Below are 50,295 nucleotides of genomic sequence, written 5' to 3'. Positions count from 1 at the left end.
TAAAACTAAATAAATTATAACAATAGTCCATACCTAAACTATAGGTGTGGACTATTTTACGCTTACAGATAAGGAATGGGAAAAATAAATTCTATTTCTTTAGTAATGGAACAGAACAATGCTGTTGATAAACACTGCAAAAATAAAAGTAACTATAAATAAAGCTTTAAAGGAAAGTAATATTGATCCGAAATTAACTTGTAATGAAAGAAATGATTATAATGACAATGCTGCCGAAGTTTATCCGTGATAGATGGTTCTTGTTGCACTAACAGTAGCGTTTCTTTAACGCAATGGAAAGACGTTTTTAATTTGTCTCCACCAAAATAAATTTAATGTTAGTGTAAGATAAGGAATATTCAGCCATTCGACTAAGAGAGCAGAATAATTGAATAAATATCTGTTAAAAATTAATTGGAAAATTCAGTAGTTGGTGAAAAAGTGAATGTCAAAACTGCTTAATAACAAGGAGACAAAGGGAGATAAAATACGTTCATTTCTCGACAACCTTTTTGAAAGTTGTTTAGGTTGTTTAGGGGTTGGTTATATAATACCTATAATTCTTTCTGTTACAGTTGTAGGACTAGTTTTCTGGATAATACAAAACTTCACTAACGGGCGTTAATTCAAGAAAGAGATCGCTCCTTTGTTATTAAGTAAAGAAGCAGGTTAGTGACATAGCATGATGTCACTGCCTCTTTAGAAACTCTTCTAAATTTGGGGATTGTTTGTATTTAATAGCAGCCATCTTGTCCTTTTCCAAAATAACTTTAGATATGTCAATATTATTTATACTTGCAATTGCTACAGTATAATGTATAACGTCCGCTAACTCTTTTTCCAATGAAGAACTTCCACTATTCGACTTTCTACCCTCTATCTGATTTAACACCTCAGCTACCTCACCAACTTCTTCAACCAGCTTCATAAATAAACCTGTTGAGGAACCACCTTCCTTATATTTTAAAGATAGATAATCTTGCAATACCTCAAAACTTAATTTGTCCATGCTCATTACTCCTTCGAATTTAAGTTTTTCGATAAAATACTGGAAAAATAATATAATATACAAATAACTTTAACATAAAATTTTAACGTTATTTGTACTTTCCTTAGTTTTATTTTTAAAATTCAAAATCAACTTTAGTGTATAATCTTTTATTGCATCGTAGTTTATGTACTGTATATTAAACAAACGGGGGCTTATCTTTAAGAAGGATAAGGTCCTTGTTATTGAAGTAAAAAAAGCAGGATAGTTTAATAAAAAATTAGTAATTATGGAAAGGATGTTTTTATTGGAAATACGTCAGATGGCCACTGCATTCTTAATTCATCAAGGTAAAATGTTAATGATGAAGAAAGAGAAGAGTAAAATCTTTAATTTTGAATTTTGGGGTGGTATTGGAGGTCATATGGAAACTAATGAACTCAATTCTCCAATGGAAGCAAGCTACAGAGAAATTGAAGAAGAAACAGGATTTAAAAGAGAAGAAATTAAAAACTTTAAGCTGAAGTACATTCTGCTTGAGAATAATAGTGGTGAATTACGTCAGCAGTATGTCTACTTTGGTGAAACAGAGCATGGTAACTTTATTCCTTCTGACGAAGGGGAATTATTTTGGATTTCTAAAAATGAATTATTGGATTTACATACCTCAAAAATTATCAATTTAACTCTTGCACACTATTTGAATGATAAAAATAATATTGATAATATTCTTGTGGGAGTAATGATGGCTGACAATGAATTTGAACCTGTAATCCAATGGTCAACCATCAAAGAGACTGTTGGGTTTTAGTTATTTTGGATCGAAGATGAAATTCCATGTTCCATTTGAAAAAGCAAAGGTTTTTAAGAGGTAAATGGAAGAAGAATTTTAATATTTTTGTGTTGACAGTAACATTACGTCACTCTTTATTATTAAAATTACCAAAGGGGGTGTGACACTTGGATCAAAATGTTTATCATATAAAGGAATTTGCTAAAAAAGCATCTATCTCTGTTCGAACTCTTCGTTATTATGATAAACGGGGACTATTAGTACCTAGTGTTTATGACAAATCGGGTTTTAAACTATATACAGACGAAGACTTTACTCAACTTCAATCTATACTTTCTTTCAAGTTTTTAGGATTTTCACTAGATGAAATTCAAGATATACTGTCTGAACATCCAGTGGATTTATCTCAAAGACTTAAACAGCAAAAAATGATGATGAGGGGTAAACGAGCTCAAATGGATCAAATCCTTGAAGCGATTGAACAGGCAGAAAAATCAATTCATTCAAATTTAACGGACCAAAATTCAATTACAAAATTGATCCAAGTAACACAAATGAACTTAAAATCAGAGTGGGTAAATCAAAACTTGGATAATGACGAGCGTTTGACAATGAGAGAAATAGCAAAAGAATCCTATTCTAAAGAAGCGTTACAAAAGTTAGTGGCAAAAGGCTGGACAGAAAAAGACCATAAAAAACATTTAAATGACTATCAGTATTTCAGAAAAAATCTAACGAAACTTGTTACAGAAGGGTATTCACCCGACAGTAGTGAGGCACAAGAATTAGTTAAGTATTTACAGGAAATGAATAACCGTCGTATCCAAGGTGATCCTGAGATTAGAGAAGGAATGAAGAAGTCTTGGGAAAAATTCAATTCACTCCCAAAGACTAAACAACCAAAAACTTATGGTATATCTGAACAGGAAAGAGAATTTATTAAAGAGGCAAGTAAAATATTCTATAAATATAAGAAGTAAATATCCTATTTTGTCGAGCATTCTTGTTCAACTAACGGGGATTTATCTTGAAGAAGGATAATGCCCTTTTGTTATTGAAGTAAAAGAACAGAAGCGTTGAACAAAGATATGATATTCAAGGTCAAAAGGAGGAATTAGGTGAAGATACAACTTGTGGTCCTTTTATATCATACTTATTTGTTTAGGATTAGCATTATATTCATTGTATTCTATTATGAACAATACTTGGTTAATTGCACCGCCAAATTATATATTACTTCTAATGAGTTTATTAGCTTTAGTTTTGGGGATTTTTGGCTTCAAAGAAAAGAGAAATTGGCGAACTCAACTAAGAAGTTGTCTCACCGTAATAATGTCATCACTAACATCTATCGGACTACTTTTGGTTCTATTAATATCGCTTTTATTTCCAAATGAACACATTAAAACAGTTAGTTCGCCTGATCATAGTTATTTAATTGATTTTTATCAGTGGGATATGGGAGCAGCAGGGACTTTTGGGATATTAGGTGAACTTAATGGACCACTATGGTTTAAGAAAAGGATTTATAGAGAAGAAAGAACAGAAAACGTGAAAATTAAATGGGGAAGTAATAGTAAGGTGTCCATAAATAATCATATCCTCAATTTAGATGAACAGATACCTATGGATACCAATGATTATGATATAGCAAACCCTCTAATATAAGCGTAGTGCTTGTTGTATTAACATGGGCATATCCTTCAAGGAAGAGAGGAGTAAAAATGGAATACTATAAATATCTGAGGCAGTATGTCGGGCATAGACCAATTATTTTACCTGGTTCTGTTGTTATCATTTTAAACGAACAAAATGAAGTGTTATTGCAAAAAAGACTTGATGGATATTGGGGACTACCAGGCGGGTTAATGGATTTAGGGGAAAGCTTTGAAGAAGTAGCGAAAAGGGAGGTTTATGAAGAAACAGGATTAGTAGTAGATAACCTAAAACTACTTGATGTGTTCTCAGGATCTAAATATTACATAAAAGTTCCAAATGGTGATGAATTATATTCAGCGACAGCTGTTTACTATACTAGAGATGTAAGTGGAGATATGGAGATTGATTATAGTGAGTCGGAAAAAATGCAGTATTTTTCAATAAATAGTTTGCCAAATGAATTAACTGATGAGTATAGAGGGTTTATTGAGCAATACATAGATTTTGAAAAAAAATACTTAAAGTAATGGTGGGCGTTAGTTCGAGATTTTCGAAGCCTTATTGTACTATCGGCAAAAGAGTTGAATACTGAATTAGAAACTTTTTTGTTTCCGTCATTTTCATTTGATTTTTTTAATAAATACTAGGGGTATTAGAGTTAATATAGCAGGGAGAATATAAAAATAAGAAATTGAAATTATTCCCGTTATACAGAATAGCACCATTAGAATCACAACATATTTTTTTCCTTTGTTTAAAATAGAGGCACCAATTACAGCTAGAATACCACTTATCACACCTAAAAAAACAATGTTTCCAAAAGAATAAGAGTCAACGATAACAGCGAACAACTGACAAATAAAGATATAACGATATCTAATGCTCCACCTATTATACCAACACTCTTCATAAGCATACTCTCATTTGTATTAATTATTTAAAAAATTATTAAAATACCAAAAACACTAAAAGTAGTTTTTTTTAAGCTAATCTAGTTTTTTTCTTTCTTAGGATACATAAAGAATAACAAAAAGAAGTCGGACTATTATTTAGAAATTAAGGTCCAAGGCAAGCATACAAATAATAATTTTTAGTCTATTCAAGTTACAGCGGCTAATATGTTATTGAAGTAAAGGGCAGAAGGGGTTTAATGAGTAAGTCAATGAAACACCATAGAAATAGTGATTAAGTTTTTAAATGGAGAGAGGTGAAACTTTATGAATGCAACGATAGAAAAGGTGGACGACATTGAAGAATTATCCCAGTTTTTATCAAAAATAAATAAACAGAGATACAGACACATTGGTTACTGTGGTGTCAAGGAAGAAGAAATTTGTCAGACATTAAAAGAGGATTTTATTAGTGATAATGGTGACATCAAATTCTTAATCGCCAGAAGCAGCACGGGCCAAATTTTAGCAGCCATTGGACTTGATATTGAAGAAACGAGTGCAGAAGTGTGGGGACCTTTTAATATAACACCTTCTGATTGCCTGCAATTTCAATTATGGAAACAGTTACTGAAAGAAATTTCTTCAGTTCAAGAATTTTATTTCTTTATCAATAATGAAAATAAACAACAACAAGCATTTATGAATAAAATAGAGGCAAAAAAGACTGGCGAACACCTTATCTTGGAAATTAAAGAACAAAATTTTCAAAAAGTGATTCAAATGAACAGTGAATCATTTAAACAAGACGATCTTCAAGCATTTGAAAAATTACATAATTCAACGTTTCCTAACACTTACTATGATGCAAGAACAATTATTAAAAGATTGAACAATAGTAACATGCTAAAGGTGATTAAAACGAAAGCTAATGAACTACAAGGCTATGCCTATTTTGAAATTGATACGGATATGGCAGAGGCTTCATTAGAGTATGTCGCTATTTCAAAAAAAGCTCAAAATCAAGGTTTAGGAACAATGCTGTTAAATGAAGTTCTAACCGAAATATTTTCATACCCACAAATTGATCAAATTAAATTAACTGTAGATAAAACAAATAGCAAAGCAAATCGCGTATATATGAAAGTTGGTTTTGAGCCTAAAGATACTCTTATAAGTTATTTTCTTAAACTACAACGATAGAGGGGGTTATGTAGAAAGAGAGACTTAATAAGAGAACTATCAAATTCACCCCCAAACACTATGTGGATGCTAAAAATAACATTGATAATGAACTCGGAAAAAATAGTGGGTTCCAGATTCTTTTGAGATCATTTGATGCATGAGATCTTATAAACAGAGAGGAGTATGATAATGGTTATAAAGCAATCATTTTCAAATAAAGTCAGGGATTATGTGAAATATCGTCCGACATATCCAAGTGATGCAATCGATTATTTATATGATGTTGTCAAACTTGATGAACAATCGACCGTGGCTGATATTGGTGCAGGAACAGGGAAATTATCGGAATTACTCGTCGGAAGGGGGACTACTGTTATTGCCGTAGAACCTAATCTGGAAATGAGAGTCGCTTCTGAACAAATACTTGGACATGAACCTCACTTTCACGCTGTGGAAGGGTCAGCAGAATCAACGGGTTTAAGCAACGATTCCGTAGACTTTATAGTGTGTGCACAAGCGTTCCACTGGTTCGATCGCTCGGCTACCCAGTTAGAATTTAAACGCATTCTAAAAGAAAACGGGAAGGTTATTTTAGTTTGGAATACACGTCAAACAAATGGAACGCCTTTTTTAGAAGGGTTAGAACAATTGTTGCTTAACTACGGTATGAATTACGCCGAAGTGAATCACAAAAACATTTCGGAAAATGAATTGCTGTCATTCTTTAAAGAAAATACTATGGAAAAGTCTGTTTTTAAAATAGAACAACTATTTGATTTTGAGGGTCTATGTGGAAGAGTAATGTCTTCTTCCTATACGCCTATGCCTGAACATCCTAACTATGACCCCTTGATTGAACAATTGCGAAAGTTATTTAATCGTTATGAAAAAAACGGTAAAGTCACTTTTATATATGAGACAGAGTTATTTTGGGGAGAGATTTAGTCATGAGCGGTACTGAAACGAAGGAAACATTAAAAAGGAAGCATTTATATGGGGAAATATAAAGTTATTTTATTTGATTTAGACGGCACACTTTCGGATCCGAAAGTAGGCATAACGCAATCGGTTCAATACGCTTTGCGGGAGATGGGGATTATTGAACCGAACCTTGATAAACTTGATTGTTTTATTGGTCCACCATTACAAGACTCTTTTGCTGAATATTATGATTTTGATGAGGTGCAAACACTTAAAGCCATAGATTTATATAGAGAAAGATTTAAAGAAAAAGGGATGTTTGAGAACAAGCTCTACCCTGGGATTCCGCTGCTATTAAAATCCTTAAAAGAGGAAGGGGTAACTTTAGTCGTTGCAACTTCAAAACTAACGATTTTCGCTGAGCAAATCTTAAAGTATTTTAACATTGACCATTATTTTCAGCTTATTGTAGGAAGTCATCTTGATGGCACAAGGTCATCAAAAACAGAAATCATTCAATACATATTAAAAAAATATAAGCAATATGATCTTGACCAATTTATTATGATTGGAGATAGAAAGTTCGATATGATAGGGGCAAATCGTACAAAAATTGACTCTGTTGGAGTGACCTATGGATATGGTTCATACGAGGAATTAAGTCAAAATAAACCTACTTATATTGCTAAGAACGTAAATCAACTCAAGGATATTTTAATGAGTGTGAAAGCGTATTAATACACTTTAGCTCAAACAGGCAGGATAGTTTAGCAAGAAATTTTATTTTTAAAAAAATAAAAATCAGCAGGTGAATTGATTGAACGTATGGAATATTCCTTGTTATTAAGTTACAAAAAGGGAGTGTTTTAATGTCAGCAATCAATATCAATGGTGCCTCTTTCGTATTGTTAGTCAAGGAATTAGAGAAAACAATAAAATTTTATACCGATTTAAATTTTAAATATGAGGTGATTGGATCTAAAATAAAACACCACCATATTTCGAGAGATAAATTGACCCTTATTCTTATAGAAGCGAAACCTGGGGATGAAGTGAATCCAATCAGTTCGAGGTATGAAGAACAATATTTTGATGCGTTTTGTTATACAGATTCAGTAGATGTGCTGTTTGAAGAAATGAAAGAAAAAAACGTGACTATTATTAGAAAACCAAATTACAGTTCCTACTGGAGTGAGTTTACCATTAAGGATATTAACGGATACCAAATTGCTTTTGGTGGAGGTATTGTGAACAAAGAACTTATTTCTGGTTAAGGAACACGATATTGATCTAATGGGTGCAATACTTAATAGGGACTCATGGAAATGTTATGACCATTATAATGAATTATTTTAATGAAGACTATGGATATAAGTTTCGGAAGTACACTTCAAAACCAGATGTATATAAATTGGTATTTTCAGGAGGAAGTCTCTTATCAGCACAAAGAGTATGGGAATAACTTATTTAACAAGAGGGGGAGTTAATTCAAGAAGGAGATCGCAATCTATTTATAATGGTAAAGATTGGCGTAGAGGATGGTGAAAATGAATAAGAAATGTTTGTTGTATTTCCTCTTATTCAACAACTACATGAAATGCTCCAACAAACTCTTATTTTAAAGGAAACACGATCGTTACAAGATCGACTGCAAAAGATTTATGAAGAAACGATTGAACTCACAACTAAAAGGCCAGAAGAGATTTTAAAAATTGTTATAAAGGCACATAGAAGCAAGGTCAACGTCCTGTTAATAGAATCAAGTGAACGGGATAGATATAATAGGAATAAAAAAGGTAAGAAGAACGTTTCGAACAAAAAGTCAGACTATTCGGCAACTAATTTAAAGGGGTTAAATCTACAAGAGAAGATTTTCGTGGGAAACTAATGATAGCATCAAATTTAAGTCAAAGTGATTTAAGGAGAGCTGATTTTATTGGTGCTGACCTTAGAGAGACCCAGATTTAAGTGATGCTAATTTGTCTGAAGTTCTCTTTCTTAAACAATCACAAATCAATTCAGTAGTTGGAGATGTTCATACTAAAGTACCAAGTTGTTTAGAAAGACCAGGCCATTGGATTAGCAAAAACGTTTTTTAATCTTCTTGTAGGGGCTAATCTTGCAAAGGAGGAATGCTCAATCCTACCCTATCGTTTACTCGAAAACGATTCGAGCTACCTACAAGGCACTTGTTAAAAACGAGGATGAGGTAGAAACGTTGTAGGTGGATGGTGATAATCATTTTTTTACTTTTAAAGTCCTGATGCCAATGATTTTACAAATCTGTTTTTAGGAGTAGTGGCTTTGTTAAATAACAGTGAGAATCATAAGAAGGAACTCAGAAACTCGGATCTAAAGAATTGGAAGCCCTTAAGTGTAAGTGAAATAAAGCACGTTTTTTCTCATTTATCCGTCACATGGGCGATCGCTGGTGGCTGGGCGTTAGACTTATATCTAGGCAAAAAAACTAGAATACATGATGATATTGATATTGTTATTTTACGACAGGATCAGCCCACTGTCTTTCACTATTTATCGAAACATTGGATGCTATATAAGGCTGAGAATGGTGAGGTTGACTTATGGAAGGAGGGGGAGTATCTACCTTCTATAAATGATATATGGATAAGAAAGAGTGCAAATGATCCTTGGGCTTTTCAACTCATGTTTGTAGATACGTTGGATTCCCTTTGGATTTATAAGCGGGATCGATCGATTCGGAGGGAACTAGAGGATGTTTTTCTAATGACATCGGATGGTATAAAATATTTGAAGCCGGAAATACAATTGCTGTATAAAGGAGGAAGTTCTCACATAAGAGCAAAAGATCAACACGATTTTTTGACATTACTTCCCTCCTTAACACCACAGGCTAAAGAGTGGCTAAGAACTGCATTAATAAAACAAATCCCTAGTGGACATCAGTGGATAGATGCGTTGAAGGCAGAGGAAAGGGACGAGAGTCAATATGGAACAGCTGATGATAAGAAAAATAACTCATGAGGATCATCCTCCGATGACGTTGTTACTTCTTGCCGATCCGTCAGAACCGATAGTGAGGAGCTATTTGAAAAGAGGCGAGTGTTTTGTCGCTGAAAATGGAGCTGAATGCATGGGCGTCTATGTTTTACTTCCCACGAGACCTGAAACGGTTGAGCTCGTCAATGTGGCAGTCGCTGAAGAATGGCATGGCCAAGGCATTGGTAAGCAATTGGTCATGCATGCCATCGAACAAGCGCGTCTTTTAAGGTATAAGACCATCGAAGTGGGAACCGGCAATTCAGGAATAGGTCAACTCGCCCTTTACCAAAAATGTGGCTTTCGGATCACCGGAGTTGATCTTGATTTTTTTATCCGTCATTATCCAGATCCCATTTTTGAAAATGGGATTCAATGTAGAGATATGGTACGTTTAGGACAGGACTTGTGATTTTTGTTGCACAAAACCTTGTGATGTCAAATAGACTATGCTATAGTAAAAGAAATTGACTTAAAGGAGTGGAAAGGATTTATGACATTATCTGTTGTTTTGCAAATGGTATGTGCCTGAGACGGGAGAAGTCTGCCCATTTTCAGAGCAAAATACCAACTGCAAGCAACGGAACGTGTTCACCTTTCTTCCTTTTATAATGAACGGATGTCTCTTATCGAGAGAAAATGAAAAGGCAAAGCGTGACGCGCTTTGTCTTTTTGTTGTCAATCCTTCTTGCAGTTGGTTTTCAAAACTTACAATCAAGGAGAGAATCTCGATGAGTCTTATTAATGTTGAAGGTCTAACCCATGGATTTGCTGATAAATTTGTATTTAAAAATGTGCAATTCCGTCTGCTTAAAAATGAACACGTTGGTTTAGTCGGGCCAAATGGGGCCGGGAAATCGACGCTGATCAAAATCATGACAGGTCAACTGTTACCTGATGAAGGCAAGATAGAATGGAATCCCAAGATTCACGCGGGACATTTAGAACAACATATAGAGCTCCAAGAAAAGGTCACCATTAAAGGCTTTCTTAAAGAGGCCTTCCAGGAGCACTTTGATAAAGAACGTCAGTGGTTGACATTAGGAGAGCAGATGGCAACAGCTACTCCTGATGAAATGGAAAGGCTATTCGATCAGTATGGCCGTCTTCAAGAATGGTTAGAACAGAATGATTTTTACAGTATTGATGCTAAAATTGACAATGTGGCTGATGGTCTAGGGCTTATGCAGTTAGGTATGGAGACCGATGTCAGTAAATTAAGTGGTGGCCAGCGCACTAAACTACTGTTGGCTAAACTTTTATTGCAGCAGCCAGATGTTCTTTTGCTTGATGAGCCGACCAACTATTTAGATACTGGTCATATTGAATGGCTCACCGATTATTTAAAGGGTTATGAGAATGCCTTTTTACTGATTTCTCATGATACTGACTTTATGAATGAAGTCGTCAATATCATCTATCATCTTGAGCATCAGACGCTCACAAGGTATGTGGGGAATTATCAATCCTTTCTCAAACAGCGTGAGATGAAAGAACAACAATTACAAGAAGCATTCAATAAGCAACAAAAAGAAATCAATAAGCTTGAAACGTATATTTCTAAAAATAAAGCCCGAGCGTCAACAGCCAAACAAGCGAAATCTCGTGAGAAAAAGTTGCAAAAAATTGAGCGGATCCATCAGCCGACGAAGCTTCCGAGACCTCGTTTTAAGTTTCCTTTAGGTTCAGAGCCTGTGCGCATGGTATTTGAGGGTGAGGAGGTATCCGTTGGTTACGACCGACCGCTGTTTCCAACTGTGAATTTAAAGCTGGAAAGAGGTGAAAAGATTGCCATTGTCGGTCATAATGGGATTGGGAAATCAACGCTTCTTAAAACGATATTAGGTGAAATTCCGCCATTGAACGGAAACGTCTCTATTGGAGATCGAGTGAAGCCGGCCTATTTTGAACAAGAGGTCCATCTGCCTAATATGACGGCTTTAGATTATGTGTGGGAGAAATTCCCTGAGCATGATCAAAAAGATATTCGAGCAGCGTTAGCACGTTGTGGATTATTGGATGTCCACCTCCGCCAACCGCTGAGTTCTTTATCCGGTGGAGAACAGACAAAGGTGAGATTGTGTGAATGGACGTTAACAAAAACCAATTGGTTCATCCTGGATGAGCCGACCAACCATCTTGATGTTGACGCGAAGGATGCATTGAAAGAAGCTTTAATGGCTTATAAAGGGACTGTGTTAGTTGTGTCGCACGAAAAAGCTTTTGTGGAAGATTGGGTCACAGGTGTCTGGGATGTAGAGGATTGGGTTCAATAATAGAAAAAGAGAGGGTGGTTCATCAAAGATGAGCCACCCTTTTTAAATGGAAAAAGTAGAATTGTAGAGAAAACATCGCGCATTTTTTATTTTTCTTATGCTCTCATTTTATTCAAATCTCGCTTGCCAATCGTGAGCGTGACCATGGCAAGAAAGACAATAATACCGCCGACAAGGAAAGGGATGTGCGGGTTATACCATTCAGCGAGCTTTCCTGCGAGCCAAGGGGCGATAGCGCCACCTACAAAACGGACAAAGCTATAAGCTGATGAAGCGACACCGCGTTCAACTGGAGAAACTTCCATAACGGCAGTCGTAATCAAGGTATTATTGATGCCTAAGAAAGCACCGGCGATAATAATGAGACCAATTACCGTGGCTTCTGAGTTTGTAAAAATGGCCATAAAGATTAAGTCAAGCCCAAATAAAATGAAGATCCCGTACAATGTTGGGGCGACACCAAATTTCCTCTCTAATTTTGGCGCCACAAAGACAGAACAGATGGCAAGAAGGACACCCCAGAAGAAAAAGACGTAACCCACATGAATCGCATCAAGTGATAAAACAAATGGAGAATAAGCGAGCAAGGTAAAGAAGCCAAAATTATATAAAAGAGCAGTAATCCCTAGACTCAATAACCCTCTATGCTTTAAAGCGACAAAAGGGGCCACGATTGATGTTTTTTGTTTAGGTTTTGGCACACCTTTTAATAGGACAAGAATCGCAATAAATCCGATAGCCATTAAGACCGATACGCCAAAAAAGGGACCACGCCAGCTGAAGGAGCCTAAGGTTCCACCTACTAATGGACCGACAGCCATGCCTAGACCGAGAGCAGCTTCATATAAAATAATTGCTGATTCAGCTCCGCCAGTCGCAACGCTCACAATGGCAGCAAGAGCGGTAGAAATAAAGAGCGCATTTCCTAGCCCCCAGCCTGCACGAAAGCCAACGATTTGACCAACAGTATCGGAAATGCCGCCAAGAAAAGCAAATATGATGATTAATAAGAGACCGACTAAAATAGTGGCTTTGGGACCGATACGGCTAGAGATAAAGCCTGTAATTAACATGGCTACACCTGTAACTAACATATAACTTGTAAATAATAATTCTACTTGAGAAGCAGTTGCGTGGAGTTCTTCTCCGATAGATTTTAGAATAGGGTCAACCAACCCAATGCCCATAAAAGCAACAACGCACGCAAATGCAACAGCATAAGCAGATTTCGGTTGGTGGAAAGGGTTGACCTTTTGATGTTTTGACTGAGTACTCATTTTTTCACCTCTAAATTAACATTAGTCTAACATTTTCTGACATAAATCAATCATTTGTGATCTTTCTTCGGGTGTTAACTTACCGAAAAACGTCCCAAGGGCATGTGATCGCGCTCTTGATATATCTTTGACAATCCCTTTGCCTTTGTCTGTAATGACTAGATGGATAACTCTTCGATCATTAGACGAGCGTTCTCTCCGAATAATCTCAGCACGAACCATACGGTCAGCGAGGGCAGTCATTGCGCCAACTGTGATGCCTAACTCGTGTGCAAAGTCTGTCATTTTTTTGGGGCCCTCATCATTCAGTGATTCTAATAGTTGAATCTGAGGACTAGAGAGATAAAAATTCCATTGCTGACGAATTTCACGATTGACTTCTCGTATCAAACGGATAAAAGTAAACAAATTTTGTTCTGCCATTTTCGCCTCCTACTCATCAATAGAAAGTACATTTGTTTAATCACAAAGGTTATCATACCTAAATATTATACGTATGTAAACTATTTTTCACTAAATAAAAAATGTAAGGGGTTTCTCTTAAATATGGCTTTCTTGTGACATCCTGAAAGGGACAGCATGTTTCGAGTATATTTTCTTAAGTAAGCGTTTGACATCTTGATTCCTACAGTGCTAGTCTGAAATAAACTAAGTTGCAGTTGATTTGAAAAAAGAGGTGGAAATAATGGATACAATGAATCATGAGCCTTTTTGGTCCCTTGGTTTTTTTGAATTATGGAATCCTATAATGGTGATTATCCTCTTGATGCTTGGGTGGCTGTACGTCAAATCTGTTTTATCAAAAGAGGGCAAGCTTTCAAAGTCAAAGACTTTTTTCTTGGTCTCAGGACTGGTTTTATTCTACATAGCAGAGGGCAGCCCGTTGCACGCCTTTGGTCATCATTACCTTTTTACTGCTCATATGATGTGTATGTCGATCGCTTATTTTATGGTACCGCCTCTGATTCTTTTAGGACTTCATACTTGGATGGTTGATCCATTATTGAATATGACTTTCATTAGAAAGACGCTTAAGTTTTTCTCTAACCCTATTTTGGGTGTACTCAGTTTTAATCTACTTCTATCCTTTTATCATATTCCCGTCATTTTTAACTTCATTATGAGTCAGGGATGGCGAATGACCTTAGCCAATGTTATTTTGATCATCTTTTCTTTCATAATGTGGTGGCTTGTTTTTCCACCAACGGAAAGAAATACAAGGGTTCTTACACAGTTTCAAAAGCTTGGTTATGTTTTTGCCGCAAGTGTCGTTTTGACACCTGCATGTGCGATGATTATGTTTTCTAATCATGTCATGTACAATACCATTGCCCATGAGCCCCAAGTCATTAGCTTTTTGCCAGCTTTACAGGATCAAAATTCTGGTGGGGTTATTATGAAAATTATGCAAGAAATTGTTTTTGTTTGCGTCCTTGCGCATGTTGTGTATTCGTGGGCAAAAAGCGAAAGAGACCCTGAACAGGATGACTTGAATCCAAAATCCAATAATATTGATTTACTTCAACCTTAATAGTGTTTGATTTATCTAATGAGCGTATTCCGGCGAATACGCTTTTAATAATATCTTCAGGAATTATAACTCAGAGGAAGACCTTAAAAGAGCAACTTTGGCTTTCACCATTAACTGGCGAAAAGCCAAGTTTTCTAATAGGAACGGGTTCTAGCAATAGCCGAAAAGAAAACAGCATGAAATGAGAGGGACAGGCATAGGATATAGAAACCCTAGTAAAGGAAGATTCTATGTTTGCACCTTACACATCCACTAAACAAACCTTAAGTTTGAAACAATGCTGTTTTATTTTTCCGTTTCTATTACTGGTTATTTTCATAGCTGTCGCTTTACTTTCTTCTTCCTTTTCAAAAAGACTATTATATTTCGATAATATTAGTACAGCATTAGAAGGGATAAAAGCTGAGACCTTCTTGGAGATGGTCAGCTGGGAAAATCCTTATTACACAAATGAGCTTCCAGAAGGCTACGAACGTATTAGTTTTTCAAAAATGGCGTTCCACACCGTGACTAAGATTGATTTCAAAGATGAAAGAAGTTTGTTAGGAAATGAATTGCCGGGTTTCTCTGTCTTTGATACGAAAATTTTAGTTGCTGGTGAGGGGACTAACTATACGAATGTCCCTATTGAATCTCCACCACCACCGGATTCAGTATTATCTGAGGATAGTGGTGATAAGAATTCGTCGACCGATAAGGGGAATAAAACCCCCTCTCAAAATGAGGCATCCAATGCCCAAGTCTTCTTGTATAATACGCACAGTTGGGAGTCATACTTACCGTTACTCGGAAAAACTGGGGCAAAAGACGCTAATTTAGCTTCGACACAGGACCAAAGTAAAAATGTTCATCTCGTTGATCAATTTATCATATCAGCGCTTGCAAACAGTGGGGTTCAGGCTATTGAGGATAAGGATAAGGTGACCGATTATACTACCGCCTACCAAACGTCACGCGCTTTTATTAAGTCAGCGATCGCCAGCAAATATAACTATAAACTCTTTCTTGATATCCATCGAGATTCTTCACGCAAAGAAAATACAACGACAACAATTAATGGCAAGAGTTATGCGCGTATTTCTATTGTGGTCGGCGCCGCCAATCCTCAGGCGCAAAAAAATAGTGATTTAGCAAACAAGTTGCATCACCTATTAGATGCGAAGTATCCGGGACTAAGTAAAGGGGTATTTAAAAAATCACGTTCAGAAGGTAATGGTGTGTATAACCAAGATTTGTCACCGCATGCTCTATTAATTGAAGTCGGAGGTGTGGATAATACAAAAGAGGAACTACAAAGAACAGCCGAGGCTTTAGCGGATATTATCAGTGAATATGTCAAACAAGCTGGGAAAGTCTAATCTACCTTTTATAGTATAAATGTTTATAGATTTGACGGTCTTTTGTCATTAAGTTACTATTTAAAAGGGACTTATTCAGTGAGTTAAATAAAAAAGAGTGGAAATCGGCGCTGTTAAAATACTGCTCTTAGTTCAAGGACTCCTACTAAGTATGAAGTAGGAGTCTATTCATTCGGAGGTGAGGAGAGCTTGTTAAGTATTGTGATCGGTTTATTTGGGATGGTCGGTGCTCTTTGTCGCTATTATCTATCAGACGTTCCCCTTTTTGTTCATTCGATCTTTCCCTTGGGTACATTAATATGTAATTTATTAGGCTGTTTTGTTTTAGGATGGTTTAATCAAAGAATAAGAAAATCTAATAAAATACATCAGTACATAAAAACTGGAATAAGTACGGGGCTTATTGGCTCATTCACGACATTTTCAACCTTTAGTGTTGAAACCCTTCAGCTGTTTAAGGATGACTCTGTCATTCTCGGCATTTTGTATATTCTTGTGAGCTTCATTGGAGGATGGTTTTTTGTTTGGGTTGGGGATAAATTAGGGAAAAGTCACGCATTACAGGTAGGTGAACGCTAGTGCCTTATTTTATTTACGTAGCGATTGGTGCTTTCTTTGGTGCCATTGCTCGTTTTTGGATCGGTAAACTTTTTAATCATAAAACGTTCCCCTATGGGACGTTGATTGTCAACCTTGTTGGCGCCTTTTTACTGGGTTTAATCACTGGTATGGGTCCGCATAAATATATAAAAATTATGTTTGGTACGGGGTTTATGGGTGCTTTTACAACCTTCTCGACATTTAAAGTTGAACATTTAGAGCTTCACTTTAAAAGACAGTGGAAGAAATTAAGCACCTATGTCATCTTGACATACGGTGTTGGACTCTGTCTTGCTTGGATTGGCTTTGTTATAGGGTCTTGATCCTAATTTAGGAAGGACTTCTATTGGAAAAAGGTGTTTGCCTAGTACAAACTCCTATTCATCTAAAACATTGTACACATATGATGGGGTGTACAGAAGTTTTTAAAGATGGGGGGAGTATGGATGTCTGGCAATCGTTTTTATAATCTTTGCAATCAGCATATGAACAAAGCTGTCGAAATTAGATGTTTGGACGGAACAGTCCATCGTGGGATTGTGAAGCATGTTGATCAGCAAAATGTTTATTTAGCCCCATTAAATAATGCTAGTGGAGGTCAAGGTCCTGGTCTTTATTTTTGGGGCTGGGGTTGGGGTTGGGGATTCCCTGTAGCCCTTGCAAGTATTGCAGCTTTAACGGCACTTGCCTTTTGGTAAAGGAGAGAAAAAGGAGAGGATGTTTTCCTCTCCTATTTTGTGTCTTCATTTTTTAAGAACCGAAGTAAATCGCCATAGATGACTTTGTCTGAATAGGCAAGGTCTTGCTTGGCGCGTTCGCGAATTTTGGTGCAGCGCTGTAGATCTACAATGTCGCCATTGGACTTGGAATAACAGGTCTGTTCAGGATTGGCATAGATATACTGGTTAGAAATTGCGCTCCCATCTCGTAATACGGTTAAACTTTCCCTTTCGCTTGAGAAAAGGTCTGATCCAAAAACAATATTGTCTTCCGTTTGGATCCCTAATAGATGGAGAATGGTTGGTTGGAGATCGATCTCTCCGCCCACTGTTTCCATGGTTTTCGAGCGCTTTCCATCCATCCCAGGAATGTGGATGAATAGGGGGACCTTTTGCAGCTGATAGTGATCGTAACGTGTTAAAGTATCGCGATGTAATGCCTTAGCCAGACCTTTATTGTGATTATCTGAAAGACCATAATGGTCTCCATAAAGAATAATAACAGAGTTCTCGTATAAACCTGATGTTTTTAATTGGTGGAAGAAGGCTTCCAGCGCTTCATCCTCATAACGAGCGGTCTGGAAGTAGCGATTCACAACACCGTCACCAGTGTCCGCCCGTTCGAGACTTGCTTCCCCATGGTCAAGAATAAAAGGGAAGTGATTGGACAACATAATAAATTTCGCATAAAAAGGTTGTTTGAGATTTTTAAGTTTTGGAAACGCTTGTTGAAAAAAAGGTTTATCTTTAAGGCCGTAATTAATAGAATTCTTTTCTGTGACATTAAAATCCTTTTCTGAATAAAAACGATCATAACCAAGCGTTCTGTACATAATATCCCGATTCCAGAAACTTTTATGATTGCCATGAAAAACAACAGAGGTATACCCGAATTTTTTTAAAAGCGCAGGGATGGCTTCATATTTATTGTGGGCATTCGTTGTATAAACAGCTCCTCTAGGTAAGGGATAAAGGGAATTATCGATCAAAAATTCAGCGTCGGAAGTTTTGCCTTGCCCCGTATTATGGTAGAAATTGTTAAAGTAAAAGGTATTTTTTGCGAGTTGATTGAGAAAAGGTGTGACCTCTTCATTATGAAGCTTCGCATTAATTAAAAAATTTTGTGTGGATTCTAAAGAAATAAGGATCACATTTTTACCTTTTGCTTTACCGAAGAACTCAGGGTTTGCTGGCACTTCGTTGGCTTTGACATAATTTTTTATTTGTGTTGCATCGCTACTATCGGCAAACGCCTTTTGTGTGGATGTTCGAATATTAATGACAGTATCGTAAATGTGATAATTGTATAGCCCTAAGAGTTTGACAAGCTTTGCACGGTCAAAAGCTCGGCTTAACAATTGTGTACGTTGACCCTCTGCAAGCGTTAAATTAACAACAAAAACCATTAAGGCTACCATAAAGACTGAGGCAATGGGTCTTTTATTGTGCCTAGATAATGGTGTTTGTGTCAGAAAAGCACACCCTATAATAATGATGACATCTAACCAATACAGCAGGTCTGTTGGATGGGCTAATGCTTTGGCGCTTCCACTCAACTGAGAGAAGTTATTGAACTGCATAATATCAGGTGCTGTAATAAAGTCATTAAAAAAACGGTGATAAAGTATATTGGCATATAATATAGCCGTTAACATAAAGTCAATCGCTATAACAGCAAACTTATGAAGCTTGCCGGTGAAAAATAAGCTGAATCCAAAAAAGAAGAGAGTTGAACTTAAGGGTGTAATGAATAGAATAAAACTTTGTACACTATTTTCAATATCCAGGTGAAATCCGTAAAGAAAAGCAAAGTAAGACTTCATCCAAAAGCAAAGCATAGCTAAAAAAAGAAATAGATGATGATGGATTTCTTTATAAAGAGAATGACCAAACATTCCAACAAAAGCCTCCTAAAAATGTTACTAACTTATAGAGTGTGACATTTTTACCTTTCTTATTAAAAAAATGGGGAGAAGTTTTTAATCGGAATCATTATTATTTACAATTCGATGCTATCGCGATACAATAAGACTTGGCTAAATCAGAATGCTTCTTATTTAGAAGAGAAGTAAGGGAGCAAACAATGGAGAAAGCATTAAGACTATCAGAAGTTACTATTAATTACCATACACAAATTGCTGTTCAAAACGTCAGTCTTACAGTCGATCAAGGCGAGTTCTTAGTCATTACCGGACCTAATGGCGGGGGGAAATCCTCGTTGATAAAAGCTATTTTGTCTTTGATCCCTGTGACAAAGGGGACTATTGAGATTTTAGGCAAACAACAGAGTGAAGTGAAAGGGAAGATTGGTTATGTTCCTCAACAGACGCATTTTGATCACTCTTTTCCAATAACGGTACGTGATGCTATTTTAATGGGGAGACTACCGTCTAAAATAGGCTGGTTTTATCGTTATTCACAAACAGACCATGAGGTAGTTAATGACTTATTGGAGCAAATGAATATTGCAGGTCTTGCCAAGCGACAGTTAAACGAACTCTCTGGGGGTCAAAAACAAAAGGTGCTCATTGCTCGAGCCCTTTCTTCTAAGCCAGAGGTTCTTATATTAGATGAGCCGACCGCGAGTCTTGATGTTAAAGCTAAAGCGCAGATTTACGATATTTTAAAAACACTCAGTCAATCCATGACCATCGTAATGATCAGTCATGATGAACAACTCATTGCGCGCTATGCTTCGACAATAGTGTTTTTAAATAAAGAAATCCTTTATAAGGGAACTGAACTTCCTCATTCACCATTTAATTTAGGTTTTGGATTAAGTAGCATGGAGGCTTTACATGAACATTGAATTTACACATGAGGTTTTAATCTATGCCATTGTAGGCGGTATAATGGCCAGTATTATTAGTGGCATTATTGGGATTGTTATTTTGGAAAAAAGAATGGTCATGATGAGTGGGGGAGTCGCTCACACCGCTATTGGTGGAATGGGCCTTGGATATTTTTTTAATTTTTCTCCAATGCTTGGTGCGGTTGTGATCTCAGTCTTAGCTTCGCTTGGAATCGGACGTTTCCAGAGACGTAATCAGCAGCATACGGACGTCCTTATTGGTGTTTTTTGGGCGATGAGCATGGCGCTTGGTGTTTTACTAATGGATATTTCTGGGCAACAAGTAGAGTTTGAAGAATATTTATTTGGAAATATCTTTTCTATTACACCTGTGCAATTATGGATATTTGCAGGGCTGCTTGTCCTTATTCTCCTTATTTTTGGAGGGTTTTATCATGCTTTTAAAGTGTATTTATTTGATGAAGAGTTTGCAACGGTCCAGGGTCTAAATGTTCGGTTTTTGGAAACCATTCTTTTTATCGTGCTTGGTTTAACAACCATCCTGTTGATCAAAATTGTAGGGATGCTTTTAATTGTTGCCCTCTATTCGGCACCGCCTGCGATTGCTAAAAAGTTTTCAAGACATTTTTCAACCGTTATTCTTACCACTATTCTATTAAATTTGATTTTTGTTATAATAGGGGTAGTGATTGCTTTCCAATTAAAGATCTCCTCTGGGACATCCATTATTTTTATCACTGGGTTAACTTACTTTGCTGTTGTGACGGGTGAAGCGATTCATAAAAAGAAAAAAGCGCGTCAACAAGCATTAGTAGAATAAGATGGATTGATGTCTTTAACATCATTTTCAATATTTATTGTATAGGAAGGGATTACATGAATGCGGGAGAGGCGCTACGTCTTTTAAAACAAGAGGGTTATAAGCAAACAGATAAAAGAGAAGATATTTTGGAGATATTTTCCGATAGCTCTGGGTATCTTTCGGCCCGTGATGTTCTCACGCAATTACAATCGTCTTATGATCGCTTGAGTTTTGATACTATTTATAGAAATCTTTCTTTGTTTGTTCAACTTGGAATATTAGAGGAAACTGAATTGGATGGAGAAAAACATTATCAAATGCGGTGTGAGGGTGAACATCACCACCATCTTATTTGCAAAAAGTGTGGAAAGACAGAGATGGTTGATCTTTGTCCAATGGAAATCCTTGGATCATCAAAACATTTTGTGATTACCGGGCACAAATTTGAAATCTATGGTTATTGCCAAAACTGTCAATAAGGCATCCTACAAATTGAGGGTGTCTTTTTTATAAGAAGAATAGTATGACACCTATATGAGAGTAGATAGAACTCGAGGTCTCTCTTTTTGAGGACGGTCTAGAAGCAAGTGTCTTACTTTTTATGAGGTGAAGGAATGCTAAAAGGAATCCCTGATCATATTCAATCAGATTTAAACATTCTTTTTGTCGGCTTTAATCCTAGTCTTCGTTCGGGAGAAACGGGACACCATTTCGCGAATCCGAATAATCGCTTTTGGAACATCCTCTATCAATCAGGTTTAACGCCCTATAAACTTAAACCTGAGGAAGATGGTAAGCTTTTAGAGTATGGTTATGGACTCACGAATATTGTTCAACGCCCTACGAAAGCGGCTGAAGAGATTACGAAAGAAGAATATGACGAGGGAAGGTGTATACTTCAAGAGAAGATCTCCCGTTATCTCCCTAAAGTTGTTTGTTTTGTTGGCAAAGGCGTTTATTTGCAGTATGCCAAACGAAGGCAGGCTCATTGGGGTCACCAAGAGGACGCTATGATTAATGGGGTGGTTGATTTTGTTGCACCGTCTTCAAGTGGTCTCGTTCGTATGAAAATGCCTGATATTATAGCTATTTATAGTGAATTAGGCAATATAATCATTGACTAAGTCCTCACTTATATGGTAAAAATTAATTATATAATGATTGATAGAATAGCGTTGAAGAGAACCAGTAGCAGTCACTCCCTGTTTCAGAAAGCTGGCGGAAGCTGCGAGCCAGTACATAGATGACCACGCGAATTACCTCTCTGAGCTTCTTCTGTGAACATGCCTGACATTATTAGCAGAGGACGGTGATCCCATCATCGTTAACGAAATGAAGTGGGAAGGTTTTTGATTTTCCCAAGAAGGATGGTACCGCGTGTCGAAGCGCTCCTTTTATTAGGAGGGCTTTTTATTTTTATTTGATTGTTAACGGAGGCGTAAAAATGGATGTTATTCAAGATTTAGAGTACAGAGATTTATTATTTCAAGTGACAGATAAAGAGGAATTACGGAAAGCATTAGAAAAACCTATCACCTTGTATTGTGGTTTTGATCCAACAGCGGATAGTTTACATGTAGGAAATTTATTACAAATTGTTGTTTTAAAAAGATTCCAAGATGCAGGCCATAAGCCCATCGCACTTGTCGGCGGAGGGACTGGACTTATTGGTGATCCCAGTGGACGCTCTACCGAACGTCAACTTAACGAGCAAAATATTGTTGAAGCGTGGGGCGGTAAACTCAAAGATCAGTTATCGCGGTTTTTGAATTTCAGCGATGGAGACAATCGAGCTCTTCTTGCTAATAACTATGATTGGTTGAGTAGTATAAGCCTCATCTCGTTCTTAAGAGATATTGGTAAGCATTTTCCGATCAATTACATGCTTTCAAAGGACTCTGTGACGTCAAGGATGGATTCAGGAATTTCCTATACTGAATTCAGTTACATGATGCTTCAGGCCTATGACTACCTTAACCTGTTTGAAAAGGAAGGTGCTCGTTTACAAATTGGCGGCAGTGATCAATGGGGTAATATTACTGCCGGCTTAGAACTCATTCGTCGTTCGGGGCATGAGGAGCAAGCCTTCGGTCTTACGATGCCTTTGATCACAAATAGTGATGGTCAAAAACTCGGAAAATCAATGGGCAATGGTATTTGGTTAGATCCAGTCAAAACAACGCCATATGAGTTTTACCAGTTTTGGATTAATACCGATGATCGTGATGTGATTCGTTTTATCAAATACTTTACCTTTTTGTCGAAGGAAGAGATCGATCGCTTAGAAAAGGAAGTCAAAACTGCTCCGGAAAAGCGTGTGGCGCAAAAAAGATTAGCAGAAGAATTGACGACATTTGTACATGGTGAAGACGCTCTTCAACAAGCTATTAAGATTACTGAAGCCTTATTTAGTGGCGATATTAAGTCATTGTCTGCGTCTGATATTCAGCAAGGTTTTAAAGATGTGCCTTCATATACCGTAGAAACAAAAGAAGATATCGGCTTGATTGATCTCCTCGTTCAAGCGGGAGTGTCGCCATCTAAACGTCAGGCTCGTGAAGATATCAGTAATGGTGCGATTTATATTAACGGGGAACGGCAAACAGAGATGGGTTATATTGTTACGGAACAAGATCGGATAGAAGACCAATTTATTTTATTAAGACGAGGCAAAAAGAAATACACACTCGTACAATATTAAACAAAAGCATGAGGGACAACGAGGCCACTGAAAATCTTACGATTTTCTGGAAAACTCACTAGCTTTATAAAAAAAGACGACTCTAAATTCAAAAAATGAATTTTGAGTCGTTTTTTTTTATAATTATTTGCCTATTGTTCCCTCATTTTATTTCATTAGTTTTAGAATTCTTTTTAAGTTCACTGCGAATATAGCCATGGCTCCTTGTATTTCCATATCTAATAGACCCGAGGATTTATAAACATTGTACCCGTGTCTATTTTTTAATTCGCTATTTTTAGCTTCTATTTTATACCGTTCTCGGGACTTTTCCTTCACCTTTGGGTAATGTAGAAGGACTTCTTCTTTTTCGATAACATCAATAAGATTTTGCGAGTAAGTCATTTCATCCTCTAAAAATCAGTAATGCCTCTGCGCTCGAATGAGTCCTACAGATTCTAGCCATATTAAGGAAAGAAGCAAGGATACGGAGGTAAACACTAATGGCTGATTATTTTAATGCTCAGGAATTGCATCAGATGGTAGAAGAGAACAGAAGAGTTGCGCATTACGGTGAAGTCGCCTCTTATATTCCCGAATTACAGCACGCCGATCCGGAACGGCTTGGCATTACAGTGGTCCCACTTAATGGGAAACCTATTACTGCAGGGGATTGCCATTTGGATTTTTCTCTGCAAAGTATTTCTAAAGTGATCAGTTTAATGGTGGCTTTATCAGATAATGGCTTTGAACGCGTTTTCTCAAAAGTGGGGATGGAACCGAGTGGAGAGCCTTTTAATTCAATCTCAAAACTGGAGACCGTAGAGAACCATATTCCTTTAAATCCGATGATCAATTCGGGAGCGATTGCTGTCGCTTCTCTTATCAAAGGTGAAAGTGTTGATCTTAAATTTGAAAAAGTGCTAGAGTTCATTAAAAAAATTGCAAAAAATCAGGGTATCACAATCAATGATAAAGTGTACCGTTCAGAAATGGAGACAGGGGACAGAAATCGGGCAGTGGCTTATTTTATGAAAAGCACAGGGATTATTGAGGGGAATGTCGATGAGGCTCTTGACCTATACTTTCGTCTGTGCTCCATTAGTGTAACTTGTCATGATCTTGCGCAGATGGCGGCTTTTCTTGCTAATGATGGCATTGTTCCCGGGACACATGACCAACTCATTGATGTTGAGATCATCAAAGCGGTGAATACAATTATGTTCACAGCTGGAATGTACAATGAGTCGGGGGAGAGTGCAATGCGGACAGGGATTCCTGCCAAAAGTGGTGTGAGTGGGGGCATTTTAGCTGTCGCGCCTGGAAAGATGGGCATTGGGATTATCGGGCCCGCGATTAATAAGAAAGGAAATAGTATTGCTGGACTGAGATTATTGTCCAATTTCTCTAGACGCTTTGGCCTGCATCTATTGGCATAAGAAATTTGCCGTACAAAAAGAGGCCGGGGCATAACGAAATAAGCCAAATCAAAAGAAGAACAATCATATTTTTGAATATGAGTAAGTATCATGACGCAAATATAAAGTGAAGTATTTTGACGGAGCGACCTTAAGTGCAAAGGAAAAACCGATTCACTTCAAAAATCGTCAGTTTTTCCTTTGTCTTATATACTTTTAACCCCACCTCTAAGAAGAAGTTTGATCTTTCTTTTGGTTGTGATTTTGAATTTGGTTTAAACGTATGGCTAATCCGATAGCTCCGATTGCCAGTCCAATGATTAAACCGATCCAATAGCCAAAAGGTCCGAAATGAGTAAAATTAGCTAGTACATATCCCGCAGGAAGGCCAATGATCCAATAGGCAATTAAGGTCATGATGAGTGCCGTATTAACATCTCTATAACCTCTAAGTGCCCCTTGAATAGGGGCTTGCAGGGCATCCGAAATCTGAAAGAAGACCGCATAAATAAGAAAATGACTCGTCATTGCAATGACTTCGGTATCTTCAGAATATAAATGAGCAAACGATTCTCTGAAGAGAAATAAGAAAACGGATAGAATGAGCGCAATGCCAAGAGCCATGCCAATACCCAGTTGACTATAGGTTTTAGCATCCTGATGACGGCTTGCTCCATTTTCAAAAGCAACGGCGATTGTTAAGGCCATCGAGATGCTTAATGGTACCATGAAAAGTAAGGATTCAAAGTTAATGGCCGCCTGATGTGCCGCAATGGTGACAGTGTTATATTGGCTCATGAAAAGTGTAACCGCTGAAAAAATACTCGTTTCAAAAAAAATAGATAACCCGATGGGAACACCAATTTTAAGGAGAACCTTCCACTCCTTGAGAGATAAGGGATAAACTTTATAATCCCCTTTGTACTGAGAAAAAATAGATCCACGCCATATGACTAAAACGGCAATGGCTGTAATAATCCAATAAGTCATCGCCGTAGCATAACCGGCTCCTATCCCTCCAAGTCTAGGGAACCCTAATTTTCCAAATATAAATAAATAGTTAAAGAGAATATTAATGGGTAATGATGACAATGTGATCAACATTGACAAATTTGTTTTACCATGAGCATCGATAAAGTTCCTTAGAACGCCATAAATGAATAAGGGAATCATGCCCACCGCTAGAGCACGAAGATAACCTGCTGCAATACGTTGCACATCGCTGGTCAAATCCATAAGATTTAAAATAGGCTGAAGGACAAAACTTCCAATGATCATGACTAATAATGCTATAATAATCGACAGATAAAGTGCTTGGATGAGGGTAAAAGGAACAGCTTTTTGTCTTTTATTACCTATATGGTGAGAAATAAGCGTCGTCAAAGAAATAAGTATGCCCGATAACCCAGTGAAAACGGGTACCCAAAGACTGGAGCCAATCGCAACTCCGGCTAAATCATGGGTGCCTGCATGACCAGACATTAAGGTGTCAAAGAAATTCATGGCTGACATCCCAATTTGCGTGACGAGTATTGGAAGTAATAAAGAAAGTAAAACTTTTACTTTTTGGGCTGTGGTTTGAGTTGCATACATAAGAAGACATTCCTTTTTAGTGAGAGATAGACCCTATGAAGTATACCATAGCTTATTTTGAACGTCATGATTTTTTCAATATATCAGTCAAAAGTGGCAACTGTTCGTTCACTTGCAGCAGAATTTATAAATTGAATGCTTTCTGTGGCCTTTTTGTTGGATAAATGTAATTATTCGGGTATTGATAGAGCGGAGGGTGTTGACGCCATTCCAGGTCGCTTGCTTTCCTCATGTCCACAGGGTAAAGAAAGCTACTAAGAGCATAATCCTCGTAGAAAAGTTTTAACGATTTTTGGACGAGGGTAGACGCATCATTGGGCTCCCCGAAAAGTCTCATTACTTTTTTTGGGGGTGAGGTGGTAACTTCGGCGTTTTCACATGGATATGACGGTTTTAGTGAAAGTGCCTTTATAAGGATCGGGGCAAGCTTTTCGCCCACTTTTTTTAATCATTCACAAGCTTTAAATCCTTTATTTTTGAGCTTTGCAAATGAGTTTTTATCACGTTTGGTGCTATAATAGGTTTTAAGTGAGGAACGCTACCAAATTGTTAATGGATTGTGAGGGTATCAGATGACCCAATTACTATATTATGATGATGCTTACATACAAAAATTCACTGCCAAGATCATTCAAAACGGACAAGATGACAAAGGGTACTACTCGATGCTTGATCAAACAGCTTTTTATCCGACGGGTGGAGGGCAACCCTTTGATACAGGCCTTCTTAATGGGATACCAGTCATCAATGTTGAAAAAATAAACGGTGAAATCAGACACTATACCTCCGTTCCTTTACAAGCATTAGAGGGCACTGAGGTTGAAGGTGTCGTTGACTGGGAGCGACGCTTTGACCATATGCAACAGCATGCCGGACAGCATTTGCTTTCAGCTATTTTTGCAGATCACTATGGTTTTAAAACAGTGAGTTTTCATCTTGGACGTGAGAGTTCAACCATAGACATAGATACGGAGTCGCTTTCTGAAGAGACCGTACATAAAGTTGAGGAAATGGTCCAAACCATTATTTATCAGCACCGCCCAATAACAACAGTATGGCCAGAGGGGGATTCTTGGCAACAGTATCCGCTTCGCAAACCGCCGACGGTTAACGAAGCTATTCGCCTCGTAATCATTGAGGGGATTGACTATAATGCGTGTGGGGGAACACATCCAAGCACAACAGGAGAAATTGGTCCTCTTAAAGTCTTGTCTTGGGAACGGCAAAAGCATCAGACAAGAGTGACTTTTGTTTGTGGATGGCGTGCAGTTCAAGCATTGGATGAAAAACACACCATTACTCAAAGGCTTAGCCAAACGTTAAGCAGTCAAGAACATGATCTTCCTGAGGCGGTTGAACAACTGCTTGTAAAACAAAAAGAGCTTGAAAAAACGATTGAAGACCAGGAGCAACTGCTCTTAACCTATGAAGTCAAAGAGAGGTTAGCTGAAGCGACGAATCATGATGGTCATCGGTTAGTGACACTTACTCTGAATGATCGTCCTGTAAAAACATGTCAAAAGCTCGTAACAGCGCTCACTGACACAGACCCTCACGCGATTGTTTTAATGGTTGTTCAAAACAAGGATCGCTTACATGTCATCGCAGCACGAGGAACTGAACCTCACTATAATATGAATCAACTTATACAGCCGTCATTGTCACTTATTAATGGTAAAGGCGGAGGAAAGCCTGAACGTGCTCAAGGCGGAGGGGAAGCCGTTGTCACCCCTGAATATGTTTTAAAACAGCTTATGACACAATTACAAGAAACCCGTAAAGTGGAGGGATAAATAATCATGGAAGCTATTAGTAAACCCCAAGTTCAAGCTGCACTAGATCGTTTCCTAAATCAAGAGGTCTACCTACATTTAGAAACAACTAACGGTGCTTATAGTGCTTTTAATGATGATAATATGTTATCAGTTGGAGCTTATATTCGTAATGGTAAGATTAAGTATTCCATTGGGAAAATCACAGGGGCAGGTCCATACCGAGTCGGTCTTAAAATTGACCTCGGCTGGGTTTATGCAGAAGGTTTAACCGATTGGGAAATTGACGATAAAGGTCGATTGTTATTAGCGGGTCACCATGCAGATGGAAAAATTGCCGCGGCACTTGAACTCAGTCACGAACCCTTTTAATGAAGTGGAGGAAATAAAGATGGAAAAACACGTACTCATTGCATTTCCACATCCAGATGATGAAGCGTTTGGAGTTGCGGGGACAATTATTCAACAGACACAAGCCGGAGTACCAGTCACCTATGCTTGTGGAACCCTTGGTGAAATGGGGCGCAATATGGGACAACCGTTTTTTGCGACGCGTGAGTCCTTGCCAGAGATCCGGAAGAAAGAGTTACAGGACGCTTGCCGTGTGATGGGCATTCAGGATTTAAGAATGATGGGATTACGTGATAAAACCGTTGAGTTTGAAAACGAAGATGAGATTGCTGATAAGATATTTGCTATTATTGAGGAAATCCAACCTTCACTTGTAATCACATTTTATCCAGGATTTTCGGTCCATCCTGATCATGATGCCTTCGGTGCGGCTGTGATTAATGCTGTTATGCGTTTACCAGATGCAGAGCGTCCAAGAATTCATTGCAAAGCCTTCTCAAAAGATTGTGAAAAGGTGTTAGGAAAACCAGATATCGTGACGGATGTATCTGAGGTTTTCAGACGAAAATTGGATACGATTCGTGCGCATAAAAGTCAAACAGAAGCCAATTTTAAAAAATGGGATGAGCAGCTGGTCTCTGAAGACCCTGAACTGATCAATTGGCTCGCAAAAGAGACTTTTTGGACTTACCAAGGCAAAAAGGATTAAAACACCTGTTGTTCATATATAAAGAGGGGATGACAATGAAAATCCAAATTACAGAAAAGGCCCAACAAATCCTTGATCACTATCATACTGAACAAGGCATCTTAAAATTACATTATGAAACAGAGGGATGCGGCTGTGCGGTTTCTGGCGTCAATGAATTATGGCTTGTGGAACACGCGGCCCCTGAAGACATCGAAATTGTAACGAACGCTCAACCTGTTTATGTGGAAATGGCTAAGCAAGTTTTCCTTGACGAAGCGTTAACCATCGATTATTCAGAGCAAACAAAAATGTTTATGCTCAAAAGTCCACAACAAATCTTAACACCGAGAATGACTTTTACGAACAAGATTACGATTAATTAAACGAGCTTGCTTCTCCAATTGTAGAACACACACCAAGGCATAACATCCCTTTTTGTGTGTTCTTTTGTATATCTATTTGAGAAAGCCCTTACATATAAATATAAAAAAGAGTGAATACTAAATAAAAAACATATTCAAAAATAAACAAAAGTATAGTATGATATAAACAGACATAAAAACAATATTGCTTTTATTGTAAAGGTGGAGGAGTCTTGATGGTTAAAAATCTTTGGAACGTCGAGCAGGCAAACGAAGCACAGCATGGTGTTGAAGAACTTGTCTATCGTTCAAATCTCATCGGGTCAGATCGTTCAGTGTGCAACTGGGGTGGAGGAAATACTTCAATGAAGACAACTGAAAAAGATTTTAGAGGCCGCGATGTAGAAGTTATGTGGGTAAAAGGAAGTGGCTCCGATTTAGCGACGATGAAGGCTGGAAATTTTACCGGTCTTAATCTAGGAGATATCCTTCCTTTGATTGAGAGAACAGAAATGTCGGATGAAGAAATGGTCAATTATTTATCACACTGTATGATTGATAGTAAACATCCTCGCGCTTCTATAGAAACGCTATTACACGCGTTTTTACCTTTTAAACATGTGGATCATACCCATCCAGACGCCATTATTAGTCTATGCTGTGCGGATAATGGGAAACAAATAGCTGAAGAAATCTATGGTGAACGGTTTGTATGGGTCCCTTATGTTCGGCCAGGATTTACATTGTCCAAAATGATTGCTGAAGGTGTGAAGCATAATCCAAAAGCCGAGCTCGTACTAATGGAGAAGCATGGGTTAGTCACTTGGGGTGAGACATCGAAAGAAAGTTATGAAAAAACAATCGCCATTATTAATGAAGCAGAAGAGTATATTAAGAGTAAGAGTGGCAAACAAGAAGCATTTGGCGGACAAAAATATTTTTCACTTCCTGAGGCAGAGGCAAAAGCTGTTTTGTCAAAGGTGATGCCCGTTATTCGAGGCGCTGTCAGCGATGAGAAAAAAATGCTTCTAACCTATGATCGAGAGGACGATGTCTTACAATTCGTTAACAGTGTGGAAGCACCAACCCTTTCTCAAATTGGAGCAGCTTGTCCAGATCATCTGGTCCACACGAAAAGAGTCCCATTATACATTGATTGGAACCCTCAATCTGAAAGTACTGAAGCTCTTATCGAAAAACTAAAAACAGGCATCACGGACTTTAAAGAAGCGTATAAAGCCTACTTTGAACGTCATAAATCAACGGGTGACCAAATGTTCGAACCTGCACCAAGGGTTATTTTAATTCCAGGCATAGGGATGATCAATACTGGGAAGGACATAAAAAATTCTAGAATAAGTGGGGCTCTTTACCACCGAGCTATTGCAGTGATAAAAGGCTCAACCGCTCTCGGACACTTCGTCTCTTTGAATGAACAGGAGTCTTATAATGTTGAATATTGGCCACTCGAACTATATAAATTAACATTGGCCCCTGCCGAAGCAGAGTTTTCAAGAAAAGTAGCTTTTGTAACCGGTGGTGCTGGTGGAATCGGTAGTGCAACCTGTGAACGACTTGTATCTGAAGGCGCTCATGTTGTAATTGCGGATTTAAATCTTGAAGGTGCAGAAAAAGTTGCCCGGAATTTAAATGAAACCTATGGTGAAAATCGAGCAATGGCTGTGAAGATGGATGTCACCCAAGAGGATCAAGTGCAGGCAGCCTTTGAGACCTCCGCTCTGACATTTGGTGGGGTCGACATTATTGTTAATAACGCTGGACTGGCAACGTCAAGCCCGATAGAAGAAACAACTTTAAAGGAATGGACACTCAATATGGATGTCCTGGGCACAGGGTACTTTCTAGTCGCACGTGAAGCATTTAAACAAATGAAGGAACAGGGGATTGGGGGCAGCATGGTCTTTATTGGTTCAAAGAATTCGGTATATGCAGGCAAGAACGCCTCCGCATACAGTTCTGTTAAGGCACTGGAGACACATCTTGCGAGATGCATCGCTGCTGAGGGAGGACAATATGGCATCCGCGTCAATTCTGTCTTGCCTGATGCCGTCCTTCAGGGCTCAGCGATTTGGAACTCAAATTGGAGAAACGAAAGAGCCGCTGCCTACGGCATAGAGCCTGATCAGTTAGAAGAACATTATCGTAAACGAACCACTTTGCTTGTCAATATTTATCCAAAAGATATAGCAGAAACCATTGCTTTTTTTGCCTCGTCTAAGTCAGAAAAAACAACAGGATGTATGGTGACCGTCGACGGTGGTGTCCCAGTAGCATTTACGAGATAAATAGAAAGTGTGTAAAGGATGGGGGACTTTCCTATCCCTTACACCTTTGCATCTAAAGTAAGCGCTTCAAAAAGGAGGATAGCGGATGACTGTCTATAGTTTAGCTGTTGATATCGGTGCCTCAAGTGGCCGGCTCATCTTAAGTGCCATACAGAATGGAAAATTGAATTTAGAAGAGATCCATCGTTTTGATAATACTCTCATAAGAAAGAATGACCATATTTGCTGGGATGTGGATAGACTTTTTTCAGAAATAAAAAAAGGGATTCACAAGTGTGCAGACCAAGGCATTCACCCTAGCAGTATTGGCATTGATACATGGGCTGTCGATTTTGTCCTGCTTGATGAGTATGATCAACGGATTACGGATGCGGTCTCTTATCGAGATAGTCGTACTGACGGCATTATGGATGAGGTCTTTCAAACGATTATGAAGGAACATCTTTATTTAGAGACCGGTATCCAGTTTCAAAAGTTCAACACTCTTTATCAGCTGTACGCGATTAAAAAGTCAGCACCAGAAATTTTAGAAAGAGCAAAAACCTTTTTGATGATTCCAGATTACTTTCATTTCTTACTGACAGGTATTAAAGCCAATGAATATACCAATGCCACCTCTACTCAACTGGTGAACGCTTTTACAAAACACTGGGACCGAGAATTATTAGAGACTTTAGGAATTAATCCAGCCATGTTCCAAGAAATAAAAGCGCCTAAGACTGTTTTAGGGTCGCTAAAGGAAGAATTGAAATCAGAATTTGGATTTGATATGAAAGTCATCCTGCCAGCTACTCATGATACGGCATCGGCCGTCATTGCATTACCCGTTCAAAAGGAATCCATTTACATTAGTTCTGGGACATGGTCGCTACTTGGTGTTGAAAATAATTTCCCTATCTGTGTCACCAAGGCGTTAAAGTATAATTTCACAAATGAAGGGGGGATCGATTATAGGTTCCGTTTCTTAAAAAACATTATGGGACTATGGATGATTCAAGAAGTCAAACGTCAATATGAGGATACTTATACCTTTGAAGAATTGGTGGCACTCGCTCAAGAGGCCAAAGACTTTTATGCGCTTGTTGATGTAAATGATGATCGGTTTTTAAATCCTAGCGATATGATTGCAGAAATCCAGGGATACTGTAGTGAACGAGGGCAACCGGTGCCAAATACTCCAGGCGAAATCGCCAAGTGTATCTATGATAGTCTCGCGATAAGCTATCGTGACGCTATCGACCAAATTGAGGATATTTTTGAAAAGCCCTTTAAGAGTATTAGTGTCATCGGTGGTGGAAGTCAAAATAAGCTGCTCAATCAATTAATTGCAGACGTGGCAAATAAACCCGTTTTTGCTGGTCCCATTGAAGCCACAGCGATTGGGAACAGCGTTGCTCAACTTCTCGCGCTTGGTGAACTGTGTGATATCAACGAAGCAAGAGATAAGATTAAACAGTCTTTTGAAATACAAACTTTTTATCCTAAAGCTATTCAAGCCAAATAAGGAGATGACAAAAATGAGTACACGAGAAGCCTTTGAAAGTGCTAAAGCCATTTATGAAAAGTGGGGGATTGATGTTGATCAAGCCTTAGAAAAATTAAAGCAAGTCCCCATCTCAATCCATTGTTGGCAGGGGGACGATATTGGCGGTTTTGAAGTTAATGGTAATGAATTATCTGGCGGTATTGATGTTACAGGAAACTATCCAGGAAAAGCAACGACACCGGAGCAATTGCGGAGTGATTTAGAAACAGCTCTATCATTAATTCCTGGAAAACATCGAGTGAATCTCCATTCCATTTATGCAGAAACAAACGGAGAAGTAATTGAAAGAGATCAATTGGAACCACAACATTTTGAAAAATGGGTCAATTGGGCAAAAGAAAATGGATTGGGCCTAGACTTCAACCCGACATTATTTTCTCACCCAAAATCAGATGATGGACTGACACTGGCCCACCCGGATGCGGCTATTCGTGATTTTTGGATCCAACACTGTATTGCGTGCCGAAAGATTGGTGAGTATTTTGGAAAAGAGCTAGGAACACCTGCGTTAACAAATATCTGGATACCTGATGGCTACAAAGATATCCCAAGTGACCGCTTAACACCAAGACAAAGATTAAAAGACTCATTGGATCGAATCTTTGAGGAAGAGATTGATCCCAACTATAATCTCGATTCTGTTGAAAGCAAATTATTTGGTCTTGGCTCAGAAGCTTATGTCGTTGGGTCCCATGAATTTTACCTGAGTTATGCCTTGAAAAATAATAAGCTCTGCTTACTAGATACAGGTCACTTTCATCCAACTGAGGCTGTGTCCAACAAGATTTCAGCAATGCTCATGTTTACCGATCAATTAGCATTACACGTTTCGCGTCCTGTCCGTTGGGATAGTGATCATGTGGTGCTGTTAGATGATGAGTTAAGAGAAATTGCCCATGAAATTGTTCGAAATGGGGCGCTTGACCGTGTGAAAATCGGTTTAGATTTCTTTGACGCTAGTATTAATCGTGTGGCGGCGTGGACGATTGGTACACGCAATATGATTAAAGCTTTACTGTACGCTCTTTTAGTCCCAAGTGAACATCTAAAACAACTGCAAGAAGAGGGGAACTTTACTGAGAGACTCGCTTTAATAGAGGAATTCAAAACGTATCCCTTTGGAGCTATCTGGGATTATTATTGCGAGACCATGAATGTCCCTATAAGAGAAACATGGCTCGACGATATCAAGATTTATGAAGAAAAGGTATTATCACAACGTTAATCGAGAAATTTAAGGGTTTGTTTTGAGAAACTATGGTATAGTATTAGTAAAAAAAAAGATGAAGTAAAAACAAACCCACATTTAATCAACCTTCATTTTTAGGGATTTTTCTTCTATTCCAGTGATTGAAAGGCTTGGATGAAAATAGTAATTTCATTGAGAGTACCTAAAGTGTGATCAACATCCTGTTAGCCATAACAGAAAAGAACATTTTAGGCGGTAGATCCCTTACTTGTTTTAAGTCATTTGATGGAGTGTTAAAATGCGGCATACTGCCTATTTGTGGGATAAATACAACTATAGGGTGGTGTAACAGGGTGCTTGTAGCTGAAAGACAAAGAAAAATCGTAGAGCTTGTCAATGAAAGGCAAAGTATACGGGTCACTGAATTGAGTCAAATTTTTTCAGTCACTGAAGAAACGATTCGCAGAGATCTTGAAAAACTAGAAAAAGAAAATTTACTCCATCGTAGTCATGGTGGAGCAGTCAGTATAGACAAGGATCAAACAGAAGTCTCCTACCTAGAGAGAGAAGTTCTGCATTCGAAAGAGAAAAGGGCTATAGCCCTTGAGGCCACTCGGCTCATTGATAGAGGGGATCTAATTATCCTTGATGCCAGTACGACTGCTTGGTATATGGCGAAGGAAATACCAGATATGCCTTTGACCGTCATCACTAACTCCATCAAAGTGTGTATTGAATTAAGTAAAAAAGAACAGGTTAAGGTGATATGTACTGGGGGGATGCTGCTATCGCAATCTCTTTCTTATGTCGGCCATCTTGCAGAACGCTCTCTCCAACACTATCACGTCAATAAAGCTTTTATTTCTTGTAAAGGTGCCCATTTACAAGGGGGATTAAGTGAGTCTAATGAATGGCAGGCTTTGTTGAAAAAACAAATGATGAATATTGCCGAACAAACAATTCTTATGGTGGATTCATCCAAATTTGCTACTCAAACCTTTGTACATGTTGCACATATGGAAGATGTGGATCAAGTGATCACTGATAGTCATATTAGTGAAGATTATCAATTGTCACTGAGAGATCATAATATTTCTTTAAAAGTCGTTGCTCTCTAAGATAACTATATTAAGAGGAGGGGTGCTATGATACGCAAAGCTTCAATTATGTATGTCAAAAAAGAAGCTTATAAAGAGTATAAAAAAAGACACGATGACATTTGGCCAGAAATGGTTTCAGAATTAAAAAAGCACGGGGCTCATAATTATTCTATTTTCTTAGAAGAAAAGACGGGACAGCTATTTGCCTATCTTGAAATTGAAAGTGAAGAAAAATGGGCCCAAATGGCTCAAACGGAAGCCTGCCAAAAGTGGTGGAAGTCTATGGATCCACTGATGGAGACCCATGAGGATTACAGTCCGGTTTCAATAGATTTACAAGAGGTCTTTTACCTTGCCTAAATCCCGATGTGGGTTTAGGCTATTTTTAATAGACTGTTGGAAGCATGTGTTTCACTAGAAAGATCCATCTTTCTTGATGAAGACTTGGTGGAAACCAAGTTTTTTTATTTACCTTTCAAAGCTTTGGTGCTCAGAAACGTGAGTATTTCGAAATAAACCACATAAACAAATATAAATAAAAGAAAATATTTTTATTTTGTTGCTTATATAGTTTGACTTGTGTGGGTTTGTTGTTTAAACTTTAAATAAGGGCTTACATTTGAATAACAGGCTATAAAAATTTTTCTTCATTTTAGAAAGCGTTTACAAAGGGGTGTACATTTAATGAAGGTAGGGAGTAAAAAGACAACAGGTTGGAAGGCGACCATCTCAGTTTCTATGGCAAACTATATTGAAGCTGGATCCATTATCGCAGCAGCCAGCAGTTTATCGCTTTGGCAAACCTATCTCCATTTGAACAGTGTGGCTATTGGGCTATTGAGTGCATTAAGTGCCAATGCTTTTGCAGCAGCTGTGGGTGCACTTATTGGCGGGTATTTATGTGATAAATATGGACGGAAATTTATTTACACCTATGATTTATTAGTCTACATGTTAGGGGTTTTACTCATCGCTTTTTCTTTTAATTTACCGATGCTTTTGATTGGAACAATCATTACTGGAATCGCTGTGGGAGCAGGAGTTCCAGCTTCTTGGACGTATATCGCCGAAGAAGCACCGACGCATAAACGAGCGGCACATGTAGGGACGGCTCAATTAGCATGGTCCACGGGTCCTGCAATAACCTTTTTATTAGCCGTATTACTTTCGCCACTGGGCTTACTCGGCAGCCGAATTATCTTTCTCCATTTGTTAGTCATTGCTTTTATTACTTGGTATATTCGACAAGGCCTTTCTGAATCAAAGCTTTGGAAAGAGAACCAAGCACTTAAAGCTACACAGTCCACTTCAGGGACAATAAATAAGCGTTCTTTAAAGGAACTTTTTAGTTTAAAAGTCAATCGCCAGGCGCTTTTCTTATTAATAGGGATTTATCTCTTTTGGAACCTTACCTCAGGTGCGATGGGCTATTTTATGCCTTATATTTATGAAAATGTAGGCGGGCTATCCAATGTTCAAGCCAACTTATTACAGGTCTTGTTATGGGGACTGACAGTGGCAACGACCTTCTTTGTTTTTATGAAATTCTGCGATAAGTACAGCCGACGCTTCTTATTCGGTTTAGGTGCAGTGATGGGCATTATCGCTTGGTTGATTCTTACTTTCTCGCCTATGAATTGGTTTTCCCTCTTCGCCTTCGTCATTTTATGGGGAAGTGCTGCAGGATTTGGAGCCCAAGCCTTTTATGGATTATGGTCAAGCGAATTGTTTCCGACGCAGTATCGCGCTGGCGCACAAGGCCTCATGTATTTTATTGTCCGTACAGGAATTGCCATTTGGTCGTTTATCCTTCCGACGTTAATGGATAAATTAAGTTTTCAAGTGGCCGGCATTGTCATGTTAATCTTCCTCGCCATTCATTGTGTGATTGGGATCATCTTAGCGCCAAATACACAGGGCAAGTCATTGAAAGCAATCGAAAGTGAACGCTATGGTAGGGACTTCAATAATAAAAGTGAACAAAAAACAATCTAAGATTTTAAAATAAGGTCAATTGACAGGGGGTACATAATGTATCTCCTTTTTTATATCAAAATAATTCTCGATTGACAGGATTTTCTGCTTTAATAGAGAAGTTTATTTATATTAAACAATTTTAGAAGAAGTTCCGTATTTTTCAAAGCCCAAAGAAGTTCCTCTATATAAAAGATGATAAATCTTCAACGGAAGATTCCCCTGTAAACAGGAAATGGCAGAATAGGGACAAACCTATATTTTGAGACTAGCCCCAAAAAAAGAAATTAAAGAATTCACATTGGACTTTGATTAGAAAAACTTCAGCATGCTCAGGAAATCTTAACTGAGGTGTAAAAAAGGGATGATGATTGGCTCTATCAAAGGCTAATCAACCTTCCATCACTATTTAATCGATTTCATATGTTTGAGGATAAGCTGAGTCATTTTATGAAAATTAGAAAATGATGTGGGATGAAGCAAGGGCATTTAAACAGATAAAGGTGAGGGGGGACCATTGATGAATTATTTTATTAGAACATACCAAAAGCAAGACCTCCCATTTTTGTGGGATATGCTCTATCACTCTATTTATCTACCTGAAGATGAAAAGCCAGCAAAAGATGAATTATTGAAAGAACCTTCGATTGAAAAATATCTGAAGGACTGGGGACGAGCAACAGACCATGCATTAATTGCGGCCGATGATTGGGGGAAGCCCCTTGGCGCCATTTGGATGCGCTTATTCGCTCAGGAAAGTGCAGGATACGGCTTCATAGATGAAGAAACACCTGAGATTGGTATGGCTTTACTTCCTGAATGCCGGGGGAAAGGAATGGGTGGAAGTTTATTGAGGGCCCTTTGCGACCTCGCTTGTTCCTTGAATTATAAAGCAGTATCACTCAGTGTAGATCCTCAAAATAGGCAAGCTGTACATCTTTATGAGAAAACCGGCTTTGTAAAGGTGAAAGAAGATGATGGCGGATCGTGGGTGATGCGAAAGCAGCTTTTAAAGGACTAATCTTGACTAAGATTATGTCTTTGAATGGGAATCGTAAAGTAAAAAAGAAAATAAATGGATAAACGGATGCAAAGTAAGGTTCTGCTCGCTATAATGAAACACAAATTGTTTGAATCATCAATACAAGGAGTGGTGACAGTGTCTTTGGAAGCTGTAAAAGACTATTTCCAACAAAGGAATCGAGAACAGGATATTATTGAACTTGATTTATCTAGTGCAACGGTAGGTTTAGCAGCTGAAGCATTAGATGTAGCTCCTGAGCGAATTGCAAAAACCCTAGCATTTAGGGGAAAAGAAGGTGAAGTGGCCATTCTCGTTGTTGCCGCAGGAGATGCTAAAGTTGACAATAAAAAGTTTCGTCAAACCTTTGATCTAAAAGCGCGTATGTTAAGTCCAGAAGAAACATTGGAACATACCGGACATGCTGTTGGTGGGGTATGCCCTTTTGGTTTGAAAAAGGATTTGCCGGTTTTTCTAGATGTTTCCTTAAAGCGCTTTGATACGGTTTACCCTGCTTGTGGAAGTGGCCAATCCGCAATTAAGTTGACTTGTGATGAGCTGTATCAGTATGGGAATGCCAAGGACTGGGTCGATGTATGTAAAGGGTGGAATGATAAGGATGATGGTCAATAAGTAGTCAAAAGGATCTAAGATTGACCAGTACATAATCGTCATTGAAAATTTACTATTCTTATGTTAGAGTAAATTTCAATTCAAGAGGTGATTTCAGTGCTCAACCCAATAACGACACAACATCATCATATTTATTAGCCTTGCTATTCGTTTTTTTAAATCATCGACTATAGGAAGGCTATTACTCATGAACCGCATGGATTAAGGAAATTCGCTTAATCATATGCGGTTTTTTATTTACAACAGTTTTGTGGTTTCACTTAGGCTGCACAAGCTTGATATCCGGGGATAAGTTGAAGGAAATTGCGACGTAACACATGAATCGCCGCTACGGAAATACACTCCGCTTTCCGCGGGCGGCTGGTGAGCCTCCTCGCGCCCGCGCTCCGGGGTCTCACCTAGGCCTCTGCTCCCGCAGGAGTCTACGTGTATTTCCTTCGCTAGTTAAGGATGATCTGATTTAAGCTGCACTTAAGCTAAAATCATCTTGAGAAGAAAAGGCAAAGATGCCCGGTTTTTCCTATCAAAAAGCACCGACAGCACGCAAGTAGATTGGAGCGTAAGGTGCGAGACTCCTTCGGGAACAGCACGAGTCCGAAGATCCACTTGGGAACCAAATCATCCATTCCAAGTTAGCTGAGGCCGTGCCCGAGGAAAGCGAGCGACCTGGAGCGAAGATCTACACTATTAGCTGGGAAAGGTATCACCTTACCTGTTACGTCGCAATCTATGTCAATTGCAACATTGAGCCGATTGTACCTTATTTAAAATGGAGGAATGTAAGATGAAATTAAAAAATGTAAAAGGGACTCAGGATTTCTTACCTGAACAAGAAAAAATCAGGAGAAGAGTGAGAGCAACGCTAGAAGAAGTTTTTACACAGTACGGCTGTGAGCCTTTAGAAACCCCAATTTTAAATGAAGCGAGTCTACTTGCTTCAAAATATGGTGGGGGAGCAGAGATCTTACAAGAAATGTACACTCTGTCAGACCGCGGCCAAAGAGCTTTGGCCTTACGTTATGACCTTACGATTCCTTTTGCTAAGGTGGTGGCTATGAATCCGAAGGTTCGGCTGCCCTTTAAGCGCTATGAAATCGGGAAGGTCTTCAGGGATGGGCCAATAAAGGCGGGAAGGTTCCGAGAGTTTACCCAATGTGATGTTGATATTGTCGGGGTCGAATCTGGAATGGCCGAGGCAGAACTTATGACCATGGCCATCGATGCGTTTTCTAAGCTGGAAATGAATGTCGTCATCCAATATAACAATCGGAAATTATTAACCGGCATCCTTGAAGTATTAGAAACCCCAACTGAGAAAGTAGGCGAGGTGATCCTTATCTTAGATAAATTAGAGAAAATTGGCCTTGAGGAAGTGATGATTGAATTACAAGAAAAAAACGTCCCCATCGCAACTATGAGGCGTATCGAGACATTACTGCAAACCCCTTTGGCAAAGGACCTCTCCTATTATGAACGCTTTACAAGTGTAAGTAATCAACTGGAACAAGGGCTAGCTGAACTCAAGGAACTACAAGTGTACTTAGAGACCTTGGGATTAGTTAAGATATGTCAGTTTAATCCGTTTTTGGCGAGAGGATTAGAAATCTATACGGGAACAATCTATGAAATTTTTCTAGCTGAAGGAGAGATCAAATCTAGTATTGGGAGCGGCGGTCGCTATAATAATGCCATTGGAGGATTAATGGGAAAAGATCAAACCTTTGCTACTGTGGGGATTTCTTTTGGACTTGATGTGATTTATACGGCACTTCAATTATCAGAAAAAACAAGCGACAAGGATTCTCAGCTTGATTATTATATTGTCCCGATTGATGCTGGAAAAGAAGCACTAGTGGTTGCACGCAGCTTGAGGCAAAAAGGGTTTAAAGTTGAAGTTGAGATGAGAAACCGTAAATTGAACAAAGCATTGGAGCGTGCAAATAAGGAGAATATCTCTCAGGTCATCATCATTGGCGAAAATGAAATTAAAAACAATCGCTATACCATCAAAGAGATGAAAACAGGAGAAGAAAGACTGGAAGCCTTTAATTATTAAGGGAAAAGCGTTGCTCACACTTCTTAATCTTCCGATGTTACATGCTGATACAGCCATCATGAGTTTTATAGAGCGTGTAATAGATCGATTATCTGTCTCTTTGTCTTAAGCTGAATTTTAAGCACTCTTTATTATAGGAGCGCTTAAATTTTTGATCAATCGTTCAAAATATATTGAATTTTATATTCGTTAAAAGTAGAATATATTAAATAGAATAACTCTACGAGGTGAAACGAATGGATATTATTAACACATCAGTTCGTCAACGCGAGACCTATCAAGTGAAGTTAAGCGCTTCATTGCTGTGGGAGTGTGCGTTAGGTATTGCCGCCATTACCAATACCCAACTGCTTGATACATTAGAGAAGCCATTATCTCAAGTGAATAAATCTTTACCTGGCACGCTGTTAAGAGAGCTGGACTACGTTCAAAAGAACAACACATGGAAAACACTGCTTCAATTGTTGCATGAGAAAGAATGTATGACACTTGACTCTTTCACAACTTATATAGATGAGCTTCCAGAAATTGAATTAAGAACGATCGCTATACCTTTTACTGGGTTTCATCATGAGGAAACTCGTAAAGAAGCAGCCAAGGGAAATGATCATGCACTTCATACACTTAAGTTGATAACAGCATCGAATCCATTCTTTCCAAGTTATATAGAATTTATTAGCAAAGTAGAAATCAAGGAATTAAAGAGGCATCTTGTTCATGTTATGAGCGAATGGCACCATACCTATCTCAGTTCACAAGAAGAGCGACTGGATAACATTTTAAAAAGAGATGTCGCATCCAAAAAACAAATGCATGGCAAATTAAAGCCTGAAGCCTTTGTGGAATGGGCTACGGGAGGCGTCACATATTTACCGGAACCCAGTGTGCAAAATGTGCTACTCATTCCTCAGTATATTTATCGTCCGTGGACGCTCGAAGCGGATATTGCAGGGACAAAAGTATTCTACTATCCCGTTACAAATGAGAGTATCAATCCTGATGATAAATATGCCCCCAATTATTTTCTCGTCCAAAAACATAAGGCATTGGGAGATGAAGTCCGACTCCGAATGGTGAAATTGCTCTCAGAGAAAGCGCGTTCCCTTCAAGACATCACTTCAATCCTCGGTTTGGGCAAATCGACAGTACATCATCATTTGAAAATTTTACGTTCCGCTCGGTTAGTAGACGTTGAAAACGCAACCTATTTTTTAAAAATGCACGCAGTGGCTGCTTTATCTCAAGAATTGGATCACTATTTGTGGGACAACTAAAAGGAGGGGACTCATGTTAACGGACTCGGCATTAAAAAATGAAGAAAAATTACCTGAGCTTAGAAGAAATTATCCACTTTTTAGATTTGTAGGTGGAAATGTTATTTCTTTTTTTGGAGATCAAATCTATCTTATTGCACTGCCGTTAATTGTACTTGCGATTACAGGATCTCCATTAAGTATGGGGATGATTTCTGCACTCGAGCGTTTACCTATTGTTTTGCAACCGATTACTGGAATTCTTTCAGATCGTCTCAATCGCAAATGGCTGTTAATGATCTGTGATATGGGGAGATGTTTGATAATCGGACTGCTGGGTGTGCTATTTATTCTGGAGCACTTACACCTGTGGGAGCTAACGATGGCAGCTTTACTTATTGGGGTGATGAGTCAAATTTATAATACGTCTCAATTCGCATCTGTACCGCATCTTGTCCGCCGGAATGATCTACAATTCGCCAATTCAATCAATGCTGGACTTTCTAATACAGCAGTTTTATTAGGACCGACTTTAGGTGGGTTGATTATTAGTCTTTACAACCCCGGTTATGCCTTACTCGTTAATAGCTTCAGTTTTTTTATTTCTTTTCTCTCCATTTCAAGTGTTGCGTTAACACCAAGGGGAAAAATACCGTCCAAACAATCCTTTGTCAAAGAAATCAAAGAAGGCTTTCAATTTGTCTTACAAAAAAAGCCGATTTTATTTACGAATTTAGCAATTTTGACTTCAATGTTTGGGACAACCTTTTTTCTTACGCTCATGATTTTTCATTTGAAAGAGTCGGTCCATCTGTCTGCAAACCAGATTGGCTGGTTAGTTTCAATAGGAGGTATAGGCTCTATCTCAGGCTCGATCTGTACTTATTTTTTGATAAAACAAATGTCCTATCGCACGCTTCTATTTCTTTCCTCCGTTCTTGGAGGGATATCACTTTTATTCTTTAGTGATTGTCATACGTACATAGGATTAATCGTTTATAATGCAATGGGGACCTTCATGGCTTCGATCATGAACCCTTGTATTGTCACGATCCGACAGCTTTTAACTCCGGATCATTTACTCGGACGTGTCCAGGCCACCAGTCGTTTTATGGCTTGGGTGTTACTCCCCTTGTCTGCCTTTTTAGCAGGTGTCCTTGCTCAGGCAATAGGAACACATCTGACTATTTTCATAGGGGGTATCTTTACGACATTGTCCTCAGTCTTTTACCTGCATCCTTCACTGAATCACGTCACCAAGAAGGGAGAAAAAGTATGAGCACACATTTATATTTGGTTAGACATGCCCATTCTGTATACTCTGCTGATGAATTTGGGCGTCCCTTATCAGAGCAAGGCCGTCATGATGCACTTCTTGTCACTGAATGTTTAAAAACAGAGGGCATTGATCAGGTCATTTCAAGCCCTTATCAACGGGCGAAGGAGACCGTCCAAGGGATTGCTAGCATTATCCACAAAGAAATCGAAATCATTTCGGATTTACGAGAGCGTCAATTATCGAGAGTCCCCGTTAATGATTTTAATTTAGCTATAGATAAAGTATGGCAAGATCCTAACTTTTCGTTTGAAGGCGGGGAATCGAATCATAAGGCACAAAGAAGAGGTGTCCAGGTCATCCTTCAACTTTTAATGAAATATGCTGGAAAACGCATTGTCGTTGGTACTCATGGGAATTTAATGGTCCTCATTATGCAGCATTTTGATGAACGCTACAATTATGAGTTTTGGAAAACACTTGATATGCCGGATATCTACCGATTCAGCTTTGATGGCCAGCATTTAAAAGAGGTTAAAAGACTTTGGAAGAGAAGTCAAAGGGATGAATGAGGCAGGAATCATAGGCGATGGAAGAGAAAAGAGTAAAAGGAAGAATGTATATTGTTATTGAAACAGGCGAGCGATTAAATGTTTTAATGGAGGTCAATCAATCCTTAGAAGAATTAGTGAGTAAACCAGAAAAATATTATGTTAACTGTAGTGTAATAAAATCACAGTGAAAGTCCTTAGAATATTCTATCACCCGTGATGATCGTGAAGTCCTACTTAAAACAAATGCGATAACCTTTGTTGCAAGAAAGGGGTAAGGATCATTGTTGACATTCAAGAGAGTTTTTTTGGATGGGTGAAGGGATGGAAGATCGAATGGATAAAACCTTCAAATAAACGATGAGGAGAAAAGGGAATATGAACTTATTTACGGCCGAAATAAATGGATGGTCTTCATGGGGAAAGGTATTTCAATCCATTTCTACCTTTAAACCGTTGATTAGACATATCTTTGCTGAAGAAAACCTTCCATTGTCGAAAATAGAGCGGTGTACGCCTGGGACTCACGCTGTCTTTAGAGTCGGAGATTATGTGATCAAAATCTTTGCTCCTGAGGAATCTGGATTTGATGGCACTGTAGATTTTGAAACAGAGGTTTTTGCAATGCAAAGGGCGACGATGTTAGGTGTCTCTGTACCAAAGCTCATGACATGTGGTGCCTTACAAGTTCAATATCGCTTTTCATACCTTATTATGGAATACAAGAGTGGCATTGAATTCAATAAATTAAGCCCTACTTTAACCTTTGAGCAGAAGGTAGCAATAGGGCAGAGACTGCGCGTCATCACAAATACATTAAATCAACCCTGTGACGCTTTTAATCAAATCGACGTAATTCATGGAGAAAATAGACAACAACGCTGGGAAAAATATGCTGAGAGATTCAAAAGAGAGCGGTTAGACTATATTTCTTCTCATGATTTTGGAGAAAAAGTCTTTGTCCATGGCGACTTAAATGGAGACAATATCTTATTATCCCCTGAAAAAGAGTTAACGATCATTGATTTTGCTGATGCCGTATTAGCGCCAGCAGTTTATGAACAAGCTTTAATCGTATGTGAGTTATTCCAATTTAATAAAGCCTATATGCAGGGCTATTTCGGCGATTATACGGTTGATGCAATCACCGACCTTTGTTTTAATGGCTTGTTGATCCATGACTTTGGCGGAGATATTATTGAACAGAGAGTTGGTCCAGTCGATCAAATAAACAGCTTAGAAGCACTACACAGGTGTCTTTATCTATGTATCAAATACACTCAAACATTTAAAGGTCCATATGAAGCTTGAGTTTTTATCTGTTTTAAGATGGTCACATGGAATGAGGGTAGGAATAAGCCGCAAAGGTTCAAAGTCCATAGAGCTATGGACTTTTTTATTTAAATTTTAAAATTTTGTAGACAAAAGTGATAAATGCTGTAAGAATACAATTTAATTATAAATTTAAACGTTTAAGGAGCATTTTAATGGGAGACCATCTATCTTTAATTGAGCCTACAGAAGAACTTCAGGAGCAATATCTTGCATTTTATAAAGAGTGGAAGGAAAGTGGCGAGGACATGATCCCTTGGGTCATTAGCAAAGATCCCAAGGATTTCAAAGCGATGGTTGAGTGGCTACAGGATTCTAAAAAGGGGACAAATCTAAAGCCAGGCTGGGTACCTGACTCAACGTTTTGGCTGATTAACCTAAATAGAGACATCATTGGTGTAGTCAACATTCGTCATGATCTGACGGAAAAATTATATCAATATGGTGGTCATATTGGCTATGGGATAAGGCGGTCACAAAGGCAAAAGGGCTATGCCACACGATTATTGGCTTTATCACTGGAAAAATGTAAAGTGCTTGGATTAAATAAGGTGCTAGTCTGTTGTGATGAAGACAACATTGGATCTGAAAAAACGATTCTCAATAACGGCGGTATCAGAGACACTGATTTTATCGAAGAAGACGGAAATGTCGTGAGAAGGTACTGGATTGAACTTAATAAACAATAGACTCATTTCGCTTCGTTTGTTGTAATTGATATAGATTGCGACGTAATTGCAAGGTGATACTTTTCCGAGCTAATAGTGTAGATCTCCGCTCCAGGTCGCTCGCTTTCCTCATGCCCACAGGACTAAGGAAAGCGGAGTGTATTTCCGTAGCGGTGATTTATGATTTACGTCGCAATTTCCTTCAATTAATGACTTGAGAAAAAACAGCTGAACAATAAAAAGGAGGTTAGCTATAATGGAATTTGTTATTGAATCCATCAAACTCGAAGACTATTTAAAGGAAACGCCAGAAGTCAATTACTTTCATCCCCTTATTCAAGATAAGGTTAGGAGATTTTTTAATCCTTACCAGACAGACATTGAGAAGGCGAGAAAAGCCTTTGAGTATGTTCGAGATGACATTGCCCACTCGTATGACATCCAAGGAACGATCGTAACAGCAAAGGCTTCTGATGTTTTACTTCATAAGCAAGGCATTTGTTACGCGAAAGCGATGTTGCTTGCCGCTTTATTGCGTTCACAAGGCATTCCGACAGGCTTTTGTTATCAACGTTTAATGTTATTTGATGTCCCTGAAAAAGGGTATTGCATTCATGCTTTAAATGCCGTTTATTTGAAAGAGCTTCAGCATTGGGTTAGGCTAGATGCCCGTGGAAATAAACCTGGGGTGAATGCCCAATTTTCTCTAAATGACGAACAGCTCGCCTTCCGCGTAAACGAAGCTGTGGACGAGAAGGACTATAATGTGATTTACTGCCATCCCCATCCGAAAACTGTCGCTGTTTTAAAAGCGCATAGCGACGCTCAAGAGATGTATAGGTATCATTTACCACAAGAGATATAGTGAATGTCAGTGTGGTCACTTCCATTATACTATTTTATGATGTTGAATTTTAGACTTTATTTCCTTTTTTATATTGGTAGTGTTATAAGTATCATGAAGAAGGGGGGAATAGAATGATCGACTACAGAATTATGACTCAAGAAGGTTATACAGAGAATATTGGGAGTCTTGTTTCTATGCTGACCCACTCACGAAAGGTGACTTTAAGTGAGATTGCAGATTTAACTCCGTATGATCTCGATTTTTTAAGTGATGAAAAGGGGAATACCATAGGAGCTTTGCTTTTACATATTGCCGCCATTGAAGCTGTCCATCAAGTGATTTCATTTGAAAAGAGGGATTTCACTGATGAAGAATATGCGAAGTGGGGGACCGCTCTTACTTTAGGAGAAAAAGCCCGCCGAGAAATAAAAGGATTTTCAGGGAATTATTATCTCTCACAATTATCGGAAGTTCGAAAAAAGACATTACAAATATTACAAACCAAAACGGACGAATGGTTATTAGAGGAAAGCTATTGGCCTAATGGTGTTGCTTATAATAACTACTATCTCTGGTTTCATGTCATGGAAGACGAGATTAACCATCGAGGACAAATCCGAACACTCAAACGATTAATAGCCACTTCGACTTCATAAAAGAAATGAAGAAAGTGACGAATGATTAGCCATTTTAAGAAAAACTGGGCGAAAATGCATGCCCGGTCCTTATTAAGGCACTGAAAATGTTTCTTATACTTATACCAAGGCAGTCTGCAAGGAGAAAATTATTACATATGAAAGAAGAAAATAAGCTAAAGGAAGTCGATTTATACAAACCCATTCAGAACTATTTTTTAAATGAAAACTACGAGGTTTATAGCGAAGTTAAAGATTGTGATCTCGCGGCAGTCAAGGATGATGCATTGGTTTTAGTTGAATTCAAGCTTAACCTTAGTGTCGATTTACTGATTCAGGCGACTAAACGTCAACGGATCACTGACTGTGTTTATATTGCGATACCCAAACCGAAACACCGATTGAATTCAAAGCGTTGGGCAGACAAGTGCCATTTAGTGCGCCGATTAGAACTTGGTTTGATTGTCGTTTCTTTTTCAGGAAAACGGGCAAAAGCTGAGATTCTCTTTCACCCATCAACGTTTAGCCGTCGAAAAAGTAAGGCAAAGAGAGCGAGTATCATTAAAGAAATTGATGGGCGCAGCGCGGATTACAATGTAGGTGGAATGAATAGAGCGAAAATCATGACCGCCTACAAGGAAAATTGTATCCAAATTGCCACTTACCTTGATCAGCATGGTCCATTGTCTCCGAAAGCATTAATAGAAATGGGGACAGGTAAGAAAACCTCTTCTATTTTGACCAAAAATTATTACCGTTGGTTTGAAAGAATCAGGAGGGGGATCTATGTCCTTAATGAGAAGGGAAAACAAGAGGTGAAAGAATATCCAGACCTTGTGAACTATTACTTGAAAGGATTACATCCAAAGGAGTGAGAACAATACATTTAGGAGACCCGATCGCAAAGGGGAATACGGCGAAAATCTATCTTTATGATCATAAGATTATCAAACTTTTTAATGATGACTTGCCTGATACAGAGGCTTCATATGAAGCTAATAAACAACAGTATGCTTATTCATGCGGACTGCCTGTTCCCAAAATTTTAGATGTTACGAAAATAGACGGGAAGCAAGCGATAATCATGGAATGTATAGAGGGTAGAACTTTAGGTGAACTCATAATGGAAAATAAGGAACGAACCGACCATTACTTGACTCTGTCCGTCGAAGTGCAACAACAAATTCATAAGATTCGTGCAGATTCATTTGAGCCTATGAAGGAAAAATTGCGTCGGCAAATTGAATCAGCCCTCATGCTCAGTCAAAGGCAGCAATCTTTTTTACTAAAAAGATTGGAATCTATGACTGTTGGAAATCATCTTTGCCACGGAGATTTCCACCTCTTTAATTTAATTATGTCAGAAAATAAAGTCATCATCATAGATTGGGTCGATGCGAGTGCAGGGAATCCATGTGCCGACATCTATCGAACCTATCTTTTGTATTTGCAATTCTCAGGTGAATTAGCTGAACGGTATTTACAAATGTGTTGTAAAATGAATGGATTGCCAAGGGCAGCGTTCCTTGAATGGGCCCCTATCCTTGCCGGTGCTAGATTATCTGAAAACGTCTCTTCAGAAAATAGTGAGCGTCTTATAGCTATTGTGAATCAGTACTGTGATTAATGTTTCAAAAAGTTCAAGTGAGGACGGGAGAACAGGAACAGCCTTTTGTTATAACGTCAGAATGTATAACTCCTCGGAAATAAGTACAGCTTCGACCTTTCCCATTAAGGCATAGTGGGAGCCAAGCCTTTTAGGGAGAGCTTAGATTCAAAAGAAAATTAATCAGTACAGTATAGAGATTTATCATATTAGGTGTACAGCAGTCAAACAATTAAGTATTCAGCTTATATTTAGCAATTCATAAAAATGGACGATCACCCAAACGGTCACTCGTCCATTTACTCATGAGTGATGAGTACCTAATTAATATCCCTTTCCTTATCGGCTTCAGAGGGAAGTGTAAAAAACTGCCGATGCTTGTAAAAAATAATAAACACACAAAGCATTAAAGTGGAAGCTAAAAGGAAGATTTGACGTACACCCACAAGATCCGTTAAATAACCCAAGATAACGGTTGAGACTCCGAAGGTCCCTGTAATGAGTGTGTTTTGAACAGAATAGACTTTGGGCAATTTATTTTTATCGATTTTCATTTGAATAACGACTTGCTGTGAGATATCTTTCATTTGTCCAAAGAGCCCCATA

Annotated in this window: 53 protein-coding genes, 1 pseudogene and 1 other annotated feature (1 of these 55 running past the window's edge); of the genes and pseudogenes, 47 read left to right on the top strand and 7 right to left on the bottom strand. The window is 38.4% G+C overall.

Features of this window, described 5'->3' with window-relative positions:
• Positions 1-688: 688 nt before the first annotated feature.
• Entirely contained in the window at positions 689-1,009 is a 321-nt protein-coding gene (locus IEV91_RS04590; RefSeq protein ID WP_188496224.1) for a MazG nucleotide pyrophosphohydrolase domain-containing protein, read from the bottom strand.
• Positions 1,010-1,295: 286 nt separating this feature from the next.
• On the opposite strand from IEV91_RS04590, the gene IEV91_RS04585 reads away from it, so the two are divergent.
• From IEV91_RS04585 to IEV91_RS04530, 13 genes are all read left to right on the top strand, one after another.
• Positions 1,296-1,799: an NUDIX domain-containing protein gene (locus tag IEV91_RS04585; protein ID WP_229745401.1), complete on the top strand. Its 504-nt coding sequence runs from the start codon at positions 1,296-1,298 to the stop codon at positions 1,797-1,799.
• Positions 1,800-1,948: 149 nt separating this feature from the next.
• Positions 1,949-2,761: a MerR family transcriptional regulator gene (locus IEV91_RS04580; RefSeq protein WP_188496223.1), complete on the top strand. Its 813-nt coding sequence runs from the start codon at positions 1,949-1,951 to the stop codon at positions 2,759-2,761.
• A 202-nt stretch (positions 2,762-2,963) separates the two neighbouring features.
• Positions 2,964-3,449 carry a DUF5412 family protein gene (locus IEV91_RS04575; protein WP_229745400.1) on the top strand — a complete coding sequence of 162 codons (486 nt, stop codon included), beginning with the start codon at positions 2,964-2,966 and terminating at the stop codon, positions 3,447-3,449.
• Between the two features lie 56 nt (positions 3,450-3,505).
• Positions 3,506-3,967 (top strand): NUDIX hydrolase, encoded by a 462-nt coding sequence (locus IEV91_RS04570; RefSeq protein WP_188496222.1) that lies wholly within the window; start codon positions 3,506-3,508, stop codon positions 3,965-3,967.
• 690 nt (positions 3,968-4,657) lie between these two features.
• Positions 4,658-5,533 carry a GNAT family N-acetyltransferase gene (locus IEV91_RS04565; RefSeq protein WP_188496221.1) on the top strand — a complete coding sequence of 292 codons (876 nt, stop codon included), beginning with the start codon at positions 4,658-4,660 and terminating at the stop codon, positions 5,531-5,533.
• A 171-nt stretch (positions 5,534-5,704) separates the two neighbouring features.
• Complete coding sequence (locus IEV91_RS04560; protein ID WP_188496220.1) at positions 5,705-6,460, top strand: class I SAM-dependent methyltransferase; 756 nt, start codon at positions 5,705-5,707, stop codon at positions 6,458-6,460.
• Positions 6,461-6,508: 48 nt separating this feature from the next.
• Complete coding sequence (locus IEV91_RS04555) at positions 6,509-7,174, top strand: HAD family hydrolase (RefSeq protein ID WP_188496219.1); 666 nt, start codon at positions 6,509-6,511, stop codon at positions 7,172-7,174.
• Between the two features lie 131 nt (positions 7,175-7,305).
• Positions 7,306-7,710 carry a VOC family protein gene (locus tag IEV91_RS04550; protein WP_188496218.1) on the top strand — a complete coding sequence of 135 codons (405 nt, stop codon included), beginning with the start codon at positions 7,306-7,308 and terminating at the stop codon, positions 7,708-7,710.
• Positions 7,711-7,994: 284 nt separating this feature from the next.
• Positions 7,995-8,324 carry a hypothetical protein gene (locus IEV91_RS21635; protein ID WP_229745399.1) on the top strand — a complete coding sequence of 110 codons (330 nt, stop codon included), beginning with the start codon at positions 7,995-7,997 and terminating at the stop codon, positions 8,322-8,324.
• Positions 8,324-8,404, top strand: coding sequence for a pentapeptide repeat-containing protein (locus IEV91_RS21630; protein WP_229745405.1), 81 nt, complete (start codon positions 8,324-8,326; stop codon positions 8,402-8,404). Before IEV91_RS21635 ends, IEV91_RS21630 begins: the two co-directional genes overlap by 1 nt.
• Before the next feature lie 336 nt (positions 8,405-8,740).
• On the top strand, positions 8,741-9,439 hold the full coding sequence (locus tag IEV91_RS04540; protein WP_188496217.1) for a nucleotidyltransferase domain-containing protein: 699 nt from the start codon (positions 8,741-8,743) through the stop codon (positions 9,437-9,439).
• Positions 9,405-9,866 carry a GNAT family N-acetyltransferase gene (locus IEV91_RS04535; RefSeq protein WP_188496216.1) on the top strand — a complete coding sequence of 154 codons (462 nt, stop codon included), beginning with the start codon at positions 9,405-9,407 and terminating at the stop codon, positions 9,864-9,866. Before IEV91_RS04540 ends, IEV91_RS04535 begins: the two co-directional genes overlap by 35 nt.
• Positions 9,867-10,185: 319 nt before the next feature.
• Entirely contained in the window at positions 10,186-11,730 is a 1,545-nt protein-coding gene (locus IEV91_RS04530; protein ID WP_188496215.1) for an ABC-F family ATP-binding cassette domain-containing protein, read from the top strand.
• A 95-nt stretch (positions 11,731-11,825) separates the two neighbouring features.
• On the opposite strand, the gene IEV91_RS04525 is transcribed toward IEV91_RS04530, so the two are convergent.
• Positions 11,826-13,007 (bottom strand): MFS transporter, encoded by a 1,182-nt coding sequence (locus IEV91_RS04525; RefSeq protein ID WP_188496214.1) that lies wholly within the window; start codon positions 13,005-13,007, stop codon positions 11,826-11,828.
• Between the two features lie 21 nt (positions 13,008-13,028).
• The gene (locus tag IEV91_RS04520; RefSeq protein WP_188496213.1) at positions 13,029-13,430 is read right to left on the bottom strand and encodes a MarR family winged helix-turn-helix transcriptional regulator; all 402 of its coding nucleotides are present in this window, start codon (positions 13,428-13,430) and stop codon (positions 13,029-13,031) included.
• A gap of 262 nt (positions 13,431-13,692) precedes the next feature.
• Between IEV91_RS04520 and IEV91_RS04515 the strand changes: the two genes are divergently transcribed.
• The 5 genes from IEV91_RS04515 to IEV91_RS04495 all read left to right on the top strand — a co-directional run bounded on the left by IEV91_RS04515 (position 13,693) and on the right by IEV91_RS04495 (position 17,194).
• On the top strand, positions 13,693-14,538 hold the full coding sequence (locus IEV91_RS04515) for a cytochrome c oxidase assembly protein (protein WP_188496212.1): 846 nt from the start codon (positions 13,693-13,695) through the stop codon (positions 14,536-14,538).
• A 230-nt stretch (positions 14,539-14,768) separates the two neighbouring features.
• Positions 14,769-15,896, top strand: a complete 1,128-nt coding sequence (spoIIP, locus tag IEV91_RS04510) for a stage II sporulation protein P (protein ID WP_188496211.1) — start codon at positions 14,769-14,771, stop codon at positions 15,894-15,896.
• Between the two features lie 189 nt (positions 15,897-16,085).
• Positions 16,086-16,475 carry a fluoride efflux transporter CrcB gene (crcB, locus tag IEV91_RS04505; RefSeq protein ID WP_188496210.1) on the top strand — a complete coding sequence of 130 codons (390 nt, stop codon included), beginning with the start codon at positions 16,086-16,088 and terminating at the stop codon, positions 16,473-16,475.
• Complete coding sequence (crcB, locus tag IEV91_RS04500) at positions 16,475-16,819, top strand: fluoride efflux transporter CrcB (RefSeq protein ID WP_188496209.1); 345 nt, start codon at positions 16,475-16,477, stop codon at positions 16,817-16,819. The genes crcB (IEV91_RS04505) and crcB (IEV91_RS04500) overlap by 1 nt, the downstream gene beginning before the upstream one ends.
• A gap of 123 nt (positions 16,820-16,942) precedes the next feature.
• Positions 16,943-17,194: a hypothetical protein gene (locus IEV91_RS04495; protein ID WP_188496208.1), complete on the top strand. Its 252-nt coding sequence runs from the start codon at positions 16,943-16,945 to the stop codon at positions 17,192-17,194.
• A gap of 32 nt (positions 17,195-17,226) precedes the next feature.
• Here the strand turns inward: IEV91_RS04495 and IEV91_RS04490 are convergent, their stop codons facing one another.
• A complete protein-coding gene (locus IEV91_RS04490; RefSeq protein WP_188496207.1) occupies positions 17,227-19,110 on the bottom strand; it encodes an LTA synthase family protein in 1,884 nt (627 codons plus the stop codon).
• A 188-nt stretch (positions 19,111-19,298) separates the two neighbouring features.
• On the opposite strand from IEV91_RS04490, the gene IEV91_RS04485 reads away from it, so the two are divergent.
• The 5 genes from IEV91_RS04485 to tyrS all read left to right on the top strand — a co-directional run bounded on the left by IEV91_RS04485 (position 19,299) and on the right by tyrS (position 23,530).
• On the top strand, positions 19,299-20,024 hold the full coding sequence (locus IEV91_RS04485; protein WP_188496206.1) for a metal ABC transporter ATP-binding protein: 726 nt from the start codon (positions 19,299-19,301) through the stop codon (positions 20,022-20,024).
• A complete protein-coding gene (locus IEV91_RS04480) occupies positions 20,014-20,847 on the top strand; it encodes a metal ABC transporter permease (RefSeq protein WP_188496205.1) in 834 nt (277 codons plus the stop codon). The genes IEV91_RS04485 and IEV91_RS04480 overlap by 11 nt, the downstream gene beginning before the upstream one ends.
• Positions 20,848-20,903: 56 nt before the next feature.
• A complete protein-coding gene (locus IEV91_RS04475; RefSeq protein WP_188496204.1) occupies positions 20,904-21,308 on the top strand; it encodes a Fur family transcriptional regulator in 405 nt (134 codons plus the stop codon).
• Positions 21,309-21,443: 135 nt separating this feature from the next.
• A complete protein-coding gene (mug, locus tag IEV91_RS04470) occupies positions 21,444-21,953 on the top strand; it encodes a G/U mismatch-specific DNA glycosylase (protein WP_188496203.1) in 510 nt (169 codons plus the stop codon).
• A 42-nt stretch (positions 21,954-21,995) separates the two neighbouring features.
• Positions 21,996-22,225 (top strand) — a binding site (T-box leader).
• A 48-nt stretch (positions 22,226-22,273) separates the two neighbouring features.
• On the top strand, positions 22,274-23,530 hold the full coding sequence (gene tyrS / locus IEV91_RS04465) for a tyrosine--tRNA ligase (RefSeq protein ID WP_188496202.1): 1,257 nt from the start codon (positions 22,274-22,276) through the stop codon (positions 23,528-23,530).
• A 147-nt stretch (positions 23,531-23,677) separates the two neighbouring features.
• Here the strand turns inward: tyrS and IEV91_RS04460 are convergent.
• Positions 23,678-23,911, bottom strand: a pseudogene (locus IEV91_RS04460) (IS5/IS1182 family transposase); the annotation flags it as partial.
• A 101-nt stretch (positions 23,912-24,012) separates the two neighbouring features.
• Here IEV91_RS04460 and glsA point away from each other — a divergent pair.
• Positions 24,013-24,948, top strand: coding sequence for a glutaminase A (gene glsA / locus IEV91_RS04455; RefSeq protein ID WP_204871265.1), 936 nt, complete (start codon positions 24,013-24,015; stop codon positions 24,946-24,948).
• Positions 24,949-25,155: 207 nt separating this feature from the next.
• Here the strand turns inward: glsA and IEV91_RS04450 are convergent, their stop codons facing one another.
• Positions 25,156-26,520, bottom strand: coding sequence for an MATE family efflux transporter (locus IEV91_RS04450; protein WP_188496201.1), 1,365 nt, complete (start codon positions 26,518-26,520; stop codon positions 25,156-25,158).
• 572 nt (positions 26,521-27,092) lie between these two features.
• Here IEV91_RS04450 and IEV91_RS04445 point away from each other — a divergent pair.
• The 23 genes from IEV91_RS04445 (at position 27,093) to IEV91_RS04335 (ending at position 49,710) form a co-directional block, all read left to right on the top strand.
• A complete protein-coding gene (locus tag IEV91_RS04445; protein WP_188496200.1) occupies positions 27,093-28,313 on the top strand; it encodes an alanyl-tRNA editing protein in 1,221 nt (406 codons plus the stop codon).
• 6 nt (positions 28,314-28,319) lie between these two features.
• On the top strand, positions 28,320-28,664 hold the full coding sequence (locus IEV91_RS04440; RefSeq protein ID WP_188496199.1) for a YojF family protein: 345 nt from the start codon (positions 28,320-28,322) through the stop codon (positions 28,662-28,664).
• Positions 28,665-28,683: 19 nt separating this feature from the next.
• A complete protein-coding gene (gene bshB2, locus IEV91_RS04435; protein WP_188496198.1) occupies positions 28,684-29,352 on the top strand; it encodes a bacillithiol biosynthesis deacetylase BshB2 in 669 nt (222 codons plus the stop codon).
• Positions 29,353-29,387: 35 nt separating this feature from the next.
• Entirely contained in the window at positions 29,388-29,717 is a 330-nt protein-coding gene (locus IEV91_RS04430) for an iron-sulfur cluster biosynthesis family protein (RefSeq protein WP_188496197.1), read from the top strand.
• Between the two features lie 215 nt (positions 29,718-29,932).
• Complete coding sequence (locus tag IEV91_RS04425; protein ID WP_188496196.1) at positions 29,933-32,002, top strand: bifunctional aldolase/short-chain dehydrogenase; 2,070 nt, start codon at positions 29,933-29,935, stop codon at positions 32,000-32,002.
• A gap of 85 nt (positions 32,003-32,087) precedes the next feature.
• Complete coding sequence (gene rhaB / locus IEV91_RS04420) at positions 32,088-33,506, top strand: rhamnulokinase (protein ID WP_188496195.1); 1,419 nt, start codon at positions 32,088-32,090, stop codon at positions 33,504-33,506.
• Between the two features lie 13 nt (positions 33,507-33,519).
• Positions 33,520-34,773 carry an L-rhamnose isomerase gene (gene rhaA, locus IEV91_RS04415; RefSeq protein WP_188496194.1) on the top strand — a complete coding sequence of 418 codons (1,254 nt, stop codon included), beginning with the start codon at positions 33,520-33,522 and terminating at the stop codon, positions 34,771-34,773.
• Between the two features lie 317 nt (positions 34,774-35,090).
• Positions 35,091-35,855, top strand: coding sequence for a DeoR/GlpR family DNA-binding transcription regulator (locus tag IEV91_RS04410; protein WP_188496193.1), 765 nt, complete (start codon positions 35,091-35,093; stop codon positions 35,853-35,855).
• A gap of 27 nt (positions 35,856-35,882) precedes the next feature.
• The gene (gene rhaM / locus IEV91_RS04405; protein ID WP_188496192.1) at positions 35,883-36,197 is read left to right on the top strand and encodes an L-rhamnose mutarotase; all 315 of its coding nucleotides are present in this window, start codon (positions 35,883-35,885) and stop codon (positions 36,195-36,197) included.
• 324 nt (positions 36,198-36,521) lie between these two features.
• Positions 36,522-37,832: an MFS transporter gene (locus IEV91_RS04400; RefSeq protein WP_188496191.1), complete on the top strand. Its 1,311-nt coding sequence runs from the start codon at positions 36,522-36,524 to the stop codon at positions 37,830-37,832.
• Positions 37,833-38,331: 499 nt separating this feature from the next.
• The gene (locus IEV91_RS04395) at positions 38,332-38,832 is read left to right on the top strand and encodes a GNAT family N-acetyltransferase (protein ID WP_188496190.1); all 501 of its coding nucleotides are present in this window, start codon (positions 38,332-38,334) and stop codon (positions 38,830-38,832) included.
• Positions 38,833-38,970: 138 nt separating this feature from the next.
• Positions 38,971-39,465, top strand: a complete 495-nt coding sequence (locus tag IEV91_RS04390; protein WP_188496189.1) for a YbaK/EbsC family protein — start codon at positions 38,971-38,973, stop codon at positions 39,463-39,465.
• 784 nt (positions 39,466-40,249) lie between these two features.
• Positions 40,250-41,521, top strand: coding sequence for a histidine--tRNA ligase (locus IEV91_RS04385; protein ID WP_188496188.1), 1,272 nt, complete (start codon positions 40,250-40,252; stop codon positions 41,519-41,521).
• A gap of 236 nt (positions 41,522-41,757) precedes the next feature.
• A complete protein-coding gene (locus IEV91_RS04380; RefSeq protein WP_188496187.1) occupies positions 41,758-42,795 on the top strand; it encodes an ArsR/SmtB family transcription factor in 1,038 nt (345 codons plus the stop codon).
• A gap of 13 nt (positions 42,796-42,808) precedes the next feature.
• The gene (locus IEV91_RS04375) at positions 42,809-44,053 is read left to right on the top strand and encodes an MFS transporter (protein WP_188496186.1); all 1,245 of its coding nucleotides are present in this window, start codon (positions 42,809-42,811) and stop codon (positions 44,051-44,053) included.
• Entirely contained in the window at positions 44,050-44,622 is a 573-nt protein-coding gene (locus IEV91_RS04370) for a histidine phosphatase family protein (RefSeq protein ID WP_188496185.1), read from the top strand. Before IEV91_RS04375 ends, IEV91_RS04370 begins: the two co-directional genes overlap by 4 nt.
• A 17-nt stretch (positions 44,623-44,639) precedes the next feature.
• On the top strand, positions 44,640-44,792 hold the full coding sequence (locus IEV91_RS04365; RefSeq protein ID WP_188496184.1) for a hypothetical protein: 153 nt from the start codon (positions 44,640-44,642) through the stop codon (positions 44,790-44,792).
• Positions 44,793-44,979: 187 nt separating this feature from the next.
• Positions 44,980-45,912, top strand: coding sequence for an aminoglycoside phosphotransferase family protein (locus IEV91_RS04360; protein WP_188496183.1), 933 nt, complete (start codon positions 44,980-44,982; stop codon positions 45,910-45,912).
• Positions 45,913-46,088: 176 nt separating this feature from the next.
• Positions 46,089-46,622, top strand: coding sequence for a GNAT family N-acetyltransferase (locus tag IEV91_RS04355; protein WP_188496182.1), 534 nt, complete (start codon positions 46,089-46,091; stop codon positions 46,620-46,622).
• A gap of 235 nt (positions 46,623-46,857) precedes the next feature.
• On the top strand, positions 46,858-47,466 hold the full coding sequence (locus IEV91_RS04350) for a transglutaminase-like domain-containing protein (RefSeq protein WP_188496181.1): 609 nt from the start codon (positions 46,858-46,860) through the stop codon (positions 47,464-47,466).
• A 113-nt stretch (positions 47,467-47,579) separates the two neighbouring features.
• A complete protein-coding gene (locus tag IEV91_RS04345) occupies positions 47,580-48,104 on the top strand; it encodes a DinB family protein (RefSeq protein WP_188496180.1) in 525 nt (174 codons plus the stop codon).
• Positions 48,105-48,241: 137 nt separating this feature from the next.
• Positions 48,242-48,958, top strand: coding sequence for a DUF2161 domain-containing phosphodiesterase (locus IEV91_RS04340; RefSeq protein WP_188496179.1), 717 nt, complete (start codon positions 48,242-48,244; stop codon positions 48,956-48,958).
• A 5-nt stretch (positions 48,959-48,963) separates the two neighbouring features.
• Positions 48,964-49,710, top strand: a complete 747-nt coding sequence (locus IEV91_RS04335) for an aminoglycoside phosphotransferase family protein (RefSeq protein WP_188496238.1) — start codon at positions 48,964-48,966, stop codon at positions 49,708-49,710.
• Between the two features lie 299 nt (positions 49,711-50,009).
• Here IEV91_RS04335 and IEV91_RS04330 read toward each other — a convergent pair whose 3' ends face one another.
• Positions 50,010-50,295, bottom strand: partial view of an MFS transporter gene (locus IEV91_RS04330; RefSeq protein ID WP_188496178.1) — the 3' portion only. 932 nt of this gene lie beyond the right edge of the window; only the last 286 of its 1,218 coding nucleotides appear in the window; its start codon lies beyond the right edge, outside the window; it ends in the stop codon at positions 50,010-50,012.

It is taken from the genome of Pullulanibacillus pueri, assembly GCF_014639255.1.
GTDB lineage: Bacteria > Bacillota > Bacilli > Bacillales > Sporolactobacillaceae > Pullulanibacillus > Pullulanibacillus pueri.
The sequence above is the reverse complement of the archived record's forward strand: the minus strand, read 5'-3'. Positions and strand labels throughout refer to the sequence as shown.

Bases quoted from the DNA above. Each gene is read 5' to 3' on its own strand.
- IEV91_RS04475 (WP_188496204.1), top strand. From the start codon at position 20,904: ATGAATGCGGGAGAGGCGCTACGTCTTTTAAAACAAGAGGGTTATAAG.
- IEV91_RS04355 (WP_188496182.1), top strand. From the start codon at position 46,089: ATGGGAGACCATCTATCTTTAATTGAGCCTACAGAAGAACTTCAGGAG.
- IEV91_RS04555 (WP_188496219.1), top strand. From the start codon at position 6,509: ATGGGGAAATATAAAGTTATTTTATTTGATTTAGACGGCACACTTTCG.
- IEV91_RS04535 (WP_188496216.1), top strand. From the start codon at position 9,405: ATGGAACAGCTGATGATAAGAAAAATAACTCATGAGGATCATCCTCCG.
- IEV91_RS04520 (WP_188496213.1), bottom strand. From the start codon at position 13,430: ATGGCAGAACAAAATTTGTTTACTTTTATCCGTTTGATACGAGAAGTC.
- IEV91_RS04380 (WP_188496187.1), top strand. From the start codon at position 41,758: ATGGATATTATTAACACATCAGTTCGTCAACGCGAGACCTATCAAGTG.
- IEV91_RS04450 (WP_188496201.1), bottom strand. From the start codon at position 26,520: ATGTATGCAACTCAAACCACAGCCCAAAAAGTAAAAGTTTTACTTTCT.
- glsA (WP_204871265.1), top strand. From the start codon at position 24,013: ATGGCTGATTATTTTAATGCTCAGGAATTGCATCAGATGGTAGAAGAG.
- rhaB (WP_188496195.1), top strand. From the start codon at position 32,088: ATGACTGTCTATAGTTTAGCTGTTGATATCGGTGCCTCAAGTGGCCGG.
- IEV91_RS04515 (WP_188496212.1), top strand. From the start codon at position 13,693: ATGGATACAATGAATCATGAGCCTTTTTGGTCCCTTGGTTTTTTTGAA.
- IEV91_RS04360 (WP_188496183.1), top strand. From the start codon at position 44,980: ATGAACTTATTTACGGCCGAAATAAATGGATGGTCTTCATGGGGAAAG.
- IEV91_RS04560 (WP_188496220.1), top strand. From the start codon at position 5,705: ATGGTTATAAAGCAATCATTTTCAAATAAAGTCAGGGATTATGTGAAA.
- IEV91_RS04395 (WP_188496190.1), top strand. From the start codon at position 38,332: ATGAATTATTTTATTAGAACATACCAAAAGCAAGACCTCCCATTTTTG.
- IEV91_RS04490 (WP_188496207.1), bottom strand. From the start codon at position 19,110: ATGTTTGGTCATTCTCTTTATAAAGAAATCCATCATCATCTATTTCTT.
- IEV91_RS04425 (WP_188496196.1), top strand. From the start codon at position 29,933: ATGGTTAAAAATCTTTGGAACGTCGAGCAGGCAAACGAAGCACAGCAT.
- IEV91_RS21630 (WP_229745405.1), top strand. From the start codon at position 8,324: ATGATAGCATCAAATTTAAGTCAAAGTGATTTAAGGAGAGCTGATTTT.
- IEV91_RS04565 (WP_188496221.1), top strand. From the start codon at position 4,658: ATGAATGCAACGATAGAAAAGGTGGACGACATTGAAGAATTATCCCAG.
- IEV91_RS04365 (WP_188496184.1), top strand. From the start codon at position 44,640: ATGGAAGAGAAAAGAGTAAAAGGAAGAATGTATATTGTTATTGAAACA.
- mug (WP_188496203.1), top strand. From the start codon at position 21,444: ATGCTAAAAGGAATCCCTGATCATATTCAATCAGATTTAAACATTCTT.
- IEV91_RS04350 (WP_188496181.1), top strand. From the start codon at position 46,858: ATGGAATTTGTTATTGAATCCATCAAACTCGAAGACTATTTAAAGGAA.
- IEV91_RS04340 (WP_188496179.1), top strand. From the start codon at position 48,242: ATGAAAGAAGAAAATAAGCTAAAGGAAGTCGATTTATACAAACCCATT.
- IEV91_RS04530 (WP_188496215.1), top strand. From the start codon at position 10,186: ATGAGTCTTATTAATGTTGAAGGTCTAACCCATGGATTTGCTGATAAA.
- bshB2 (WP_188496198.1), top strand. From the start codon at position 28,684: ATGGAAAAACACGTACTCATTGCATTTCCACATCCAGATGATGAAGCG.
- IEV91_RS04385 (WP_188496188.1), top strand. From the start codon at position 40,250: ATGAAATTAAAAAATGTAAAAGGGACTCAGGATTTCTTACCTGAACAA.
- IEV91_RS04445 (WP_188496200.1), top strand. From the start codon at position 27,093: ATGACCCAATTACTATATTATGATGATGCTTACATACAAAAATTCACT.
- IEV91_RS04495 (WP_188496208.1), top strand. From the start codon at position 16,943: ATGTCTGGCAATCGTTTTTATAATCTTTGCAATCAGCATATGAACAAA.
- rhaA (WP_188496194.1), top strand. From the start codon at position 33,520: ATGAGTACACGAGAAGCCTTTGAAAGTGCTAAAGCCATTTATGAAAAG.
- IEV91_RS21635 (WP_229745399.1), top strand. From the start codon at position 7,995: ATGTTTGTTGTATTTCCTCTTATTCAACAACTACATGAAATGCTCCAA.
- IEV91_RS04400 (WP_188496191.1), top strand. From the start codon at position 36,522: ATGAAGGTAGGGAGTAAAAAGACAACAGGTTGGAAGGCGACCATCTCA.
- IEV91_RS04375 (WP_188496186.1), top strand. From the start codon at position 42,809: ATGTTAACGGACTCGGCATTAAAAAATGAAGAAAAATTACCTGAGCTT.
- IEV91_RS04485 (WP_188496206.1), top strand. From the start codon at position 19,299: ATGGAGAAAGCATTAAGACTATCAGAAGTTACTATTAATTACCATACA.
- IEV91_RS04480 (WP_188496205.1), top strand. From the start codon at position 20,014: ATGAACATTGAATTTACACATGAGGTTTTAATCTATGCCATTGTAGGC.
- tyrS (WP_188496202.1), top strand. From the start codon at position 22,274: ATGGATGTTATTCAAGATTTAGAGTACAGAGATTTATTATTTCAAGTG.
- rhaM (WP_188496192.1), top strand. From the start codon at position 35,883: ATGATACGCAAAGCTTCAATTATGTATGTCAAAAAAGAAGCTTATAAA.
- IEV91_RS04570 (WP_188496222.1), top strand. From the start codon at position 3,506: ATGGAATACTATAAATATCTGAGGCAGTATGTCGGGCATAGACCAATT.
- IEV91_RS04440 (WP_188496199.1), top strand. From the start codon at position 28,320: ATGGAAGCTATTAGTAAACCCCAAGTTCAAGCTGCACTAGATCGTTTC.
- IEV91_RS04430 (WP_188496197.1), top strand. From the start codon at position 29,388: ATGAAAATCCAAATTACAGAAAAGGCCCAACAAATCCTTGATCACTAT.
- IEV91_RS04590 (WP_188496224.1), bottom strand. From the start codon at position 1,009: ATGGACAAATTAAGTTTTGAGGTATTGCAAGATTATCTATCTTTAAAA.
- IEV91_RS04345 (WP_188496180.1), top strand. From the start codon at position 47,580: ATGATCGACTACAGAATTATGACTCAAGAAGGTTATACAGAGAATATT.
- spoIIP (WP_188496211.1), top strand. From the start codon at position 14,769: ATGTTTGCACCTTACACATCCACTAAACAAACCTTAAGTTTGAAACAA.
- IEV91_RS04370 (WP_188496185.1), top strand. From the start codon at position 44,050: ATGAGCACACATTTATATTTGGTTAGACATGCCCATTCTGTATACTCT.
- IEV91_RS04550 (WP_188496218.1), top strand. From the start codon at position 7,306: ATGTCAGCAATCAATATCAATGGTGCCTCTTTCGTATTGTTAGTCAAG.
- IEV91_RS04525 (WP_188496214.1), bottom strand. From the start codon at position 13,007: ATGAGTACTCAGTCAAAACATCAAAAGGTCAACCCTTTCCACCAACCG.